Source organism: Parendozoicomonas sp. 2304DJ65-17 (assembly GCF_058148445.1).
Genome location: NZ_JBYVJV010000005.1, coordinates 287,803 through 344,368, shown reverse-complemented (window position 1 = coordinate 344,368; position 56,566 = coordinate 287,803). Strand labels below are relative to the sequence as shown.

56 protein-coding genes (2 of these 56 running past the window's edge) are annotated in these 56,566 nt (G+C 47.4%); 38 read left to right on the top strand and 18 right to left on the bottom strand.

Annotated features, from left to right (window positions below):
* The 5 genes from ACY2RR_RS15195 to ACY2RR_RS15175 all read left to right on the top strand — a co-directional run.
* Positions 1-379: the 3' end of a VOC family protein gene (locus ACY2RR_RS15195; RefSeq protein WP_490109009.1), read on the top strand. 692 nt of this gene lie to the left of the window's left edge; 379 of the gene's 1,071 nt are visible here — the last part of the coding sequence; its start codon lies beyond the left edge, outside the window; the stop codon is at positions 377-379.
* Between the two features lie 8 nt (positions 380-387).
* Positions 388-1,362 carry a fumarylacetoacetate hydrolase family protein gene (locus ACY2RR_RS15190; RefSeq protein WP_490109008.1) on the top strand — a complete coding sequence of 325 codons (975 nt, stop codon included), beginning with the start codon at positions 388-390 and terminating at the stop codon, positions 1,360-1,362.
* A 3-nt stretch (positions 1,363-1,365) separates the two neighbouring features.
* Positions 1,366-3,240, top strand: coding sequence for an acyl-CoA synthetase (locus ACY2RR_RS15185; protein ID WP_490109007.1), 1,875 nt, complete (start codon positions 1,366-1,368; stop codon positions 3,238-3,240).
* A gap of 120 nt (positions 3,241-3,360) precedes the next feature.
* Positions 3,361-4,224 carry an NmrA family NAD(P)-binding protein gene (locus ACY2RR_RS15180; protein WP_490109006.1) on the top strand — a complete coding sequence of 288 codons (864 nt, stop codon included), beginning with the start codon at positions 3,361-3,363 and terminating at the stop codon, positions 4,222-4,224.
* A 185-nt stretch (positions 4,225-4,409) separates the two neighbouring features.
* Positions 4,410-4,859: a hypothetical protein gene (locus ACY2RR_RS15175; RefSeq protein ID WP_490109005.1), complete on the top strand. Its 450-nt coding sequence runs from the start codon at positions 4,410-4,412 to the stop codon at positions 4,857-4,859.
* A gap of 188 nt (positions 4,860-5,047) precedes the next feature.
* Here the strand turns inward: ACY2RR_RS15175 and hisI are convergent, their stop codons facing one another.
* Positions 5,048-5,437: a phosphoribosyl-AMP cyclohydrolase gene (hisI, locus tag ACY2RR_RS15170; RefSeq protein WP_490109004.1), complete on the bottom strand. Its 390-nt coding sequence runs from the start codon at positions 5,435-5,437 to the stop codon at positions 5,048-5,050.
* A gap of 34 nt (positions 5,438-5,471) precedes the next feature.
* A complete protein-coding gene (locus tag ACY2RR_RS15165) occupies positions 5,472-5,885 on the bottom strand; it encodes a MerC domain-containing protein (protein WP_490109003.1) in 414 nt (137 codons plus the stop codon).
* Positions 5,886-6,307: 422 nt separating this feature from the next.
* Between ACY2RR_RS15165 and ACY2RR_RS15160 the strand changes: the two genes are divergently transcribed.
* The 5 genes from ACY2RR_RS15160 (at position 6,308) to ACY2RR_RS15140 (ending at position 10,854) form a co-directional block, all read left to right on the top strand.
* The gene (locus tag ACY2RR_RS15160; protein ID WP_490109002.1) at positions 6,308-7,216 is read left to right on the top strand and encodes a bile acid:sodium symporter family protein; all 909 of its coding nucleotides are present in this window, start codon (positions 6,308-6,310) and stop codon (positions 7,214-7,216) included.
* A 76-nt stretch (positions 7,217-7,292) separates the two neighbouring features.
* A complete protein-coding gene (locus ACY2RR_RS15155) occupies positions 7,293-8,999 on the top strand; it encodes an acyl-CoA dehydrogenase family protein (RefSeq protein WP_490109001.1) in 1,707 nt (568 codons plus the stop codon).
* A 119-nt stretch (positions 9,000-9,118) separates the two neighbouring features.
* Complete coding sequence (hisA, locus tag ACY2RR_RS15150; RefSeq protein ID WP_490109000.1) at positions 9,119-9,871, top strand: phosphoribosylformimino-5-aminoimidazole carboxamide ribotide isomerase; 753 nt, start codon at positions 9,119-9,121, stop codon at positions 9,869-9,871.
* A gap of 98 nt (positions 9,872-9,969) precedes the next feature.
* Positions 9,970-10,398 carry an avidin/streptavidin family protein gene (locus ACY2RR_RS15145; RefSeq protein WP_490108999.1) on the top strand — a complete coding sequence of 143 codons (429 nt, stop codon included), beginning with the start codon at positions 9,970-9,972 and terminating at the stop codon, positions 10,396-10,398.
* Positions 10,399-10,446: 48 nt separating this feature from the next.
* Positions 10,447-10,854 carry an SMI1/KNR4 family protein gene (locus tag ACY2RR_RS15140; RefSeq protein WP_490108998.1) on the top strand — a complete coding sequence of 136 codons (408 nt, stop codon included), beginning with the start codon at positions 10,447-10,449 and terminating at the stop codon, positions 10,852-10,854.
* A 9-nt stretch (positions 10,855-10,863) separates the two neighbouring features.
* Here the strand turns inward: ACY2RR_RS15140 and ACY2RR_RS15135 are convergent, their stop codons facing one another.
* Complete coding sequence (locus ACY2RR_RS15135) at positions 10,864-11,175, bottom strand: hypothetical protein (RefSeq protein ID WP_490108997.1); 312 nt, start codon at positions 11,173-11,175, stop codon at positions 10,864-10,866.
* 284 nt (positions 11,176-11,459) lie between these two features.
* On the opposite strand from ACY2RR_RS15135, the gene ACY2RR_RS15130 reads away from it, so the two are divergent.
* The gene (locus ACY2RR_RS15130; protein ID WP_490108996.1) at positions 11,460-12,224 is read left to right on the top strand and encodes a hypothetical protein; all 765 of its coding nucleotides are present in this window, start codon (positions 11,460-11,462) and stop codon (positions 12,222-12,224) included.
* Here the strand turns inward: ACY2RR_RS15130 and ACY2RR_RS15125 are convergent.
* Positions 12,194-12,835 carry a TetR/AcrR family transcriptional regulator gene (locus ACY2RR_RS15125; protein ID WP_490108995.1) on the bottom strand — a complete coding sequence of 214 codons (642 nt, stop codon included), beginning with the start codon at positions 12,833-12,835 and terminating at the stop codon, positions 12,194-12,196. The two genes, ACY2RR_RS15130 and ACY2RR_RS15125, sit on opposite strands and share 31 nt — an antisense overlap.
* Before the next feature lie 153 nt (positions 12,836-12,988).
* Here ACY2RR_RS15125 and ACY2RR_RS15120 point away from each other — a divergent pair, with 153 nt between their 5' ends.
* The 4 genes from ACY2RR_RS15120 to ACY2RR_RS15105 all read left to right on the top strand — a co-directional run bounded on the left by ACY2RR_RS15120 (position 12,989) and on the right by ACY2RR_RS15105 (position 17,491).
* Positions 12,989-13,912 carry a phytanoyl-CoA dioxygenase family protein gene (locus tag ACY2RR_RS15120; protein WP_490108994.1) on the top strand — a complete coding sequence of 308 codons (924 nt, stop codon included), beginning with the start codon at positions 12,989-12,991 and terminating at the stop codon, positions 13,910-13,912.
* 80 nt (positions 13,913-13,992) lie between these two features.
* Entirely contained in the window at positions 13,993-16,242 is a 2,250-nt protein-coding gene (locus ACY2RR_RS15115) for a heavy metal translocating P-type ATPase (protein WP_490108993.1), read from the top strand.
* Complete coding sequence (gene cueR, locus ACY2RR_RS15110) at positions 16,239-16,628, top strand: Cu(I)-responsive transcriptional regulator (protein WP_490108992.1); 390 nt, start codon at positions 16,239-16,241, stop codon at positions 16,626-16,628. The genes ACY2RR_RS15115 and cueR overlap by 4 nt, the downstream gene beginning before the upstream one ends.
* A gap of 80 nt (positions 16,629-16,708) precedes the next feature.
* On the top strand, positions 16,709-17,491 hold the full coding sequence (locus tag ACY2RR_RS15105; protein WP_490108991.1) for a redoxin domain-containing protein: 783 nt from the start codon (positions 16,709-16,711) through the stop codon (positions 17,489-17,491).
* Between the two features lie 46 nt (positions 17,492-17,537).
* Here the strand turns inward: ACY2RR_RS15105 and ACY2RR_RS15100 are convergent, their stop codons facing one another.
* Complete coding sequence (locus ACY2RR_RS15100) at positions 17,538-18,575, bottom strand: Tim44 domain-containing protein (protein WP_490108990.1); 1,038 nt, start codon at positions 18,573-18,575, stop codon at positions 17,538-17,540.
* Between the two features lie 139 nt (positions 18,576-18,714).
* On the opposite strand from ACY2RR_RS15100, the gene ACY2RR_RS15095 reads away from it, so the two are divergent.
* On the top strand, positions 18,715-19,125 hold the full coding sequence (locus ACY2RR_RS15095) for a 6,7-dimethyl-8-ribityllumazine synthase (protein WP_490108989.1): 411 nt from the start codon (positions 18,715-18,717) through the stop codon (positions 19,123-19,125).
* Here the strand turns inward: ACY2RR_RS15095 and ACY2RR_RS15090 are convergent.
* Complete coding sequence (locus tag ACY2RR_RS15090) at positions 19,122-19,823, bottom strand: pseudouridine synthase (protein WP_490108988.1); 702 nt, start codon at positions 19,821-19,823, stop codon at positions 19,122-19,124. The two genes, ACY2RR_RS15095 and ACY2RR_RS15090, sit on opposite strands and share 4 nt — an antisense overlap.
* 112 nt (positions 19,824-19,935) lie before the next feature.
* Here ACY2RR_RS15090 and truC point away from each other — a divergent pair, with 112 nt between their 5' ends.
* The gene (truC, locus tag ACY2RR_RS15085; RefSeq protein WP_490108987.1) at positions 19,936-20,718 is read left to right on the top strand and encodes a tRNA pseudouridine(65) synthase TruC; all 783 of its coding nucleotides are present in this window, start codon (positions 19,936-19,938) and stop codon (positions 20,716-20,718) included.
* Between the two features lie 26 nt (positions 20,719-20,744).
* Here the strand turns inward: truC and ACY2RR_RS15080 are convergent, their stop codons facing one another.
* Both ACY2RR_RS15080 and ACY2RR_RS15075 read right to left on the bottom strand, forming a co-directional pair.
* On the bottom strand, positions 20,745-21,320 hold the full coding sequence (locus ACY2RR_RS15080; RefSeq protein ID WP_490108986.1) for a M12 family metallopeptidase: 576 nt from the start codon (positions 21,318-21,320) through the stop codon (positions 20,745-20,747).
* Between the two features lie 316 nt (positions 21,321-21,636).
* A complete protein-coding gene (locus tag ACY2RR_RS15075) occupies positions 21,637-22,515 on the bottom strand; it encodes a LysR family transcriptional regulator (RefSeq protein WP_490108985.1) in 879 nt (292 codons plus the stop codon).
* A 123-nt stretch (positions 22,516-22,638) separates the two neighbouring features.
* On the opposite strand from ACY2RR_RS15075, the gene ACY2RR_RS15070 reads away from it, so the two are divergent.
* Complete coding sequence (locus ACY2RR_RS15070; RefSeq protein ID WP_490108984.1) at positions 22,639-23,763, top strand: NAD(P)/FAD-dependent oxidoreductase; 1,125 nt, start codon at positions 22,639-22,641, stop codon at positions 23,761-23,763.
* Between the two features lie 300 nt (positions 23,764-24,063).
* On the opposite strand, the gene ACY2RR_RS15065 is transcribed toward ACY2RR_RS15070, so the two are convergent.
* Positions 24,064-25,779: a hypothetical protein gene (locus tag ACY2RR_RS15065; protein WP_490108983.1), complete on the bottom strand. Its 1,716-nt coding sequence runs from the start codon at positions 25,777-25,779 to the stop codon at positions 24,064-24,066.
* 316 nt (positions 25,780-26,095) lie between these two features.
* Here ACY2RR_RS15065 and ACY2RR_RS15060 point away from each other — a divergent pair, with 316 nt between their 5' ends.
* From ACY2RR_RS15060 to ACY2RR_RS15040, 5 genes are all read left to right on the top strand, one after another.
* Positions 26,096-26,545 carry a hypothetical protein gene (locus ACY2RR_RS15060; protein WP_490108982.1) on the top strand — a complete coding sequence of 150 codons (450 nt, stop codon included), beginning with the start codon at positions 26,096-26,098 and terminating at the stop codon, positions 26,543-26,545.
* Between the two features lie 67 nt (positions 26,546-26,612).
* Positions 26,613-27,032 (top strand): GNAT family N-acetyltransferase, encoded by a 420-nt coding sequence (locus tag ACY2RR_RS15055; protein ID WP_490108981.1) that lies wholly within the window; start codon positions 26,613-26,615, stop codon positions 27,030-27,032.
* Positions 27,033-27,140: 108 nt separating this feature from the next.
* Complete coding sequence (locus ACY2RR_RS15050; RefSeq protein ID WP_490108980.1) at positions 27,141-27,890, top strand: metallophosphoesterase family protein; 750 nt, start codon at positions 27,141-27,143, stop codon at positions 27,888-27,890.
* A gap of 97 nt (positions 27,891-27,987) precedes the next feature.
* The gene (locus ACY2RR_RS15045) at positions 27,988-28,344 is read left to right on the top strand and encodes a VOC family protein (protein WP_490108979.1); all 357 of its coding nucleotides are present in this window, start codon (positions 27,988-27,990) and stop codon (positions 28,342-28,344) included.
* 50 nt (positions 28,345-28,394) lie between these two features.
* Complete coding sequence (locus ACY2RR_RS15040; RefSeq protein WP_490108978.1) at positions 28,395-28,871, top strand: YbaK/EbsC family protein; 477 nt, start codon at positions 28,395-28,397, stop codon at positions 28,869-28,871.
* Here the strand turns inward: ACY2RR_RS15040 and ACY2RR_RS15035 are convergent, their stop codons facing one another.
* The gene (locus ACY2RR_RS15035) at positions 28,872-29,198 is read right to left on the bottom strand and encodes a DUF1244 domain-containing protein (protein WP_490108977.1); all 327 of its coding nucleotides are present in this window, start codon (positions 29,196-29,198) and stop codon (positions 28,872-28,874) included.
* 87 nt (positions 29,199-29,285) lie between these two features.
* Positions 29,286-31,889 (bottom strand): bifunctional acetaldehyde-CoA/alcohol dehydrogenase, encoded by a 2,604-nt coding sequence (adhE, locus tag ACY2RR_RS15030; RefSeq protein ID WP_490108976.1) that lies wholly within the window; start codon positions 31,887-31,889, stop codon positions 29,286-29,288.
* Positions 31,890-32,091: 202 nt separating this feature from the next.
* On the opposite strand from adhE, the gene ACY2RR_RS15025 reads away from it, so the two are divergent.
* Together ACY2RR_RS15025 and ACY2RR_RS15020 are read left to right on the top strand one after the other, a co-directional pair.
* Positions 32,092-34,194: a neutral/alkaline non-lysosomal ceramidase N-terminal domain-containing protein gene (locus tag ACY2RR_RS15025; protein ID WP_490108975.1), complete on the top strand. Its 2,103-nt coding sequence runs from the start codon at positions 32,092-32,094 to the stop codon at positions 34,192-34,194.
* 89 nt (positions 34,195-34,283) lie between these two features.
* On the top strand, positions 34,284-34,919 hold the full coding sequence (locus tag ACY2RR_RS15020; RefSeq protein ID WP_490108974.1) for a tRNA-uridine aminocarboxypropyltransferase: 636 nt from the start codon (positions 34,284-34,286) through the stop codon (positions 34,917-34,919).
* Here the strand turns inward: ACY2RR_RS15020 and ACY2RR_RS15015 are convergent.
* Positions 34,916-35,383 (bottom strand): DUF2147 domain-containing protein, encoded by a 468-nt coding sequence (locus tag ACY2RR_RS15015; protein ID WP_490108973.1) that lies wholly within the window; start codon positions 35,381-35,383, stop codon positions 34,916-34,918. The two genes, ACY2RR_RS15020 and ACY2RR_RS15015, sit on opposite strands and share 4 nt — an antisense overlap.
* 139 nt (positions 35,384-35,522) lie before the next feature.
* Between ACY2RR_RS15015 and ACY2RR_RS15010 the strand changes: the two genes are divergently transcribed.
* The 3 genes from ACY2RR_RS15010 to ACY2RR_RS15000 all read left to right on the top strand — a co-directional run bounded on the left by ACY2RR_RS15010 (position 35,523) and on the right by ACY2RR_RS15000 (position 38,772).
* Positions 35,523-36,824 (top strand): OmpP1/FadL family transporter, encoded by a 1,302-nt coding sequence (locus ACY2RR_RS15010; RefSeq protein WP_490108972.1) that lies wholly within the window; start codon positions 35,523-35,525, stop codon positions 36,822-36,824.
* Positions 36,825-36,882: 58 nt separating this feature from the next.
* Positions 36,883-37,200 carry a BolA family protein gene (locus tag ACY2RR_RS15005; RefSeq protein WP_490108971.1) on the top strand — a complete coding sequence of 106 codons (318 nt, stop codon included), beginning with the start codon at positions 36,883-36,885 and terminating at the stop codon, positions 37,198-37,200.
* Positions 37,201-37,464: 264 nt separating this feature from the next.
* Positions 37,465-38,772: an NCS2 family permease gene (locus tag ACY2RR_RS15000; protein ID WP_490108970.1), complete on the top strand. Its 1,308-nt coding sequence runs from the start codon at positions 37,465-37,467 to the stop codon at positions 38,770-38,772.
* 71 nt (positions 38,773-38,843) lie between these two features.
* Here the strand turns inward: ACY2RR_RS15000 and ACY2RR_RS14995 are convergent, their stop codons facing one another.
* Complete coding sequence (locus ACY2RR_RS14995; RefSeq protein WP_490108969.1) at positions 38,844-39,467, bottom strand: phosphoadenosine phosphosulfate reductase domain-containing protein; 624 nt, start codon at positions 39,465-39,467, stop codon at positions 38,844-38,846.
* Between the two features lie 176 nt (positions 39,468-39,643).
* Between ACY2RR_RS14995 and ACY2RR_RS14990 the strand changes: the two genes are divergently transcribed.
* Complete coding sequence (locus ACY2RR_RS14990) at positions 39,644-41,443, top strand: ABC transporter ATP-binding protein (RefSeq protein ID WP_490108968.1); 1,800 nt, start codon at positions 39,644-39,646, stop codon at positions 41,441-41,443.
* A 49-nt stretch (positions 41,444-41,492) separates the two neighbouring features.
* Here ACY2RR_RS14990 and ACY2RR_RS14985 read toward each other — a convergent pair whose 3' ends face one another.
* Entirely contained in the window at positions 41,493-42,386 is an 894-nt protein-coding gene (locus ACY2RR_RS14985) for a hypothetical protein (RefSeq protein ID WP_490108967.1), read from the bottom strand.
* Positions 42,387-42,520: 134 nt separating this feature from the next.
* On the opposite strand from ACY2RR_RS14985, the gene ACY2RR_RS14980 reads away from it, so the two are divergent.
* Entirely contained in the window at positions 42,521-42,814 is a 294-nt protein-coding gene (locus tag ACY2RR_RS14980; RefSeq protein WP_490108966.1) for an Rdx family protein, read from the top strand.
* Positions 42,815-42,823: 9 nt separating this feature from the next.
* Here the strand turns inward: ACY2RR_RS14980 and ACY2RR_RS14975 are convergent, their stop codons facing one another.
* The 3 genes from ACY2RR_RS14975 to ispZ all read right to left on the bottom strand — a co-directional run bounded on the left by ACY2RR_RS14975 (position 42,824) and on the right by ispZ (position 44,523).
* A complete protein-coding gene (locus ACY2RR_RS14975; protein WP_490108965.1) occupies positions 42,824-43,009 on the bottom strand; it encodes a DUF2061 domain-containing protein in 186 nt (61 codons plus the stop codon).
* 110 nt (positions 43,010-43,119) lie between these two features.
* The gene (locus tag ACY2RR_RS14970) at positions 43,120-43,788 is read right to left on the bottom strand and encodes a TIGR04211 family SH3 domain-containing protein (protein WP_490108964.1); all 669 of its coding nucleotides are present in this window, start codon (positions 43,786-43,788) and stop codon (positions 43,120-43,122) included.
* Positions 43,789-43,923: 135 nt separating this feature from the next.
* On the bottom strand, positions 43,924-44,523 hold the full coding sequence (ispZ, locus tag ACY2RR_RS14965; protein ID WP_490108963.1) for a septation protein IspZ: 600 nt from the start codon (positions 44,521-44,523) through the stop codon (positions 43,924-43,926).
* Between the two features lie 95 nt (positions 44,524-44,618).
* Between ispZ and ACY2RR_RS14960 the strand changes: the two genes are divergently transcribed.
* From ACY2RR_RS14960 to ACY2RR_RS14950, 3 genes are all read left to right on the top strand, one after another.
* Positions 44,619-45,515 (top strand): PHP domain-containing protein, encoded by an 897-nt coding sequence (locus ACY2RR_RS14960; RefSeq protein ID WP_490108962.1) that lies wholly within the window; start codon positions 44,619-44,621, stop codon positions 45,513-45,515.
* 338 nt (positions 45,516-45,853) lie between these two features.
* On the top strand, positions 45,854-48,124 hold the full coding sequence (locus tag ACY2RR_RS14955) for a nitric-oxide reductase large subunit (RefSeq protein WP_490108961.1): 2,271 nt from the start codon (positions 45,854-45,856) through the stop codon (positions 48,122-48,124).
* Positions 48,125-48,250: 126 nt separating this feature from the next.
* Positions 48,251-48,871 (top strand): L-threonylcarbamoyladenylate synthase, encoded by a 621-nt coding sequence (locus ACY2RR_RS14950; RefSeq protein ID WP_490108960.1) that lies wholly within the window; start codon positions 48,251-48,253, stop codon positions 48,869-48,871.
* A gap of 22 nt (positions 48,872-48,893) precedes the next feature.
* Here the strand turns inward: ACY2RR_RS14950 and ACY2RR_RS14945 are convergent, their stop codons facing one another.
* A complete protein-coding gene (locus ACY2RR_RS14945; RefSeq protein ID WP_490108959.1) occupies positions 48,894-51,674 on the bottom strand; it encodes a hypothetical protein in 2,781 nt (926 codons plus the stop codon).
* Between the two features lie 192 nt (positions 51,675-51,866).
* Here ACY2RR_RS14945 and ACY2RR_RS14940 point away from each other — a divergent pair, with 192 nt between their 5' ends.
* From ACY2RR_RS14940 to ACY2RR_RS14920, 5 genes are all read left to right on the top strand, one after another.
* Positions 51,867-53,081: a tryptophan--tRNA ligase gene (locus ACY2RR_RS14940; RefSeq protein ID WP_490108958.1), complete on the top strand. Its 1,215-nt coding sequence runs from the start codon at positions 51,867-51,869 to the stop codon at positions 53,079-53,081.
* Between the two features lie 29 nt (positions 53,082-53,110).
* Entirely contained in the window at positions 53,111-54,010 is a 900-nt protein-coding gene (locus ACY2RR_RS14935) for a segregation and condensation protein A (RefSeq protein WP_490108957.1), read from the top strand.
* A complete protein-coding gene (gene scpB / locus ACY2RR_RS14930; RefSeq protein WP_490108956.1) occupies positions 54,007-55,230 on the top strand; it encodes an SMC-Scp complex subunit ScpB in 1,224 nt (407 codons plus the stop codon). Before ACY2RR_RS14935 ends, scpB begins: the two co-directional genes overlap by 4 nt.
* Positions 55,231-55,405: 175 nt before the next feature.
* Positions 55,406-56,338 carry a 23S rRNA pseudouridine(2605) synthase RluB gene (rluB, locus tag ACY2RR_RS14925; RefSeq protein ID WP_490108955.1) on the top strand — a complete coding sequence of 311 codons (933 nt, stop codon included), beginning with the start codon at positions 55,406-55,408 and terminating at the stop codon, positions 56,336-56,338.
* Positions 56,339-56,527: 189 nt separating this feature from the next.
* Positions 56,528-56,566, top strand: the start of a protein-coding gene (locus tag ACY2RR_RS14920) for a hypothetical protein (RefSeq protein WP_490108954.1). The gene runs 729 nt beyond the window's last position; only the first 39 of its 768 coding nucleotides appear in the window; it begins with the start codon at positions 56,528-56,530; the stop codon falls past the right edge of the window.

The following is a 56,566-nucleotide window of genomic DNA, read 5'->3' as shown; positions in this document are numbered from 1 at the left end:
ATATAGCCATAGTGCCTATGAACTAGCGGATGTTGATGCAGTAGGTATGGGTCATCAAGTGTTAGTGAATGGTAACTATGAGCATGCCTGGGGTATTGGGCGGCATATCCTGGGGAGCCAAATCTTTGATTACTGGTGTGACCCCTGGGGAAATAAGCACGAGCACTATTGCGATGGTGATGTGTTTACTGAAGGCCATCCAATGGGGGTACATGAGGTCAGTAAAGAAGCTATGTTTCAGTGGGGGCCGAAAATGCCTTCCAGCTTTACTAGGCCCAAGCTGTCATTGAACCTGATAAGTTCCCTGATCAAATCTTTGCGTACAAGCCGCGATTTGACAGTCAAGAAGCTAACCGAGCTATTCAAAATATTTTCATAAGGATAAGAATGATGGCTATAAATGTCGTTAGATTTGAATACAAGAACAAAGCCTATTGGGGAAAGGTTGATTCCGAGATTATTGGTTTTATATGCGAAGATTGTACGACTGGTGCATTCCTTGAACAGTATGCTTATAGCGAAATCTGCAATCATGAACCGAAGTGGGCAGTTCCCGAAAGGGAAGTAAATATATTGCCTCCAGTTACAAAAAATCAGCAGTTTTTATGCCAGGGCGCAAATTATCGACAGCATATGATTGAGTCGGGAGTTAATCCGGATCATAAGAAGTTCAATATGCTATTTAGAAAAGCCAGCAGTTGTATTTGCCCTGCTTCTTCAGATGTTATTAAGCCCAGTAGAGTTAATTTTCTTGATTATGAAGTAGAGCTGGGCGTAGTTATGAAGCGGTGTATGCATCATCAGGAAAATGTGACTCGTGAAACATTGGCAGACTATATAGCAGGAGTTGTCATTGTTAACGACTACTCTGCCAGGGATATTCAAATACCAGAAATGCAATTTTATAAAGGAAAGAGTTTCAGAACATTCGGCCCGGTTGGCCCCTACTTAACTCTTCTTTCCTCTAATGAAATATCAAGTATATACAATCTGGATCTTTCTCTAACGGTTAATGGACTGGTACGGCAGGAAGACAATACAAAGAACCTTGTTTATAGCGTGGAGGAAACGTTAACTGAGGTTTCTGAGGTTCAAGATTTAAATACTGGTGACCTAATTGCAACAGGAACCCCATCCGGTTGTGCTTTGAGTATTCCCAGCCCATTAAAGCAAAAGGTTGGTGCACTATTGCCAGAAGCAATGAAGTGGAAGGTATTCCATAAAATACAGGCAAAAAGAGATGCTTACCTGCAGAAAGGAGATGTCGTAGAGGCAATAATACGTTCTCACGATGGGTCAATAAATTTAGGTAAGCAGGTTAATAAGATAGTAGCTGCCAATGCATTTTTAGGTGGGAAGTAAAAGATGGAAAAAGAATATTCGAGTACTTATGATCTTATTTCGGCTAATGCCAAAAGGTTTAGTAAGTCCCCAGCCTTAACTTTCTTTCTACAATCAGCTGCTTATGAAAAATCAGAAACATGGACCTATGGTAAATTTCTGGAAGAAATTCATTGTTCAGCAAATTTCTTCAAAAGTCTGGGTGTTAATGAGCATTCAGTCATCTCTATTGTTTTACCGAACTTGCCAGAGAACCATTTTTCCATTTGGGGAGGGGAAACATGTGCGACTGTTCTCCCTGTAAATCCTTTGCTGGAAGAAGATGCAATTCTTGAGCTTATTGATTCAGCTTGCTCGGAAGTTCTCGTGACTCTTGCCCCTTTTCCTGGCGTCGAAGTTTGGAGCAAAGTTGAAAAAACAGTTCGGGAGTCTAAAACGCTTAAGCACGTAGTACTTGTTGACTTGCCAGACAGGGTGCCTGGGGTTAGAGGTTGGGTCAGTCGTTACCTGGCACATAAAGAAAGAAAACGTAGTCAGCTCGACAAACTAGTTACCGACTCTGGCAGAATCGCTCACAGTTTTAAGTCCAGATATCATTTCCCTAAAAGTGACCTGCAGTTTTCACGAGAAATAAATAGAAGCGACATATCCTCACTGTTTTGTACGGGAGGGACGACCGGTACACCTAAAATAGCTATACGAACGCACGGGAATGAGCTTTCAAATGTTGAAAGTGTGTCGCGCCTTTTTCCTGAAATGAAGCAAAAAGTCTTCTTGTGTGGCCTTCCTCTGTTCCATGTGAATGCAGTTATGGTGACCGGTTTACTCCCTTTTTCAATTGGAGGCCATGTTGTTCTCGGTACTCCTCAAGGATATAGGGAAGCAGATATATTACGAAATTTCTGGAAAATCATAGAGCACTATAAGGTTAATTTTTTCAGTGGTGTACCAACTTTGTACTCTTCATTGCTGAAACACGAAGTGGGCGCTGCCAAGATTACCTCGTTGGAGTACGCGATTTGTGGAGCTGCACCACTTCCCTTAGAAGTTATGGAGAGCTTTGAAAGAAAAACAGGTGTAAAAATTCTTGAGGGCTACGGCCTGACAGAAGGGACCTGTATAAGTACAGTTAATCCTCCTGTTGGAGAGCGAAAGCACGGTTCTATTGGGCAATCTATTCCTGGGCAAAACATTCGTGTTGTTGATGTTGATGATGACGGTACATATGTAAGAGATTGCAATCCTAATGAACCCGGCTTGATGCTGATCTCTGGGGGCAATGTTTTTAATGGCTATAAGTGCGACTCTCATAATGAAGGTGTCTGGTTTGAGGAGTTAGGTGGCGCCAGGTGGCTGAATACTGGTGACATAGGTTATTACGATACGGATAACTTCTTTTGGCTAACGGGAAGAAAGAAGGATTTAATTATTCGCGGTGGGCATAACATTGACCCTCAGGTTATCGAAGATGCTGTTTATGAACTGCCAGATGTTAAACATGCTGCCGCAGTCGGTATGCCTGATCCTCACTCAGGAGAAGTACCTGCTCTGTATGTTGAACTAAATGAAGGAGTAGAGTGTAGCCCGTCTAAGATCCTCAACTTTGCCAAAGGCTCAATAAACGAAAGAGCAGCTATACCAAAGAAGGTCTTTATTGTGGAAACCATGCCGGTAACAGCTGTTGGAAAAATATTCAAACCAGAACTGAGGATGCAGGCAGCTGAATATGCCATTTCTCATGCTCTCGAAAATGAAAAATATACATCTCTTGATGTTTCTCAGAATGAGAAAAAACAGATTCATGTTTCTGTTGTTGTTTCCAGTAAAGGTGATCTTGAAAGCGTGAGAAAAGCTATAGGGGTGTTCAGTATTCCCTATACAGTGTCTGAAGTTGCCTGATAAAAATTAACTTAGATGTTTATTTAAATAAGATAGATCTCTTTCTCGTTGAAGAGTTATGCGTAACTGATGGCTGTATTTCAGGGCTTGGAGTTATTTGGTTTTTATGAGAAGTGAATAATGATTATCGTATTGGGTGGTACAGGCACTATTGGAAAACCATTAGTCAGTAAGCTACTACATGATGGTGTAGACTTTCGTTTAGTTTCGAGAAACCCCAGAAAAGTTACCCGGGATTTTATTGAGGATAGTTTTGTTCGGTATGGAGATCTGGATAAACCAGAAACATTGGAGAGTGCTTTCCAAGGAGGGGATAGTGTTTTTCTTCTTTCACCTCATGGTGAATCAATGGTCCATCAGCAGGTGTCTGCGCTGAAAGCGGCCAGGAAGGCTGGAATAAAGCGGGTAGTAAAAATTTCTGGAACTAATAGCACAATCAGGCCTGACAGTATTTCAGTAAGTGGGAAGCATCACTGGGAAATAGAAAAAGAAATTTGCAGGCTTTTCGATGATTATTGCATTCTCCGTTGCGAATTCTTTATGCAAAACCTGTTTTCTGATGTAGCCCCAATAATTAAAAGTGCGGGGAAGATGGTTTCACCCCTTAAAAATGACACCCCATTTTACTTTGTTGACGCTAATGATGTTGCTGAATGTGCTTTTCAAGCATTGACAAGCAGGAAGCATATTTATGGTGTTTTCAAAATTATGGGAAGAGAGGAGCGCTTTAGTTCTGTATCAGATTGCGTCGGTAATATTTCCAGTAATAATGTGAGATATATTAAGGTTCCTCTGCTGATCACGCGCCTCCTATTTCTTTTAAAGGGAATTTCATGGTGGGAAGCTGATCATAAGTTGTCAATGATAAAACACTATATGAATAGAGGGCATCAAACAGTCTGTAATGATGCCAAGGAAGTTTTTGGTGTTGATTTAAAACAGATTTCACAGTTCATCGAAGAGAATCGAGAATCCTTCTGTTGATACATTGTTCATGTTGTACGCGATCAGCGGCTACAACCTTTGTTTTAGCCGCTTTCTTTTTCTATCTGGTCATCTTCTCTTCTACCAAAGTACTACTCGACCAAAGCAGCACGGATAATCCAGTTTACTACTGATAGCCTTATTTGTGTGCAGGAAATAGGGGTTATTACAAGGAGGGAAGGCCCATGAAAGTAGTACCAGGTTTCGTTCAACAGGCTTATGCTGAATTGAAGGCTCACAATGTTATAAGTGCGTTGAAAGTACTTATTTCTTTTGGGCTTTTGAAAGGTAAGACAGTCTCTGTAGTTAAACAAGCAGAACCGCTTATTCCGCCTAAGCCTCAATTCAATGTAGCAACCACTGAAAGCGAACAAAAGGCTCGTTATAGCCCTGTCTTTCTTAGCCCAGCTTCAATCGATATTTACCCGTATTTGAAAGAGGTGAAACTTGATGCTGCCGATACCAAGGCATCTTTAATTGAGCAACGAGGTGATTTGCTTGCCCAAGTTACGTATGCAAAGGAAAAGGCGGTTGAATACTCTGGGACTAATCTTGAAGATCACTTTGACTCGGAGTTTCATCACTACAACGATGCATTACATGTCGTAAATCGTAAGCTGCAGTTGCTAGAGTAATATTCTCTTATTTGAGGGTGACTCTGGTCTCGCTCACACGGTTTTTTAAAAGAGGTGCCCTTTTCACTAAATTGCATCTGAAAGCAACCGTTAGCTTCTACAACAAGGTTATTTTGAAAACTGGGGATGGCATTGGTAATCAGGCCAATGCTATCTCCCACATTATACATTTCTAATGGCAAGAAGGTTTACTCCGGATACTTACTACAGATTCGAACCTGTTTCTGGCTCCTGTCTACTTTGAGGTAAAAACAGTTTTCTCGGCCGGTATGGCAGGCAGCTCCAGTTTGTTCAATCTGGCACATCACAGCATCCCCATCACAATCGAATGACATAGCAACAAGTGCCTGAGTATGACCACTGGTTTCTCCCTTCCGCCATAAAGATTGTCGACTCCGTGACCAGTAAGTCATTCGTCCGGTAAGTAAGGTTTCGTTGAGTGCCGATTGGTTCATCCAGGCCAGCATAAGAACTTCTTTGGTGTCCGCATCTTGGGTAATAACGGGAATCAAGCCCTGATCATCGAAGGCCAGAGCTTGAATAACAGTTTGCAACTCAACAGCTTGGTGGTCTGACAAAGATTCCAACTGTTGGAAAAACTCTCGTATCACTTTATGACTCGCTGCACTGCTCTTCACAGGTACAGTTTTCCGCTTTTTGGCAAAGCTGGAAGTTACGGAAGTGACCGTAAGCGATGAGTGCAGAACCCATAACGGTCAGAGCTTTTTCTCCGAACTCTCCAATCATCTCTTCACCAATCACAGCACCCAGCAAAAGTGCCAGCCCGGTGAATCCGATAGCAAGCAGTCGATAGTGCTGGTGCTTTCTGCAACCAAGGGTCAGAGCATAAAGGCTGGTAGGTATGACGAGCCCGACCATACCGACATGGAACAGTTCGTTGTCCAGATTCAACACAGTCAGGCTTGGCAGGGTAACAAGCAGTACGGGAAGAATCAGACAATGAGCCAGACAGAGAAATGACAGACCGATAGCGGCTTTATCTGTGTAGGTTTGCAGTGCTTTCATGGTGTTTCTGAGTGCTCTAGATATTTATTGTTATGTTATAACATTTGCTTTTGGGGCATCAAGTATGATTTCTGTACAGCTGGGAGAAATGGAATCGACAAGAGCAGACTCAGTCATAAGGTTTGTTGTTGCAGGCTGGCAATAGGGTGTGGGCTATCGAGCAAAGCCGGTGCAGGTTAATTCCATCACTTTGTGTGCTTTATCGGTGAGATCTTTCACACTCGAATCTATGCCCCAGTCTGCTATTGATAGGGGGAGTGGTGATATGAGTGCTAAAAAATCATCTCGTTGGCCTATGGCTTAGAAGTGATAATTAAGGCAGTTTGTGGCCAGTTGTCTGCCCTGATATGTAAAGTTAGACTGTCGTACACAGCTCATGACTTACTAAGCGTCATGTCAGAACAATAACAATAAGGTGACCTATGGGCGCATTCTATATTCAACACGAATACTGGTTCTCAGTATTCCAACTGGTCACTGCCATGATTGGTATGGGGGCCACGTTAACACCCAGAGATTTCAGAGAGTTATTGCTTGAACCCAAAGCTGTTGCCAGTGGCATTGGGATTCAGCTGATCATTGTGCCAATAATCGCTTTAGCCTTTATTACAATCTTTGGTCTTGCTGGTGGAATTGCCGTTGGCCTGGCTTTGATTGCAGCTATTCCCGGTGGTTCAACGTCCAATATCTTTACCCACTTTGCTCAGGGAAATATTGCGCTCTCTGTGGCTATTACTGCGGTAACAACCCTTGGCTGCCTGTTTACAACACCATTCATCCTGGGATTGTTGATAAGTGGTTATATGCCAGATGACTTTGTGATGCCTAAAGTTCAGATAATGAAAGAGATTGCTCTGGTTCTGTTATTACCACTGGCTCTCGGCATGCTTTATCTACGTTTTCTGCCAAACAGTGCGGCAATCTTTTCAAAATGGTGTGTACGCATCTCATTGTTTGGTTTGTTGATGATTATTGTTGGCGCATCTGTTTCCGGTCGTCTGGATTTAAAAGCCTTTGGTTTAAATAATATTGCGCTCGTCGTCGTGTTTATTCTAGCAATGGCGCTTATCAGCTGGTTGATTTCCTGGGGGGTACTAAGGCTGTCTTATCGCGATGCTACTGCGGTGGATATGGAAGTCGTTGTGCGCAATATCAACCTGGGATTAATGGTAAAAGTGTTGCTGTTCCCTGCCATCATTGGTCAGGAAGATCCCATCGGAGATGTTGTATTGCTTACACTGCTGCTCTATGGAGGCTTGCAGACCTTTGCGGCTGGCGGATTGATTGGCCTGCGACGCTTAAAGGCACCAAAGCCTGCTTTAGAGTCATAAAAACTGGCAGGTTTGGCTATTTCTTTATAGGGGTAAACCGTGATTCACTTCGTTCAAAATGCGCAGGAGTTTTGCCATGAGTGAACACTCAGATTCATCCCGGAATAATAATTACCCCCAGGCCGAGGCATGTGCCGCCAACACTCATGTTGTGGAGAACATGCCGCCGGTACTGGAAAACTACAATATGTTCACTCAGGACTCTGTTCTGACAGAGTGCGTGACCCGAGGAAAAGCTGAGTGGGCACTGGATAACCTGCAGGAATTTGGTGCGCTCTGTGGTAGTGCTGAAAGGATTCAGTGGGGCGTAGATGCCAATCGCCACAAGCCAGAATTTAACACTCACGACCGTTATGGCCGCCGGATAGATCAGGTTGATTTCCACCCGTCTTATCATCAATTGATGACGGCCTCCAAGCAGCAAGGCTTGGCTGGTTCTCCGTGGGAAAAACCTCAGGCCGGTGCCCATGTGGCAAGAGCTGCAGGCAGTTATCTTTCAACACAAATCGAAGCCGGTCATGGTTGCCCAATCACTATGACCTTTGCTTCTGTTCCTACCTTGCAGAAAGACAGTGGTATTGCCGCAGAGTGGATTCCCAAGGTTCTTAACAGAGGTTACGACCCCCGTAATATTCCTCATACCGAAAAGCAAAGCGTCACTATCGGTATGGCTATGACCGAGAAGCAGGGTGGCAGTGATGTTCGCAGAAACACTACCCGCGCTTACCCTATTGGCCAGCGGGGCAGTGGTGAAGCTTATGAACTGGTAGGTCATAAGTTCTTTGTATCCGCTCCCATGTGTGATGCCTTTCTTATGTTGGCGCAGGCAGAAGGTGGTTTGTCCTGTTTTCTGGTGCCTCGCTGGCGCCCGGATGGCAGTAAAAACCCGCTGCAGGTTCTGCGACTGAAAGACAAAATGGGCAATGCGTCCAATGCTTCCAGTGAAACAGAGTTGCGGGGAGCATTTGGCTGGCTGATTGGTGATGAAGGCCGTGGTGTTGCCAATATTCTGGAAATGGTGGCGATGACCCGCTTTGACTGTCTGGTGTCATCAGCTGCTGCTATGCGCCAGCACATGACTCAGATTGTGCACCATACCAGCCATCGTTCTGCTTTTGGCCGTCGTCTTGATCAGCAACCACTGATGCAAAATGTTCTGGCAGATCTTGAGCTGGAAGCAGAAGCATCAACGTTGATGGCCTTCCGCACTGCAGAAGCCCTGGATCAGATGATGGCAGGCAACAGTGACGAAGCCAGTTTTGCACGAATGGCAACACCTGTTGGCAAATACTGGGTGTGTAAACGACAGCCCGGACATGCGTATGAAGCGATGGAAGTGATCGGTGGTTCAGCAGTCATGGAAAACAGCCTGATGCCTCGTTTCTATCGTGAAGCGCCTATCAATACCATCTGGGAAGGTTCCGGCAATGTTCAGTGCCTGGATGTTCTGCGGGTTATGCAGAAAGACCCAGGAGCTATCGATATTTTTGTTCAGGAGCTGGAGCTGGCGCGGGGCAACGATAAAGATTACGACCGTTACATTGATGGCGTGAAACAATTCTTCAGCAAGATAGACAATATGGAATATCGGGCACGCTCTCTGGTAGAGGGATTAGCTCTGGGATTGCAAGGTTCCCTTTTGCTTCGCCATGGCAGCAGTGCCAGTGCTGAAGCATTCTGTAGGGGGCGTTTGCAGGGCAATAGTGGCAACACTTATGGCATGCTGCCTGAAGGTCTGGATTGCGGTGCAATTATTGATAAGGCCAGAGTTGTGATGGGGTAATGTCTGGGTGAAAGGCCTGATTGTATTCAGGTCTTTCATTAAGAAGGGGAAGAGATGCGTATAATCTGTGACAATAGTGCTTTGATTCGCCAAGAGTTGCAGTAAATAAAGGTATAAAAATGCAGTTTCGACCCTGTATCGATCTTCACAACGGTAAGGTAAAACAAATTGTCGGTAGTTCTCTAACAGATGCTGACAATTCAGCTCAGGTTAATTTTGAAAGTGACCATGGCGCCTCTTACTTTGCAGATCTATACCGGCAGGATAATCTGCGTGGCGGTCATGTGATCAAGCTGGGGCCGGGGAATGAAGACGCTGCCCGTGAAGCCTTGGCTGCCTGGCCTGGCGGTTTACAGATTGGCGGTGGCATTAACGCTGATAACGCGGCCGAATATCTGGATATGGGTGCATCCCATGTGATTGTTACATCCTACGTTTTCAAGGATGGGCGCATTGATTATGAGAATCTGGAAAAGCTGTTTGCTGTAACTGGAAAAGAGCGGTTGGTTCTTGATCTCTCCTGCAAGGCTCGGGATGGGCAGTATTATATTGTCACAGACCGCTGGCAGAACTTTACCGACACAGTGATTTCCGCCGAAACCCTGCAACAATTAGCGGGTTACTGTGATGAGTTTCTGGTGCATGCCGCTTCTGTAGAAGGGTTAATGGCCGGTCCTGATCTGGAGCTGGTTCGCCTGCTGGCAGAATATTCCCCAATACCTGTTACATATGCTGGTGGCATCGCTACTTCAGAGCATATTGAAGCTGTGCGCACTACAGGTAAAAACAAAATCCATATCACCATTGGCAGCGCTCTGGATATTTTTGGCGGGGATCTGTCCTACAACGATGTCGTAGCTGCGTGCAGGTAAAGTCTTTCGACCAAAAACAGCAACAGTAAAAACTTCCTGAAGATTCTTTGGTTTTGACTACATTGCAGTAGTCAAAACCCATGATTTCAGGAAAGTCTATGAAGCTCGTTGTACGCCTTCTTTGTTTTGTCCTTGCCAGTGTGTCCGCCCAGATCTGGGCTTCCGATGTAGCCGGGCGCTGGAAGAACCAGTACGGCTCCACTCTCGAAGTAACAGATTCCCAGCCCGGCCACTTTACTGGTGTATTTACCACCGCTGTTGCTGTTACGCCGGAATGTATTGGTTATCCCGCCCCATTAGAGGGCGTTATCAACGGTAATGCCGTTGCTATCAGTATGAATATGGCTGGGTGTACGTCTCCAACTGTGATTGCCATGACCGGTATTATTCTGCCTGACGAGTTCGGCAGGCAGCGTCTGCAAACTCAGGCCCTGGTTCAGTTCAAAGGCAATGCACAGTGGAATTCTCAGATTCTAAGCACAAATTTCTTTTATCGGGATGACGCTGATACCAAGGTGAGCAATTAAAGGTAGAATAGCGCTCTTATTTATTGACTTGGGCCTGGTACTGAAAAAATGGAAGACGTCATCGAACTGCTGCGGGAACGTAATGAGGATGTTCCTGCGCCGCTGGACTTGCCAGATGACGATGATCTGGTGGTGGTTCAGGAACAGATTCTGATCCATCTGCCAGATGACTATAAGATTTTTCTCAAGGAAGTCAGTGATGTGATCTGTGGTTCTGTGGAGCCTGCCACTGTGACTGACGAACAATCGCACACTTATCTGCCTGAGGTGACTGCACTGGCCTGGGATCTGGGAATGCCCCGGGAAATGATCGCAATTTGTGAAGCGCCGGATGGCTGGTACTGCATTGAGCAGGATGGCAATGTCCGGTTTTGGTCCCGAGTGGATGAAACTATGACAGAAGAGGAATGGCCCACTATCTGGCACTGGGCCAGAGATGTTTGGCTGGAGAGTTAATCAGTATAGTTACTTGCGCTTTCTGTCGTAGGCCGGAGCGTCGTACGCGCTGTAATCCCGGCTATCTGCCTGCCATTTATGGCTGAGCTTTTCTCTTCTCTGCGCAATAGTCATTCCAAATACGCCGTTATGGGCTTCTTCCATAGCGGCGTCTCTCTCTTCCGAGGTGCAGATGCGCATAAATATCCCAGCCTGCATAAAGCCTTCAATACGGTGCCTGGCCATATCGGAAGGTTTGTGGCCATTCTTAATCTGGCGATAAAAACTGGTGAGCTGCTTTTTTACCTCGTTAAGAAAGTCTTGTTTATCCATTTTTGGCATTTTGGCGCACGATCCCTCTGAGTCACATGTCTAATTGTGAATACACCTTTGAACTTACTATTTTCACTATCAGATACCAAGATCATTTTCTTGGATTTTTTCTATTACCATCACATGAAGTGTGAACACCTACTCACTGACACAATTTCATACAAAAAATGGCAGCTTGGTAATTAATGACTTTCTCCTGCTGATGTAATGTCGTCGTTTAATGACAGCTTTTGTCAGAAACGATTTTTCAAATGGCTGTTTAAAACCTACAGGCAGAATAAAAAGGATAATCTGTGAATAAATCTGGTCGTAACTGGTTCGGTATCGGGCTGGTGGCAGTCATGATGGTTTTACCATTTTCTCAGGATGTTAAAGCGGGCCCGGAAGCTATCGGTATACGGCAGTTACAAACCATGTTGTTTCGGGTTGGTGATGATATTGTCGTTTATCGGGGGCTTGCGGGAGATGCGCAAGCCTACAGAACAACCAGTGCCAATCTGGATCGTACAGAGGAGCTTCTGGCAGTAGAACCTTTTTCTGACAATGAACAGTTGCAATCTCAATGGCAGCAGTTTCGGGGTTTTGTTGCTCAGGAGCTGGATGGTGATGATGCTGTTGTTGGAATGGGCTGGGACTTTGTAGTCAGTCTTACCGAAACCATGCGTGAAACAAATCGCCAGTTGGAAAGTCTGCTTGATAGTTCCACTGAAGCTTCTGCAAGCGAACAGTTAATGCAGAATGCGGTGCTGCTGCAATATATGATTGTTCGCTATTCGGCTCGTGCTTATTTAATGCCCCTGCGTGCTGACAGTAGTTCCGGTGGTTATGAAAAAGACCTGGATGTTCTGGCCAATACCCTGACAGAGTCTTTTGCTAAAGCTGCTGTAGATGCTCCAGAGTCGGTGAAAGCAAAACTCAAGCGTATTAATCAACTCTGGCGCTTTATTGAACCCCGGTTTGTTGAGTACAACTCTGAGCCTGCGCCACTCATAGTTCGCCGTGTTGGTACCAAGCTTGTTGATGAACTTCAGGCTGTTGCGGTACTTCTCGCTTCATAGCTGGTCTTACCCAGGCTGAGAAGGCTTTGCTTGAGAATGACCAGAAAGCTGTCGGTCATTTCGCTAAGATCTGAATCTTCTTCCGTTAACCATCGCAAAATAACCCGGTGAGCGGCTCCGGCGATCATATCCAGTAATAATTGAATCGGCTGGTTACTGAGAAGTCCGGATGTTTGTGCCTCTTCCAGTAAATTTCCAAGGCTGTCCATCAGAATGGTTTGGGTGAACTCTTCATTATCAACCCAGTTTACCGGGGGAATATTCAGGAAAATAATACGAGCAATAGCCTGGTTGCTTCCATAAAAACCAAAGAAGGCTCTGGCGCATTTTTCAGCTCTTTCAATAACTGAGCCATTGCCAGCTGCGGCATCACTGACGTTTTGATAGAGCACATCCATATCTTCACGGATGCAGGCAAACAGCAGTGATTCCTTGTTGCCAAAGTATTTGTAAACCGTTTGCGGGCTGACTTTGGCTTCTTTGCAGATATCTCTTACGCCAATATCGTTAAAGGTGCCTGCAGAGAACAGGCGAATAATTGTCTGGCGTAGTTTTTCCAGAGCGTCCGGGCTGATTGTGCGGCGGTCGTTGTGTTTTTTAGAAGCAGTCATATTTGTTTGTAAAGCTGTTAATCCCTATACTTTGAAAAGGGAAACCTTGTTACCGAATATCTTTTGATATCGGATAAGTAGCTGGTATGTGTCCATCATACCAGCAGTGGCCCAATCTGGTGCTATATAACAATAAAACGAAAGGTGTCGTTTATGGGTGCTTCTGTAAGCAGCGGTCTCAACCAAGAACAAATAGCGCAATATCAGGAGAAGGGATATTTGTGCCCCCTGCAGGTATTTACTCAGGAAGAAGCTGCAGAATTACGCCAGGCTGTTGAAAAGTCTGAAGCAGCCAGTGGCGGACAACTCAGCAAAGCGGAGTTGAATAAAACCTACCTGATCTGTGAGTGGGCCGATCGGATTGTGAATCATCCGAAAATTCTGGATGCTGTGGAGTCCCTGATCGGGCCAGACATCATCTGCTATATGACCAATATGTTCACCAAGGAACCTGGTAGCGGCAAGTTTGTTTCCATGCATCAGGATGCAGCCTACTGGGGCGTGGATGCTGATGATGTTGTCACAGTCTGGGTAGCTTTAAGCCACAGTAATAAAGCGTCCGGTTGTATGAAAGTTATTCCAGGCACCCACACAAGGGATTACCAGCAGGAAAACACCTACGATAAAGATAACCTGCTGACTCGCGGCCAGACCATTTCCGAAAAACTGGACGAAGATCAGGCTATTTATATGGAGTTGGAACCAGGGCAGGTGTCTCTCCACCACTTCCGTATTGTTCATGGCTCTGAGCCCAATAACTCCGAAGATCGCCGGATGGGGCTGGCTGTACGTTACGTATCTGCTAAAGGCAAAAAGATTGGCTCGCCAGAATCAGCCATGCTGGTTCGCGGTAAAGATTACGGACACTTTCTGCCAGAAACCCGCTTTGGTGATCTCACTCCGGCGCAGCGGCTTTTGCAGCATAACAGCGCTCTGACCCGGCAGGTTAAAAATCTGTTTTCAGCATCAGAAGATACCAAGCTGGGTGAACGTATTCGCCTGATTATTATGAAAAATGTCTTCGCTTTATATGGAACGTTTCGTGCGCTAGGGATTCGTGCTGGATTGGTTCGGTAATCCGCAGGCTTGCAAAGCTTGACCTTCCAGTTAGGGTAAGGGTTACCTTGTGATCCATAACCCTGACTGGAGTTGTTGTCATGAGTGCTTTGGCAGACACATTTATAACCCTCTCTCTCCCGGGCATTTCCTGTGCCGGCTGTGTGGGCAAAATCGAGAAAGCCCTGAACGCCGTACCGGGAGTCACGTCCTGCTCGGTAAACCTTGCGGAAAAAACGTCCCGAGTATCTGGTACAGCTGAACCTGAAGCTGTTCTGGCAGCTATTCAGGGTATTGGCTTTGATGTTTCTCTGGTGGAAAGCGAAGCAGAAAACCGCCGTAAGCAGGAACTCAGAGATCAGCAGGAATTAACCCGCCGCAAAAAATATACGGCACTCGCCCTTGGTGTCAGTGTGCCGTTAATGGCTTGGGGAATGGCTGGTGGTGATATGACTGTCACTCCGGGTGTCAGTCAAATGTACTGGGGACTGGTAGGTTTAGTGACTCTGGCTGTGCTGGTGATCAGTGGCGGGCATTTCTTCCGTGGGCTTTGGTCTTCCCTGAAAAACCGCAGTGCCACTATGGATACCCTGGTTGCATTAGGTACTGGTGCAGCCTGGTTATTTTCCATGGCTGTTGTGTTGTTCCCTGAAGCTTTACCAGCCGCTGCTCGTCATGTTTATTTTGAAGCCTCGGCCATGATTATTGGTTTGATCAACTTTGGCCAAATGCTGGAACTGCGGGCCAAAGGCAAAACCGGCGACACCATTAAACGTTTACTCAATCTGCAGGCTCCCATGGCGCGTCTGGTAACGACCGAAGGAGAAAAGGATGTTCCTGTTGAGGCGGTAAAAGTTGGCGACAAGATCCGCATTCGTGCTGGTGACAGTGTTCCCGTTGATGCCATTGTGCTGGAAGGGGAAACCCTGATCGATGAATCTATGCTGACCGGTGAACCTGTGCAGGTTTCTAAAGTTGCCGGAGATTCCATCAGTGCCGGTACCTTAAACGGCAATGGTTCTGTGCTGGCGCAGGCAGAAAAGGTTGGCAGTGATACCGCTCTGGCCCGCATTATCGCACTGGTAAAACAGGCACAGAACTCCAAGATGCCTATTGCCCAACTGGCAGATAAAGTGGCTTCAGTTTTTGTTCCGGCAGTGATTGCTATAGCTCTTGTCGCTGCAGTTATCTGGTTGGCCGTTGGCCCGGCTCCGGCAATAACCCACTCTTTAGTCGTGCTGGTAACCGTTCTGATTATTGCCTGCCCCTGTGCTCTTGGTCTGGCAACGCCTATGTCGGTAATGGTTGGCGTGGGTAAAGCGGCAGAACTTGGCATGCTGGTACGCAAAGGTGAAGCCTTGCAGACTGCAAGTGGCTTGACCACTGTTGTGCTGGATAAAACCGGAACCATCACTCAGGGGCGACCAACAGTTACAGCTATTGAAGCCTGCCAAGGGTTTACTGAGGAGCAGGTACTTACTCTGGCTGCTGCGGTTGAGGCTGGTTCCAGCCACCCTCTGGGGGAATCTGTTGTTTCCGCTGCACAACAGAAAGATTACAGGCTTTCTGCCATGACTGATTTTGTATCGGAAACCGGCATGGGCATCTCCGGTTATATTGATGGGCAAAAGGTTCTGTTGGGTAATGAACGGCTGATGTCTGTTAATCAGATCGCTTTTGACCAAATGAAAGCAGAGGCGACAGAACTGGCAGCGAAAGGCCAGACCGTAATGTATCTTGCCGTTGCCAATCAGTTTGCAGGTTTGTTAGCTGTTGCTGACCCTATTCGTGAAGATTCCGCCGCTGCCATTGAACGCCTGCATAAGCTGGGCTTGAAAGTGGTAATGCTGACCGGTGATAACCCACAAACCGCGAAAGCTGTCGCCGAACAGACTGGCATTGATGTGTACCATGCTCAGGTATTGCCGGAAGACAAAGAGCGTTATGTGCGGGAGCTGCAGGACAAGGGCGAAGTTGTTGGTATGACTGGCGATGGCATCAACGATGCCCCAGCTCTGGCCCGAGCCAATGTTGGTCTGGCTATTGGTGCTGGTGCTGATGTGGCGATTGAAACAGCAGATATTACGCTGATGCGTTCTTCTCTCCACGGCTTAGCTGATGCTATTGAGCTTTCCAGAGCAACGCTGAAGAACATTCGCCAAAACCTGTTTGGTGCCTTCCTTTATAACTCACTGGGTATTCCTGTTGCAGCAGGGGTTCTCTACCCATTGACTGGCATGCTGTTAAACCCGGTTATTGCTGGCGCGGCTATGGCAATGTCTTCTGTTACCGTGGTGAGCAATGCCAACCGTCTGCGTCTGTTTAAACCTCAGGGAGGTGAGCGGTCATGAACATTTCCAAAGCCTCAGAAGCCACTGGTCTGACGCCAAAAACAATCCGGTATTATGAAAGTATCGGGTTGGTGTCGCCTGCCAGTCGCAAAGACAACGGCTACCGCGATTATGACAACCAGCATATCCGCGAACTGAAGTTTGTCAGTCATGCCCGTGAGCTGGGGTTTTCTCTGGAAGAGTGCGGAGAGTTGCTGGGGCTCTACCAGAAAAGTGATCGCAAAAGTGCTGATGTAAAAGCCGTGGCTTTGGCGCGTATTGCTGATATTGAACAGAAGATTATTCAGCTGCAAACCATGCGGGACAGTCTTAAGACTCTTGCATCCTGTTGTCATGGTGATGATCAGCCGGATTGTCCGATTTTGGATAACTTGGCTGGAGAATAACTCACCGAGATTCTGGAAGCCGAAATTGAACAATGGAGAAATAGTCTACGCTGTAGCGGGTTTCTCCAGAGTTTGATGCCATGGTTTCCAGAATTTTTAGCTTTAACCGCATTGTTTACCTGTTTGCTTCCCTCTTATTTATTTCCTTCAGTACGGCGTACGCTAAAGCTCCAGCTTTAGGCATTGGTGAACTTGCACCGGATTTTACTGCTCAGTCCAGCAAAGGTGAGTTCAATTTACACAAGGCAATTGAAGGCAAATACGCGCTGCTGTTTTCTCATCCCCATGATTTCACTCCGGTGTGCGCTACCGAACTTGCAGAAGTACAGAAACTGCTGAAAACGTTTGATGAGCTGAATTCGGTGGTTATTGGTTTAAGCCTTGATTCAGTTGCCCGCCATCAGGAGTGGGAAAAAGATATTGCCAAGATTGCCGGTAAAGACGACGGCGTGCTCGATTATTCCATTGTTGCCGATGAAGACCTGAAGGTTTCCAAGCTCTACGGCATGCTTTCCCAGGAAGCTGAGCCCGGAGTGCAGCGCACAGCTAAAGACAACAAAACAGCCCGCACGGTTTTCCTGATTGGCAAAGACAAGCGCATCAAAATGATGCTGACTTATCCGATGACCACAGGCCGTAACTTTGATGAAATTATCCGTGTTCTTCGCAGTATTCAGTTAACCGATAAAGCTGGCGTTGCTACACCTGTTAACTGGAAAGATGGTGAAGATGTTGTGGTTTCACCCGGTATATCTGATGAGGATGCAAAAGCCAAATATGGTGATGTGAAAACCATTGAGTTGCCATCGAAGGCTGGCGGGCACAAAAACTATTTGCGTACGGTGAAACAGCCACAGGGCTAAAAGAAAACGGGCAACCAGTTGGTTGCCCGTTTTTTTATTGGAAGGTTTACTCGGAGTACTCAATTCCAACAATCAGCCAGGGGCCGCCTTCACGCTCCTGCTCTAAATGCCAGATATCGGTAATCTTCTCTTCCACCCGCTCCACATTATCGCGGTAACGGCCGCTGAACTTCAGGCTGAGCTCCGTTTTACCCAGCATGTAATCGCCCCGTACCAGCTCTGCATCCACATACATCACTTCGGTATGCTGATCTCCGGTGAGAGAGGCACGCTCCTGCTGCAGGTGAACAAAAAGGTCTGGAGAAACGTATTCCCGAATTGTTTCCATATCACCGCTGTTCCAGGCGTCCTGAATCGTGCGGTAATGGTTACGGGAACGATTCAGGAAACCGTTCAGATCAAAGTTTGGTGGCAGGTTAAATGGCACATCGCTTTCAGATGGGCCGAAACCATTGCTCTGGGTTTGTGCCTGAGGTTGAGCATTAACGCTGCCAAAGTCCGCATCTTTGGATGCATCCCCAGACTGTCGGAAGCTGACATCGTCTGCCCAGCTGTTTTGACTCTGGCTATGAGTCTGGTGAGTATTGGCACCTGCGCCCTGCCAGGCCGTTTTGGGCGAGTGGTGCTCCCCGTTCATAGCAGACGCTTTTGCCCGATTCATGCCTTTGAACAGTTTGAATAGAACGAAGGCAAGGCCGGCAATAATCAGAATATCCATAAACTGGATACCTTCGAATGCGCCGCCACCCAGCAGTGAACCGATTAATCCACCAACCAGCAGGCCACCTAACAGTCCTCCCATCATGCCGCCGAATAGACCTTTCTTTTGTGTCTTGCCGGTGTTGTTCAGGCCACTCTGGGTTGTGCTTTTATTGGATGCCGTAGTGGGTGATTTAAAGGAGCTTGGTTGAGCCGGAGCTGTTTTAAAACTCTTGCCAAAGGACTTGCTGCCACCAAATTTCTTGGCGTAGGCATCGGTTGGTGCAAGAGTACAGGTAAAGGCCAGCATAACAGCCAGTACCGGTAGAAGTCGTTTCATCATAGGTTTACGTTGGAACTCCTCAAGATGCAGGTGAGTTGGCATCCTAAATTGATGGTGACATAAGTCAACTTTTTCAAGAGCCAGGTTTCAGGGAAATACTCTAAGAAAATGATCCTGTGGACGTAAAATCCTCTGCTAGACTCCTCCCGATCAGTTTTATTGCCATTTACGGGGGGGAGGTATGGCGAGTAAGAAAATCGCAGTGTTATTGGGGGCATTCCATAGAAAAGAAGGCGAAGAAATGCTGGAGGAGGTCGTTCATTATGCTTCCGCCAATAGTATGGATATTGTGCAGATCGTCTGGGTGCCAGGCTCGATGGAAAAGCCTTTAGCTCTGAAAAAGCTGATGATGCGCAATGATATTGAAGGTGTTGTGGTGTTGGGTATTATTGAGCGGGGCGAAACCAAACATGGTCTGGTCATGGCTCAATCTGTAACCAGTGCCATTATCAATCTGGAGCTGGAGTTTATGAAGCCAGTAGGAATGGGCATTCTTGGCCCTGAGATTCTGCCCAGCCAGATACCTTCCCGTGTTCGCCCTTATGCCACTGCAGCAGTTCGGGCGCTTGGGAAGGTTTTGGATACAGATTAACGCTTTGGTTTGCCGGGTTTTCTGGTAGCTCCAGAAGGTCTTCCGTGGTTTCGGGGGGAAGGCCTTTTTCCTGTTCGGTTCTGAGTTCTCTTAAAACTTGTACCGGGTTTTCTGGCTCCAGTGGATTCTGAACGTTTCAACAGTTCTTCCGGTGCGGGTAAGGCTTTCCATTCCCCAAGCTTCAGGTTGTCGACTGTCCACGGGCCAATAGCGTAACGAACCAGTCGCAGGGTAGGGAAACCAATGGCTGCGGTCATACGCCGTACCTGACGATTGCGACCTTCCGAGATTTTAATCTCCAGCCAGGTATCGGGAATACTGGGTCTTACTCGGATAGGGGGATTACGAGGCCAGATATCTGGCTCCTCGATTTTGCGAACCTTGGCCGGGCGGGTTGGGCCATCCTTTAGCGTTATTCCTTTGCGGAGTTTGTCCAGATCAGACTCTTCCGGTACTCCTTCCACCTGCACCCAGTAGGTTTTTTCCATTTTATGGCGAGGGTCTGAAATCCGGTTCTGTACGGTGCCATTGTTGGTGAGAAGAAGCAGGCCCTCACTGTCCCTATCCAGACGACCAGCCGCGTAGACTCCGGGGCGCTTAATATAATTTGCCAGCGTGTCCCGGCCTTCGCTGTCTGTGAACTGGCAAAGCACCATAAAAGGTTTGTTAAAAAGAATAATTTCAGGGGAGTCAGACATAAAAAAGCAGCAGAACCGGAAAACAGGCCGGAATTATACGTGTCGGTTTGCAAAAGGTATAACGGGTCGGTAGGGTTGCCGGGTTTTTATTCCTGCCTGCGATACTTCTGTTATGCCTGATATTTGCCCTGACACCGAAACGCTCCCTGAGTCAGACTCTGCTCCTGAGCCGGAGGTGCTCGATATTCTGTATCAGGATGACTGTCTGGTGGTGGTAAACAAGCCTTCAGGGTTACTGGTTCATCGCTCGATGATTGATCGCCACGAAACCCGTTTTGCCATGCAAATTGTGCGGGATCAGATTGGGCAACATGTATTCCCGGTTCACAGGCTGGATAAACCAACTTCTGGTGTTCTGGTATTTGCCCTGAGCCGTGAAATGGCTCGAAAGCTGGGTGAGCAGTTTCAAGAAGGAAAGGTAGAGAAAACCTATCTGGCCGTAGTTCGCGGAATTACACCGGAAGCTGGAGTCATTGATCATGCCTTGAAAGAAAAGCATGACAAGATGACTGACCGCAAAGCGAAAAAAGATAAACCTGCGCAGGAGGCGGTATCGGAGTATCGCCGTCTGGATACTATTGAGCTGCCGGTGCAGATTGATCGCTATCCTCAAAGTCGTTATTCACTGGTAGAAGTCAAACCCCGAACAGGTCGCAAGCACCAGATTCGACGACATATGAAGCATATCGCCCATCCAATTATTGGCGATGCGAAACATGGCAAGGGAAATCATAATCGTTACTTTGCGGAGCATCTTGATGCAGGACGATTATTACTGGCTTGTACTGAAATGAGCTTTTTTCACCCAGAGAGTGGAGATGAACTACAGATCAATGCTCCACTGGATACCGTGTTTACTGGTTTGATAAAACGATTTGGGTGGTCTTATCAATAAAATATCAGGCGATTAAGAGGTGACCATTAGCTGTATATTGCTTTTATCGTAGCTATGTCTCCAGAGCTTAATTTTCCGCTGCTGTTACCATATTTCATTATAGAGCCGCCATCAAAGTTGCCATGTTCTACATAACCAAACGTCTTCTGATTTGATCGGCAGTTTTTCCACTGCATATCTAATAGCCAGCTTTGAACTTGTGGGTTAGCCTCACGTTTGGCAGGCACAAAGTTGATGGTTTTATCCCCGGGACGCTCTTCTTCATGCGCAAGACCAAGAACATGGCCCAGTTCATGAATCAAGTTGTGATCTGTAATATTTTCATCAATTTCAAGCAAGGAAGAACAGTTACCTATTGGCTTACCCAGTCCCTTATCACCAGAAGTATAACTACCATTTTTTCCCTTTCCGGTGCACTTAACTTCAACAATGCTCAGCTTGAGACCAACAAATACAAAGAGAGGAAGATCAGTACCCTCATTCCATGCCTTTGCAGCCAGCTTTAAACGTGTAAAAAGCTTTTGTGGGAATTTTTCCGGTACTGTTAACTGAACTGGAAGTACCCACTTTCTTGGACTTTTTTTTGCTATTCCATATCCCATTTTAGAGTTCTCTTTTATTTTTGGTTTCTGATTAGTATTCGTTATTTTGGGGTTGAGGAGAAAGTATGCCAAGAACTAGGGATATAACCAATATCCAAGCCCTTAACGAAAACCCATAAAAATATCAGGCAAGCGGAATAGATCAAGCATTTGTGTTTCATTAAAAGCAAGGCTTTTATTATTTGTGCAAAGTTGGCTCAGTAAAATCCGGTTCCGTGGGTTAGACTATCACTGAACAAAACTGATATTTTCTTAACAAGACGTTGGAGTTCTTCCATTAGCTGCGATTCAATTATTTTGCTTATCATCGACCAGCTTATAAAGGATATGAAATCTGTATCTCCTGCTGTTTAATCAGTTCAATAAATTTCTTGATTTTGGGTATGTTGTACATATCCCTGTGCACTAGTAGCCAAACAAAAAACTCCCAGTGCTCACCCATTTCAACTTCAATCAAATCTTCATTCAGGTTGATTGATGATCTTGGTAAAGCACCAATACCTGTCCCTGATAAAAGCGCACAACTCAATATATGCATCGATGAGCTGGTAAAAATAATATTCTTTTCTGGAATATTGTCATACAGCCATTCGTTCCATGTTAAATGAGCAGAGCGCTCATCCAGTACAAGAAACTTGTGTTTATCCAGATTCTCTTTAGTGGGCTGGCCGTATTTCTGGATATAATTTTTATGGGCACACAATACGATTTCTGAGTTCAGCAAAGGCATTACCACATTGTCGAGTGTTTCCGGTTTTAGACCACCACGGATAGCAATATCAGCTTCACCATATTCAAGACTGAAGTTACGCAGGTCACCACATATCTTGATACTCATGCTGGGATAAAGAGCCTGATAGCGATTTATCGTCGGCATCAGGAAACTGACCATTTCATCAACTGTGGTAATGCTCAGGGTGCCTTCCAGTGGCTTGTCTCTGTTTTGCATGCGGCCAGCTAAAGTTGAGAACTGATAATCGGTTACTTCTCCAAGGCGCATGATTTCCAGACCAGCTTCTGTTGGCAAATAACCCTTGTCATTACGCTGAAACAGCACAACTCCCAGGCTTTCTTCCAGTGCATCAATATGTCGCATGACAGTGGAGCGGTGTACACCTATATCCTGTGCAGTTGCACTCAGGGTACCAAGTTTCGCGAGCTTGAAAGCCGTTCTTAGTTCTGTCCACTTATTCACACATCACCTCAATCCGACATGTGCATAAATGCACATATGTGTATCATTTTCGCTCATTCACCGCAAAAGTGATACGGCTTAGCATGAAACCTGTCGGATCGTTTTTTAGGGGAAGGTGAATAAATGTCATTTCAAACTCAGGTTTTGATTATTGGTGGTGGCTTTGCAGGAGTATCAACAGCACAGGCATTAGAGAAACAGGGAATACAAACCATATTGGTGGATAAGAAGGATTATTTTGAGGTGACATTTGCGACCCTCAGAAATCTGGCAGCCCCAGATATAACTGGTAATCAAGCCCGCAAATATTACAAAGACTTTCTTAAAGGGCGGTTTATTCAAACAAGCGTTGATAAGCTCGGACAGCATTATGCGCAACTCTCGGATGGTTCAGAAATTCACTTTGATTACGCTGTTATCGCATCTGGTACTCGCTACCCGAGTTTGCCCATTGCCAAGTCAATGGAAGCAATGAGCTTGCAGACACGAAATCAAGAGTTGGTTTCCGCCAATGAAGAACTTAAAAAAGCAAAGAAGGTCATGATTATTGGCGGTGGAGTGGTTGGTGTCGAACTGGCGGGAGAGATTGCTTACGCTCTGCCAGATGCCAAAGTTGTTCTGGCCCATAATCAGGACAAGCTTTTAAATGGCTTCAAAGGGAAAGCTCAACATACGGCCAGGAAGCAATTGGAAAGGTTGGACGTTGAAGTTGAATTTAATCGCCGCTATCAAAATAAAGGTGGCAAGTATATTGATCAGAATACCGGCTATGCCAGTGATGCTGATCTGGTGTATGAAGCGACAGGTGTACTCCCCAATAATGATTTTTTGAAGCCAGAGTTAGCTCATACTCTGAACGACAAAGGCTTTGTCACTGTTGATGGAAATCTTCAGGTGGAAGGTGAGAGTTCGTTGTATGCTCTGGGCGATATCGCTGATGTCGGTGAAGCCAAGCTGGGATATTTGGCCGTACAGCAGGGGGAATATCTGGCAAAGATGATTGATAAAAGGTTTAAGGGGAAGAAAGGAAAAGCTTATAAACGAAATCCCCTGATGGCCTTGATTCCAGTTGGGCAGAAACAAGGGGTCGTGCAACTGCCTTTTGCCGTAACAACGGCAGGGTTTCTTGTCGGGATAAAACAGAAAGATTTGTTCATCAATAAAATCTATAAGGGCTTTGGAACAACATCAGACATGGCTTCAAACCATGTATCTAATAAATTAAGGTTATGCTTGCGGCGTGCCTGATAGAGCAGGAAACTGTATCGGAAAATCGTCGTCTGGATACCGTTGAACTGCCGGTGCAGATAGACCACTATCCGCAAAGCTGATACTCACGATAGAAGTAAAACCCTGTACCGGCCGCAAGTGCCATATTCGACGACATATGAAGTATATAGCTCACCCAATTTTTGGGGGTGCGAAATATGGAAACGGCAATTTAAACTGTTATTTTGCAGAGCACCTTGATGCAGGCGTTTGTTGCTGGTCTGTTCAGAAATGAGGTTCTTTCATCCAGTGACAGGGGGAAACTGAAGATTAATACCCCTATTGACTCTGTGATGAAGAGACACTCAGTGTTTTATGGCATGCTTTATTAATTTTCTGACAACTTCGATCCTGTAAATCAAGACGGCACAGTGCCGGGTTTGCCATTTGATAGCCATTGCGATGGGTTTCCAGTGCCAGCAAATCTCCAAAGGGAACGGGATTACCAGCTTCTTTGCACACAATAATTCTGGCTATACGTTCAGCCATAACTATGACTGGCGATTTGTCGGTGCCTTGAGGGAATTCACAATAGCCAATATTTTTCCCTTTATTGATAAAGGCTCCAAACGGAGGCCCAAAAGTATTCTCACTCAGTTGTTTCAGGCGCGTCATAACCATGGTTAAACGACTTTGAATCTGTTCTCTACTTCCATAAAATCTCAAGACTACTGGCTCAGGGGATGATCCAAACGCAGCTGTCGAAGCAAATGTAATGGTTTCTGGTGAACACATTTGTTTCTGAACAATGTCCTGCAGTGCCGTTAGAAACCGATCCAGGCCTTCGGCAGATGGTCTCAAAATCAAAGCAATAGAATAGCCTTCTGGCTTGTTCGCTGAATGAACATGAATCGTATGAGGCGCAAATATCAGTGAAGCCTCATCAACTTGTTCTTGCTCTGGAAATGTTGCATTTACAAAATCGCTGAGCTTTTGAGCAACTTCTATGTAGGAATGTTCTAATGCCTCCATGCTAATAGCTTGTGCGATATCCGGAGAACGGTGCTCAATATCTCCTATTGAGAAGACGCCTTTTTCAAAACAACCCTGCCCCCAGGATAAAAGAGCTTTCCACTGACTTGTGGGCGATTGTAATCGAGTGACATCTTGAGGGTTGTAACCCAGTAGTTCTGCAGCCTGCTTTAATCGGGCTCCTTCGCTGTTCGGAACATATCTGTCGGGATTACTGCAGGCAAGAGCTACCACACGGGCCCGGGATGCAGTTTGGCAGCCAATATCTTCAGGAATAACCTGACAATATCCGACCCCTTTAGCCAGTGGAGAGTTGCCTGTACGAACCCAGTCCAGTCTGCTTTCTTCCGGCAGATATTGCGCAATAACTGGTAGTAATATTTCAGGCGAATCCAGTGAGGAAAGATAGATGACAACCTGGGCTGATACTGTTTTAAACGCTCCAGGGTCAACAATCTTGCTTTGATTAATCAGGTTAGCCAGCTCGCTGTTTGTTACCAGAGCTGTGAGTAGATCGGCAGCATTCTGCCATTGCTCTGCAGGAAAGTGGATGTTGATAAGAGCGCGGCTTTTATTGCCAGACTGCAGAATGTTTTCAGGCAGCAGGTAGAAGTAACCGTGATGGTCAGCCAGCTTCCACTTGCACTGGTTCAGTGAATGGGAATCATGGTCATTGTCGTGAAGGATTCTTAATTTTTGCCCGTGCTTTTCCTGCAACTGCTTCAGATGTCTGATACAACGATGGCGATCTGGAGAAGAACTTTTTCTAATGGACTCTGGTGGGGCAGTGATGAGTTGGTGGTATATCTGATCGAAAGACAAGCGTTCTATAGACTTAAAGGAGAGCTTCGCCCGGCTTTGGCAGTACCTGTCCGTCTTAGCAACAGCACCAAGCATGGAATGGTTTTCATCGGAAATCTTGCATGCAGCCGCTTTCTCACCCTTAGGCACTGGCGGGTTTTCTTGAGAAGTAGGTACTTCTCTTAGTTCACAGGAACTCCCTGAATATCCTGAAACAGCCATAAATCACCTTGCTGCACTGCTAATCCCAAAGCACAACAGAAACTTCTTTTGAGTGCATTAACAGAGGAGTTAACAAGGCTGACAACTTTGTTTATTTCAAATGAGTGCCGTTTTCAAACAAGAAGCAGGCTGGCATTCATTCATCTTAACTTGTAATACCTGTGTAATATTGATTTTGATAATCTCATAGTAAAGTGTCTAAGTATGGGCAATTCTCGTCTGCGTATAGCAAGTGTATTGGGCTTGCACCTTCGGTTCAGAGAGAGCGTTGAGGCTCGCAATTTATCGTTATGTGTAATTCATGGAGGAAAAATCAATGTCATATCTAAAAGCAGCTGGAGTGCTGACACTATTATTAGCATTGATGCATGTAGCGATTATTGTTGGTGGAGCTGACTGGTATCGTTTCTTTGGTGCGGGAGAAGAGCTGGCTTTAATGCAGGAACAGGGTTCAAGTTATCCGGCCATGATTACCGCGTGCATTGCCGCTATTTTGGGAGCTTGGTCGCTGTTTGCCTTTTCAGGAGCCGGTGTCATTAGAACACTACCTTTCACCAAGTCTGTTTTAGCCATGATTTCACTGATTTTTTTAGCCCGAGGTTTGTTAGCTATTCCGGCAGTGCTTCTAATAGATGACCCAAATTTATCAGAATTGGCATTAAGGATGGACTTTATGGTTATCACATCAGCTATCTGTGTTGTTCTTGGTTCTTTGTATGGTTGTGGTGTCTATCAGGTTATTAAGCGTCAGAAGGTGACTAAATAAGGGGTACGGCTAAACACTGTCTGGGATGCCTTTTACTGGCCTGCCCATTTGGCGCAAAATGGGAAAGATGAGCAATTTCGAAATAGTTCTCTGCCCTGGTGGTTCAGCACTCCATTCTGAACTTGAGTCACTCCTTCAGTCTGGGTGGTCTGACTTTACGTTCACAGAATATTTTCCTGATCTCCCCACTCCCTTTGCTGTTATATCCGACGGAATCGTTGTTGGGGGATTGGCTTATTCCATGTACAAACAACCAAACAGCTCGAATCAGGTTGTATGGGTAAATGCCGTGTTTGTATTACAGGAATTTCGAGGACAAGGCATCGCCAGCGAATTGATAAGGCGGGCCAAAGAGTCGGTTCCAAGTAGTCAGCAGGAAATGCTATATGCCTATACCAATGTACCGACCCTGTATGAGTCTTTAGGGTGGATTAAGATTCCAGCAGAGGTTGAGAAGAACCATAAAGTCATGGCTGTAGTTCTATAAGCACGTCTGGGTGCAATAACTGGTGTTATGTGTATAGCACTAAGATACATGGACGTCTTCAGTCTTGTATGACCTACTCATGAGTGAATTAATCAATCAATCAATAATATGAATAAATTTGCAGTATTTTCAGATATCCACAGCAATGTATGGGCTTTGGAAGCGGTGTTGTCAGATGCACAGCAGAAGGATGTAGACGGTCTTATAAACCTTGGAGATATTTTGTATGGCCCTTTGGCTCCCAGAGAAACGTACGATCTCCTCCAGACAGAAGAGATAATTACGATTAAAGGAAATCAGGATCGCCAGATTTATGAGGCAACGGATGCTGAGATATCTGCAAATCCAACAATGCAATTCATTCTATCAGAGCTGGGCGCAGAGCCTCTGACATGGATGAAAGAGTTACCAGCAGTTAAATCCTTGGGTGGCGACCTGCTTCTATGTCACGGAACACCTGATAATGACTTGGTTTATATGCTTGAAGATGTTTCTGATGGCTATGCAAAAGTGAGATCGGAAATAGAAATTGCAAGCTTGACTGAGAATGTTAAAGAGACAGTTATTTTATGTGGGCATACTCATATCCCGCGTACAGTGCAGCTCAGCAATGGGAAGCTTGTTATTAACCCTGGCAGTGTTGGTTTACCTGCTTACTTTGACGACGAGCCCGTTCCTCACAAAATTGAAAATTACTCCAACTTCGCTTCATACTGCACAATCGAGCAAATAGCATCAGGCTGGCAGGTTGAGCATATAAAAGTTCCATACCGGTATGAGTATGCTGTTCAAGCGGCAAAGCAGAGAAATCGTTTGGATTGGGCTCAGGCCTTAAAAAGCGGAAGAGTCATGATGTAAAAAATACGTCGTGTACAGCGGCAAGCTACTTGAGATAATTTCGGTTCACACGAATATGTTATATGACTAAGTTAAATCACATTTGTAGAAAAATCTTATGAACGAAAACGCTCAGGTTTACTATCTGGAAGTTGTAACTCCGAATGTTGAGCTGGTGTGCGCATCATATTCACAGTCGCTACAGGTATCCTTTAGCGATGCAATTGCAGAGTTAGGTGGTGCTCTAACGGCTGCTCTTCCTGATGGAGGAATGCTCGGTGTTCGAGCTCCAATGCATGATGCAGAAGAACCGACAACACGCCCGTACTATCTTGTGGCGGATATAGAAAAATCTGTGAGAGAGGCGGAAAAGACAGGAGCAGAAATCGCGGTTCCTCCCATGGAAGTCCTTGGGCGTGGTCAGTGCGCAATTATCATGTTTGGCCCCATCCAAAGCGGGTTTTGGCAGGTTTAAATCACACTGCCACATATCAAAGCCTTTAAGCAGAGTTGTATAAGATTCAAATGTTAGAGCAAATTCACCAACGTAATATCGATTTATTGAATCAGGCCGGTGTTGCCTATCAAAGCTGGGAACACGAGCCGATTCTTGATTATGAAGCCGACAGCCTGGTAGCAAAAGAACTGGGCTGGACAGCAGAGCCAACCAAAAGCCTGTTTATGAAACTGAAAGATGGTCGTTACTGCATCTTTCTGACTCATCGTGATACTCGCCTGGACAGCAAGGCTATTCGCAATCTCACTGGGTCTCGCCCTTCTATCTGCTCCAATGAACAGATGCAGGAACGTATTGGTTGTGAGCCGGGTGCTGTTTGCCCTTTTGGGTTAGACGACGAAATTGTTCTGGTTGCCGATAAAACCCTGTGTGACCACGATGATATTCTGTGGACCCCGGGTCTGCCGGAAGTAACTTTTGCCATCGCTGGCGCAGATCTTCCCAAAGTTTTGGAAAAGATGGCAAACCCGGTTTTCTGGTTGTAATCAGGCTTTATCTTTTTGCCGCTTTTCGAAGGCTGCCATCTGTTCTGGTGTGGCAGGTAGCTGATACTTTTCCTTCCATTCGCTGTAGGGCATGCCATAAATTCTTTCTCTGGCTTGCCCGTCAGTCACTTCAATGCCGGCTTCGTCAGCAGCAGCTTTGTACCACTTTCCAAGACAGTTACGGCAAAAATCCGCCAGAATCATCAGGTCGATATTCTGTACATCTTTATTGTTATCAAGGTGCTCAAGCAGTCTGCGGAAAACGGCTGCATCCAGTTTGTCTTGGGTGGCTTGATCAAGGTCTGTCTGGGAGAAAGGGCTGGTCATTGTTGTTATATCCTGTACGACGCTGTTTCAGTGCGGGAAGTCTAACGTGGTGATACGGCCAGTACCACCACGCAGATATAGCGGTGATTAAATAGGCTTCAAAGGGTCTTCTCCATAGTAAGCCCGGCGCAGTATCTCCTTAATTTCTGAAATCAATGGATAGCGAGGGTTCGCAGGTGTGCATTGATCATCAAAGGCTGCCTCAGATAGCGCATCCAAATGAGTCAGGAATTGATCTTCCGGAACACCTGCTTCTTTCAAGGATGAAGGAATACCGACATCCCGCTTCAACTCTTCGATCGCAGTAATCAGATTTAAAACCTTTGCCTCATTATCTTTACCACCCAGTTTCAAATGATCCGCCACAGAGGCATACCGACACTTGGCGATAGGGCGATCATATTGTGGGAAGGCCGCTTGCTTGGTGGGGTTGTCTGTTGCGTTGTAGCGAATCACATAACTGATCAGCAACGCATTTGCGAGGCCGTGGGCCAGCTTGAATTCACTGCCAATCTTATGAGCCATAGAGTGGCAGATACCGAGGAAAGCATTGGCAAACGCCATACCGGCAATCGTTGCAGCATTGTGCATCTGCTCACGGGCTTTTGGATTGCAGGCACCTTCCTGACAGGCAGGACGCAGCCATTCAAAAATCATTGCTGTTGCCTGCAGGCAATGACCGTCTGTGTAAGGTGTTGCCAGCACGGAAACGTAGGCTTCCAGAGCATGGGTTAATGCATCAATGCCACCCCAGGAAGTGAGGGTGCGTGGCATTTGCATCACCAGATCAGCATCAACAATGGCAATATCTGGGGTCAGCTCATAATCCGCCAGTGGGTATTTGACGCCGGTCTTTTCATCGGTGACTACCGCAAAAGGGGTAACTTCCGAACCGGTTCCCGAGGTTGTGGGAATAGCAACAAACTTGGCTTTTTCTCCCAGTTTCGGGAAGTGATAAATACGCTTGCGAATATCCATAAACCGGAGCGCCAGCTCTTCAAAGCGTACGTCTGGATGTTCGTACATGACCCACATGATCTTGGCGGCATCCATTGGCGAACCACCACCAAAGGCAATAATTACATCGGGCTGGAAGTCATTCATCATGGCGGTACCTTCAGCCACAATGCCTAGCGTTGGGTCAGCTTCCACACCGGAGAACACTCTTACCGCAATACCATGCTGGCGCAGAACCCCGGTTACCTGACTGGCCATACCACTGCTGGCGAGGAAAGCGTCGGTGATAATGGCGGCACGTTTGCAGCCATTCAAATCTTCAAGGGCAACCGGCAGGCAACCACGGTTGAAGTACACAGATTCTGGCAGCTTGTGCCACAGCATGTTTTCGCGCTTCATGGCTACTGTCTTGACATTAATCAGGTGTTTGACGCCAACATTTTCACTGATGGAGTTCCCGCCCCAGGAACCACATCCCAGAGTCAGGGATGGGGCCAGCTTAAAGTTGTACAGATCACCAATCGCACCCTGGGATGCCGGCATATTCACCAGAATGCGGGCGGTTTTCATGGCCTGACCATATTCTTCCAGACGTTTGGTTTCCCGATCCTGATCGGTATAAAGCACCGATGTATGACCAATACCGCCAAGGGCAACCAGTTCCGCCGCTATCCGAGTGGCATCGGTAAAGTTTTTAGCTTTATACATGGCCAGAGTGGGAGAGAGCTTTTCGTGGGCAAACGGCTCTTTCTCTGAAGAATCTGAAACTTCGGCAATCAGTATCTTGGTTTCTGGTGGAACCTTGATACCGGCAAGCTCAGCAATTTTAACGGCGGACTGCCCAACAATTGCTGAGTTCAGCACGCCGTCCTTCAGCAGTATTTTGCCGACTTTATTGGCGTCTGCTTTTTTCATGACCAGGCCGCCATGATTAAGGAAGCGTTCACGGACTTTTTTATAAACACTGTCTACGACAATGACAGACTGCTCAGAGGCGCATACAACACCATTGTCGAAGGTTTTACTCATCAGTATTGAGCTAACGGCCTGCTTAATATCTGCCGTTTCATCAATAACTACCGGAGTATTCCCCGCCCCAACACCAATGGCAGGTGTACCTGACGAATAAGCCGCACGCACCATCCCTGGGCCACCGGTGGCAAGAATCAAGCTGATGGACGGATGTCGCATAAGCTGGCTTGAAAGATCCACCGTTGGCTGTTCAATCCAGCCAATTACATTGGGTGGTGCGCCAGCTGCAGCTGCAGCGTCACGAACAATACGCGCCGCTGTACAGGTACTGTTTCGTGCTCGTGGGTGCGGAGAAAAGATAATGGCGTTGCGTGTTTTCAGGGCCAGAAGTGCTTTGAATATTGCGGTACTGGTTGGATTTGTTGTTGGCACAATACCTGCGATAACACCAATTGGTTCGGCCACTTTAATAATGCCGAAGGTTGGGTCTTCTTCCAGAATGCCGCAGGTTTTGTCGTCGCGATATTTGTTATAAATGTATTCCGAAGCAAAATGATTTTTGATCACCTTGTCTTCAATAATCCCCATCCCTGTTTCTTCCGCAGCCTGTTTGGCAAGGCTGACTCTGGCATCAGCAGCGGCCAAAGCCGCACTTCGGAAAATTGCATCAACCTGTTCCTGAGAAAAACTGGCGTATTGCTGCTGCGCTTCCTGTACGCAGGCAATAATTTGTTCAAGTTGCCGACTGTCGTCTGCTTTCATTTTGACGCCTCCCTGAAAGGGCGAAAAAGAATCCACGGAGAGGAGGTCACAGAATAGTCGAGAGTCAGCTGTTTCGATATGGGTCTATGGTTCCACTTTTGCTGCTGTGTAACGGTGTAGAACATATCAACTCATTGCCAAGCAGATTTTTCATACGCTTCTATACTGACCACGCCTTTGCTTCTGCCTTTAAGGAATAAGCATGATTAAACGGGGTCTTGCGGTATTTACATTTGCTCTTCTGTCCCTCCTTGTTGCCCGGGTTCAGGCTTCATGGCTGGTGGGGGTGGGCAAAAGTGATATTACCGGCCCTGCTGTAGAAATAGGCCTGTTGGGATATGGTGAGTCTTCCCAGATAGCAAGAGGCATCCATGATCGTATGTGGGCCAGAGCCTTTGTGGTTGCGGAACCTGTGACCCAGAAGCGGGTGGTGATTGTTGTACTCAATGCTGCGATGGTTTTTGGTGATGTCACCAGAGAGGTGATTCGTCGTCTCCAGCTTCAGTTCGGCCAGCTCTATCAGGATGGAAACATGCTGATACTGGCGGATCACAGCCACAGCACCAATGGTGGGCAGGGTGGCCATTTATTATTCAGCCTGGCTGTTCATGGTTTTTTCCCGGATGCTTTTGAGGCCATGGTTGGCGGGATTGTTGATTCTGTTGTTCAGGCTCACAAAAGCCTGGCTCCTGGAAGAGTTCTGATTAATCAGGGGGAGTTGTATAACGCCAACGCGAACAGATCCCTGAAAGCATTTCTGCGTAACCCGGAATCAGCGACCATGAAGTCTATCGATCCGGAAATGGTGGTCATGAGGTTTGAGCAGGGCACAACCCCTGTTGGAATGCTGGGCTGGTTTGCGACTCATGGTGTGTCTTTTCCTCAGAATAACTTGCTGATATCCGGTGATAACAAAGGTTATGCCGCCACATTGATGGAGGAAGAAATGGGTAATGGTTTCGTGGCCGCATTTCCCCAAACCAACTCCGGAGATATGACTCCCAATGTTTTTCTGGATGGCACCGGGCCGGGTTCAACACCGGAGGAAAGTGCGCGGATTATTGGGCGAAAGCAATTTGATAAAGGACTGCAACTGTTCAGTGAAGCCAGCAGTGAGATAACCGGAGACATTGACTGGCAACATGAGTATGTGGATTTTTCCCAACAAACAGTTTCTGAGCAATTAACTAATTTACCCCGGCCAGTAAGTACCTGCCCTGCAACGGCTGGCTATGGATTTGCTGCGGGAACAAGAGATGGGCGTCCCCGGCCCTGGCGCTTTTTTTTCAAGGAGGGGCACAAAGATCCCTATTTTCCCTGGACGACCATCAGTGGTTGGTTAACAGGGCTAACTCCTGAGATTTATGACTGCAACTCCCCCAAGGTATCTCTGTTGGCTCTGGGGGCTCCCCATCATTTTGAATATATAAACCGAATTGTTCGAACGGCGCTGGATGGCAGTGTTCCTCTGGAGCTCGCTAATTACAGTTGGGCTCCTGAGGTTTTACCTGTGTCGCTGGTTAAGTTAGGGGGGCTCGGTTTGCTTGGAGTGCCGGCAGAATTTACCCATATAGCCGGGCATCGTCTGAAGAAAACGGTTGAGGCCTCAGCCGGGGAGAAGTTTAACAAACTGATTCTGGCGGGTTATGCCAATGATTACAGCCTGTATGTCACAACGCCGGAAGAATATCAGGAGCAACTTTATGAAGGCGGGGCCACGCTGTTCGGGCCGTGGACTCTGCCAGCTTATCAACAGGTGTTTAGTCGCTTGTCAGAAAACCTGGTTCATCCGGGGACGTCCCCACGGTCTGAGGCTGTACCAGACAACCTGAATCAGTATTACCAGAATATTAAAGTGCCTGAGATTACTTGTGGCCAATATGAAGAGTATGGTCGTCTTTTGTCTGGTACCCCTGATGTGGCATGGACTGGACAAAAGGTTAAAGCCTGTTTTACCTCGACCCATCCCCGTCTCGCTGTGCGACGTTTAGAAACATTTCTTACCGTTGAAAAACTTGGCGTGAATAACCAGTGGTACAGGGTTGCGACGGATGATGACTGGGATACACGTTTTTACTGGCACTCGGACTACGCAGGAGCATCATCAGGGGAAGCCTGTGTCGAGTGGCATATTCCCTATGATACTTCAGATGGTGTGTATCGCCTTGGACATCACGGTATCTGGCGAAGCCCCCGAGGAGGAACGACTACTTATCATGGTTACACTCCAGGTTTTGCAGTCGCACAGGAAAGCCAGCGAGGTGCGATGCTGGTGCTTGCCAGGAAGATGTTGTCGACCCGTTGATCGAAGGCGATTTTAGGCAACACATCGTAGCGCAAGATTTCACTGACTTTCACGGTATACTCGGCTTTTTATCCACCGGGTGAGAACTGTTGAAACGCAATCGTTGCGCAAGATGTGAGCGACCTGTCTCTGTGTGTCTCTGTAAGGGGCTTGATGCTTTTTCTGCCCCTGTCGATATTGTTCTTCTGCAAACCCCAAGAGAACAGAAGCATGCGCTGAATACTGGTCGCATTGTTAAGCTGGGGGTAGAGAACTGCAGAGTTATTGTTGGCGAAAACTTTTCTAATAATGTCGAACTGAATGCTCTTTTGGATCAAGCAGAAGGTCGAACATGGCTTCTTTACCCTGATGAGCAGAGTTTGCCCCCTCAAGGAATAATGTCCTGCCAAACGCAATCAGTTGAAGGGGAGCAGCCTGTTGTTATTGTGCTCGATGCAACCTGGCGAAAGTCACGCAAAATGTTGCACCTTTGTCCCCGGCTTCGGGAGTTGCCCAAGGTTGCCCTGCCGGAAGACAGTGTATCCCGTTATCGTATTCGTAAGGTCCCCGGAGATGGATTTATCTCCACTGTTGAAGCGACAGTGGCTTTGCTTGGAGAGGTTGGGCATCCGCCGAAGTCCTGTCAGCAGATGCTTGATGCTTTTGACCGTATGATTCAGTTCCAGATTGACGCTATGGGAGAATCAACCTGGCAGGCGAATTACCTGAAAATCAACAGACTTTAGTTTTCAGGTAATGCATGCGGACTACGTGTCCAGATTTCCCGCATTAAACAAAGCTTATCTGTAACCATATATGGACACAGCTCAAGAGTGTCGTCAGGTAAGAGTTTAAAGCGTGTTGTGTAAATTGATCCGGAGTCGGGATCGAGAGCCGTTCCATACCAGACGTCTTTTTTCTTACTGCTTTTTTCCAAGTCTTCGAGAAAAACCATGCCCAGCTTTGGCTGGTCTTTCCGCTCTCCCGGACACACTGTACAGATATCGCCCTGATCCTGAGGGCGGTGAAGGATCACGGCCTTTCCTTCCCATTTGCCGGTATCGTCCTGCGGATAAATATGCATGGTTGTATCGAGGTTACCGTCTTCATCCAGCATATCCCAAAGACCGGTAATACTGCTTGCCGAGAGCATTTGGGAACTCAGGCAGGCAGTAATAAAAACTGAGAAGGTTAGCTTTCTGTAGCTCATATGATCTCCGTAACAATGTGTTTTTTTGGGTGATTCCCCTGAAAAAAGCCGGGAAAGTGTAGACCTCTCCTTGTGAAAAAGCGTAAGGCCATCTATATCCACTGCCGCAAAACATTATTTGAGTGGGGAGGTGGCCGCCATGGCGGACTTGCGGGGGATCTGCTTTGCTATCGCGGGCATTGTGGCTGGCGACGCATTTATCAGTCAGGACAGTCTGGCCAATGGTATTTCTGTCGATGAAATGACTGTGCGCAGGCTGGGGGATGCTTTCTCTGGTGGAGCCGCAGAAACCTCTGATGCCAGTGCGGTGTGGTACAACCCGGCTGCCATTACCCGGCTGCAAGGCAGGGAAGTGACTGGTGGCTTAATCGCTATTCCCCATGAAACCCGTTTTGATGGCCGGGTTTATTATGTTGAAGATGGCGACCCGGTGTCCGGACATAATAAAACCTGGACGGGTACCGAAGTTATTCCCAATTTCTACAGTGCATTCCCAATAGCCGATCGCTGGTGGCTGGGAGTAGGTGTTAACTCGCCCTGGGGTACTGGCACTGAGTTTGATAAAACCTGGGTTGGGCGTTACCAATCTATTGAGAGTGAACTGCTCACAGTAAACCTGCTGACAGTTGTAGGCTGGCAGGTTACAGATCAACTGTCTCTTGGCGCAGGCCTGATCACTGAGTACGCAGATGGCAAGATTGAACGGGCAATTCCCGCAACTGATCAGGATGGCCGGTTTAAAAGTGACGGTGACGATACCAGCTTTGGATTTACCTTTGGCCTTTTCTATAAGCCTCTACCAGACTGGCAGTTTGGCCTGAATTACCGCAGCGCTATTAAGCATACCCTTGAAGGCAAGATGGAAGTGCGATTGCCTGAAGAAATGTTGCCGATGACCGGATCAACGTTTGAACGAACCGATGGGCGTCTGAAACTGGATATTCCTGAAACATTTTCTGTCAGTGCCATTCATAACTTAACTCCGGATTGGAGTCTCAAAGCTGATGCAACCTGGACCCGCTGGAGCCGGTTTGATGAACTGGTTTTTGAACCTAAAACCACCAGTGGTAAGTTGATCAACAAATCTGAAGTTCAGGTGATGGACTGGCATGATGTCTGGCGTTTTGCTTTAGGTACAGAGTACAAGTTAAACCCTCGCTGGACAGTTCGCGCTGGAATGGCCTACGACGATTCTCCTACACCGAATCATACGGCAACCGTTGATTTTGCCGTGGGAGATTACAAGGCAGTATCTATAGGTGCGACCTGGGAGTGGAGCAAAGATCTGGCGGTAGATATGGCATTTCAACATACCTGGACAACCCGTCGGACGATTCATGAGAATGTAAAAGATTTGTCTGGATCGGTAGCCATTAAAGCGGATGGTGAAGTGACTAACCGCATCAACAGTATTGGTGTAGGTTTGCGCTGGCGGTTCTAATGCTTTTTCTGCTCTCGTGTTAACATAGTTTTGCAGAGCAGAAGATGAGGTCGGCGGGATGGAAGTACAGAACAGAATTCAGCAGAAACTGGAACAGGCACTAAAGCCGGATCACCTGCATGTTGAGAACGAAAGCCACATGCACAATGTGCCAGCTGGCTCGGAATCGCACTTTAAAGTGGTGATTGTCAGCAATACATTTGCAGGGCAGATGCCCGTTAAACGGCACCAGCAGGTTTACCAGGTGCTTGCAGAAGAACTACAAAGTGGTGTTCATGCTCTGGCGCTGCATACTTACACTCCTCAGGAGTGGGAAGTGGTCAATCGGCAGTCTCCTGACAGTCCTAACTGTCTTGGAGGCAGTAAAGCCGGATAAACCGGTTTCGTAAAAATCCTATAAATCACCCTGAAAGCCCGGACAATGCTCCGGGCTTTCCTTTTTTGTAAAGATGCTCCCCGTGTTTTGATATACATCAGCTAAACAGAAAATACACAGAACAACGCCCTTAATTGGTCGTTGAGCACCGTGGTAGTTTCCCCGCACCAGTCAGGGTAGGAATCCTTTTTGAAATGTTTTCAAAGAGTATCCCTAGGGCCACCCGAGCTGAATCCTGGTTGTAATTACAAATAGGGGGAGAGTATGGCTGCCGATGGAGCTCTGGAAAGATATTTCCAGCTGAAAGCCAATGGTACCAATGTAAGAACGGAGGTGATTGCAGGTTTCACCACGTTTATGACCATGGCGTACATTCTGATCGTCAACCCGTTGATATTGAAAGATGCCGGAATGGATTTCGGGGCCGTGTTCACGGCAACCACCATTTCCGCGATTATCGGTACATTGGTAATGGCACTCTGGGCAAAACTGCCTTTTGCTCTTGCTCCCGGTATGGGACTGAATGCCTTCTTTGCCTATGGTGTTGTTCTGGGAATGGGATATTCCTGGCAGATGGCACTGACCGCAATTCTGCTGGAAGGTATTATCTTCCTGATTCTGACTGCCTTTAATATCCGTGAAGCCATTGTTAACAGTATTCCGCTGAGCCTGAAGAAGGCTGTTTCCTGCGGTATTGGTTTGTTTATCGCATTTATTGGCCTGCAGAACGCCGGTATTGTTGTCGATAACCCAGCCACTCTGGTTACCGTTGGCCCCCTGATGGATCCCAAGCCTTTGCTGGCCTTGCTGGGTATCCTGATTACCGGCGTTTTGCTGGTGAAGGATGTGAGCGGTGCACTGTTGATTGGCATTGTTGCTGCAACAGTTATCGGCATTCCTATGGGCGTGACCTCCATGCCCGATTTCAGCAATGGCATGGCTCCACCAGATATTTCTCCAATCATGTTCCAGTTTGAGTGGGACAAGGTGTTCTCTGCCGATATGGCAATTATCCTGTTCACCTTCCTGTTTGTGGATATGTTCGACACAGTTGGTACTTTGGTGGGTGTATCTACCAAGGCTGATATGTTGGATGAAAATGGTGAAGTACCACGTTGTAAGCAGGCGCTGTTTGCTGACGCCATCGCAACCACTGCCGGAGCTTGTCTGGGTACCAGTACAGTAACAACCTTCGTTGAAAGTGCTGCTGGTGTATCCGCCGGTGGTCGTACAGGCCTGACTTCCCTGACAGTTGCTGGCTTGTTCCTCGTAGCTCTGTTCCTGTCACCACTGTTCCTGATGGTTCCAGGTGCTGCCACTGCGCCAGCTCTGGTACTGGTGGGTCTGTTTATGCTGTCGCCAATCAAGGATATTGATCTGGAAGATTACAGCGAATCTATCCCAGCCTTCCTGACTGTGCTGTTTATGCCTCTCACCTACAGCATCGCTGAAGGTATTATTGTTGGTATGCTGTCTTACATTATTCTCAAGGTACTGACTGGCCACTCCAGGCAGGTCAGCATCGTATCTTATATTGTTGGCGCGCTTTGCCTGACCAAGATTGTGATGTAAACCGTACGACCTGATAGAAAAAAGCCCGAACTGTTTTAAGCAGGCCGGGCTTTTCTTTTACTCGCCAATTATCAGCGAGTGGTGTGCAAGCCACACTCACGATTACCGAGAACTTTGGTTGGGTCAAAGTAGTCTTCTTCAATCGGCAGATCGTTTTCCACCAGATACTCTTCCAGGTCCAGTTCTGTCCAGTAAAACAGTGGGGCAACTCTGAGCAGGCCATCCTGAGTTTCTGTGAGGATATCCAGGTTCTGGCGGAATGCTGTCTGCTCCTGGCGAATCGCAGTCAGCCAGACATCCGGTGCATGTTCTTTCATCGCCCGGTTAAAGGGTTCCAGTTTAACTTCCTGAGTAAATGCATCATGTTCCGGAGTATCAACTTCAGGAATTCCACCATGTACCGCTTCACGGTAGGCCCGGCTGTATTGTGGGTGGTAAACGTGAACGTTCAGGTTCAATGAGCTAATCAGCTGCTGTGCAAACTTATAGGTTGCCGCTGTGCCATAACCAGAATCAATCCAGATAACAGGGATATCCGGCTTTTGCTGAACAGCAAGATGAAGAATCGCTGCTTCGTGAGGGCCGAAGTTAGTAGTGATTACCGGGTTTTTCGCATCAGCCAGAACGGCTTGGATAATCTCTTCCGGTGATTTGCCTTTTAAGCTGGCGCTCTGTTCCTGAAGGGTCTGTGTCATTGTCTTTCGTTGTTGTTGGTCGTTCTGGAGTGTCGCTCACTATAAAAGCCTGCACTGGCGGAGTCTACGAATAAGAGCTTCTATTAATAGTGCGATTTAGTATATGGATATGTTCTAATCGGGATAAGAAAGACGGCTTTGGACGTCTGACATAACAATAGATCAGGGATGCTTTTTTGAGCTTTTCACATACTTATAACTGGCAGCGTATTCGCCAGATTGTTCTTGGTTTTAAAAAAGAGCTGGTCGTTGCCAACTGTGTTGCCGTTTTAGCCACGCTGGCCAGTGTGCCAACACCTTTATTGTTACCTCTGCTTGTTGATGAAGTTTTGCTGGAACAGCCTGGCCTGGTGGTGAATTCTATTTCACCCCTCATACCAGGGGAGTGGTCAACACCCGGTTTTTATATAGCCCTGTTACTGTTGGTCAGTATTACTTTGAGAATTCTGGCATTGGTATTCAATGTCTGGCAGTCCCGCCAGTTTACAGTGATATCCAAGGAAGTGACTTACAGGATTCGCGCCAGCCTGCTGAAGAAGCTGGAACGCATTTCTATGAAAGAGTACGAAACGCTGGGGAGTGGTTCCGTCTCTGCCCGCCTGGTGACTGATTTAAATACTATTGATCAGTTTATTGGCTCAACAGTCAGCCGACTGCTGGTGGCATTTCTAACGCTGGTGGGAACAGCTGCCATTCTTTTGTGGATGCACTGGCAACTGGCATTGCTGATTCTGGTTTTGAACCCAATTGTGATTTATTTCACTGCCAAGCTAGGCAAGCAGATCAAAAACCTGAAGCAGCAGGAAAACAAAGCCATCGATGTTTTTCAGCAGACATTAACGGAGACCCTTAGTGGTATTCAGGAGATTCGGGCAGCGAATCGGGAAAAACATTATCTGGCTCGGTTGATGGATCGCGCCCGGAATGTGCGGGACAGTGGCACAGAGTTTTCCTGGCGTAACGACGCTTCAAACCGCCTGAGTTTTATGTTGTTCGTTGTGGGGGTGGATGTGTTCCGGGCTGCGGCCATGATGGCAGTTGTTATGTCTGACCTCAGTATTGGTCAGATGTTCGCGGTTTTCGGTTATCTCTGGTTTATGCTCACTCCAGTTAATGAACTGCTGGAAATGCAGTATGGGCTTTATGCTGCCAATGCTGCGTTAGGGCGTATTAATACTTTGCTGGAGTTGAATGAAGATGTACGCACCTCTTCAGGAGTGAATCCGTTCAACGGTAAAACCACTGTTCCTGTAGAAGTACGTGATCTGCACTTTTCCTATGGTGAGTCGCCAGTTCTAAAAGGTGTTTCTTTGTCCGTTGCCTCCGGAGAGAAAGTAGCACTGGTAGGAGCCAGTGGTGGAGGCAAATCCACACTGGTGAAAGTTCTTCTTGGTCTGGCCAGCCCCGAGAGCGGTGATGTGTGTTATGGCGGGGTTTCCATTGACCAGTCTGGTGTCGACAATGTGCGGGAAAATGTGTCTATCGTGCTTCAGCACCCGGCTCTGTTTGATGCTTCGGTTCGGGAAAATTTAACTCTGGGAAGAGAGGCTGATGATGCGGCACTCTGGCAGGCACTGAAAGTTGCTCAATTGGATGATTATATTCAACAACTTGATCAGGGGCTGGATACCCGTGTTGGTAATAATGGTGTTCGTTTATCGGGTGGTCAGCGACAGCGTCTGGCTATTGCCCGCATGATTATCAGCAATCCGAAAGTTGTTATTCTGGATGAGGCGACTTCTGCTCTGGATGCAGATACCGAGTTTCGTTTGCATCAGGCGCTGGAAGATTTTCTGGCTCATCGGACGTCCATCATCATTGCTCACCGCCTCAGTGCGGTAAAGCAGGCTAATCGTGCTTATGTTTTTGAAGATGGTGTTATCAGTGAGGCGGGCAGCCATGAGCAGTTATTGATGCAGAATGGTTTGTATGCCCGCTTGTATGGTGATCTTCAAAGCCATAAAAGAACCGCATAACTCACTACTTTGGTTTTGTTGGGTTACGCCGCTTTGCGGCTAACCCAACCTACGATGACTTGGGTTTCTTCTTTCTCTTGAGTTCTGTGCAGATAAAGAAGGGCGCTTCCCGAACAGTTTTTATTGGCCAGCAATTCATGTGGTGTTTGATAACAGGCTTTTTATCCTGAATATAAACGCCGAGATCAATGGGTTGCTCGCCAGCAAAAGGGGCAGCCATGTTGTAGGTGTTAAGTACCTGGTCAATCTTGATGCCAATGGTGGTGAAATTGCGGTGGCTCTGATTGTAGGGACGCTGACTTTTTATTGTTGAACTCAGTACGGTAATAAGCTCAGATAATGCACTTGGGCTCATGGCATTCCGAAAAGCATTCTCATTAATGTCGTTGGCTATATTGAGCATGTGTCCGAGTGCCTTATCGATATGCCCTCGCAATGATGACCAGTCTATGGATGTCAGATAGGTATCCATCAGCTCTAATGTATTAATAAACTCGCTCAAAAAAGCCAGAGCTTCCAGAGCTGATTCATAAGGTGTGTCCAGCGCCTGCCCTGTTTCCATACCGGCCATAGTGATGCTGGCGTATTCCGCTATGTGCCAGGCATATTGTTGAGTCTGGGCAATGGCAAGAGTGTCCGTCGCCAAGAGCAGTAGCTGGTTTTCCAGTGCGTAGATCAGGATATCATCCCGGCTTTTCAAAAGGCTCTCTTGCACCGGGCGCATCATGGCTGGGTATTTCGGAAGGTTATTTCTCCGGTAAGCCAGTCGTTCAATAAACTGTTTGCGGGAGCCAATATCTGGTGGGGTCTGGTAAAGATGTTCTGTTGCATCCCCCTGAAAATCCCTTTCTGTTCGATACATGACAGGAATTGCGCCAGAATGCGCTGTAGAGGCAGTTATAATCATCACCGAAGGAAGAATCACTCGCGAGAAAAAACTCATGGTTGTTGCCACCCCGAGTTGAATGTTGTTTTAAAAGACCAGATAAAAGGCGGGTTGGTTCAGGGATTTCTGTAATGATTTATCTCTGTTCAGGTTACAGAAAGATGCAGAGCGTGACGGATTGGGGAGAGAGTATGGCAGAGGAAGATTACAAGGCACCGGTGGTAACCATCACCTATTGCACTGGGTGTAACTGGTTGCTCAGAGCCGGGTGGATGGCCCAGGAATTGTTACAAACCTTTTCTACGGATCTTGGAGAGGTTCGCCTTATTCCTGGTTCCGGTGGTGTATTTCAGGTCACAGTAAACGGTGATCAGGTCTGGGAAAGAAAAGCCGATGGTGGTTTCCCCGATGCCCGTGAGCTGAAACGCAGGGTGCGGGATCGTATTGACCCTGAACGCTCGCTAGGCCATATAGACCGGACTTAAATCCGGTCATCAGACACCAAGTACTGTTTGTTTCCGGCTGTCCCATACCTTTTCGTGGATAAAGTAGGCAACGGTGTTACATGCCGGTTCTACAAGGGCAACCATGCCACCAATGGCCAGGCTGCCGGTCATCAGGTAAACAATAGAAAAGCCAACTGTGAAGTGGACGGCTGCAAATGATGCTGTTTTTGCCATGACACCCTCCATAACCTGTTTCTTAGAGTTGCTTGTCTTGAGGTTATGGTAGGGCTTTTTATTTGATGAGTAGATTTAATTAATTCTATCTATTTGGTAGGTTTTGGCTATCAGGCCCAGCCGGACTTCTTGCGTCGTGGTTGCAGCATAGGGGCAATAAAGCCCAGAAGCAGACCAAATAATAGGGTCCCGGCACCATACAGATACCATTGCTGTTCTGAAGAATCAGCCAATTGCTGGTTGGTGCTTTGCAGGGTTTGCAGCTCATTCATCAGTTGTTCATTTGCTAACACCAGTTCCCGGTTGCGCTTATCAAGATCAATGCTCTTGGCAGAAATGGCTTTAATACGGGCCAGTTCTTCCTGCAGATTACTCGCGGTACGATCGCTGGAAGTCAGAGATGCCGTGGCTTCCTTCAGGGAAGATTCTGTTTCTTTTAATTTCTGGGTAAGAGTGGCTGTCTGCTGTTTCAAACGTGAAGTTTCATCCTGGGCGGCTTTCAATTGGGCGGCAGCAGGAGGCTCAAACAGAACATATTGTCCAGGAACATAGCCTTCCTGGCCGCCCTGAGTGGTGACCTTGTAGTAACCGTCTACAGGTTCTTTCTCTACCAGAATAAGTGGGGTGCCTGTTTTCAGGGCACGGTTCACAATGCGGAAGCTGCCGCCAGGGCCAGAACGCAGGGGAACATACAGCGTGTCAGAAATGTAAACGGTTTCTGCTGCTGCAAAGGAAGGCAGAGTCAAGATAACCATTAATAGTGGGATAAGGCGTTTCAAGTCCGGTCTCCGTATAAATAAGTAAATGCAGCTCTCCCGTAAACGGTGGCTGCATTTTCTGAATCTGTTTTGTGATGAAATTCTTAACACACATCTATCGGGACTACAAAAAATGCCGCCGAATGTGTGATGAATTTATTCCGGTTTGTCGCTGTGGGCGGGCTGGCCGTCCTGTAAGTGGCGATTCAGGAACATGAACTGGATGATAACGAAAGCAAAGGTGAGGATAAGGTTTCCAAACACCTTAAAGTCTACCCAAAAGTCTCCTGGTACCATAAAAGCCGCAAACCAGTTCGCTGCTCCCAACAGGGTAAAGAAAATAACCCAGCTGAAGTTTACCTTGTACCACACCTCCTGAGGGAGCTTCATGGCATGGGACAGCATGCGCTCAATAATGGTTTTGCTTCCAATAAACTGACTGGCCAGAAAAACTACAGCAAAGACCCAGTTAACGATGGGCGCTTTCCATTTCAGGAAGGTTTCATCTCGGAACATAACAGTCATGGAGCCCAGAATCATAACGGCGGCCAGGGTGAAAATCTGGCCTTTTTCCAGGGACTTCTGCTTAAACCAGAGCAACCCGTAAACAATAACGGAGGTGATGATCAGAATGGCTGTGGCACTGATAATACCGCCCAGTTCAAAGGTCTGACCAAGGGCGGATACTTCCCGTGGATCCATCTTGGCCACGATGAAGAAAATAATCAGGGGCAGGAAGTCGATAAATTGTTTCATGCAAAAATCTGGTTAATCGGCGACAATCGCCAATATCTCCTTCAAAATTCGTGCCTCTAGTGTAAAGCCACTTCCGGTCGGGATAAAGAACAGACATGTCACAAAAAGTAGACTTCCACTGCCACAGTACCGCCTCAGATGGGGTTTTATCCCCGGCGCAGCTTCTGGAAAGGGCGATTGGCGCAGGCGTGGACTGTCTGGCACTGACCGACCATGACACCGTTGCCGGTACCCGCTGGCTGGTGGAAAAGGGGGTTCCTGAAACTATTCAACTGATCCCCGGGTGTGAGCTATCAACAGTCTGGGGCTCCCGTGAAATTCATATTGTGGCCCTGGGGTTTGAACTGGATAACCCGGATGTTCAGGATTTTCTGGCTGCTCAGGGTAGAGCTCGCTGGCAGCGTTGTGAGCGGATTGCTGACAAAGTATCCAGACGGTTACCGGATTACACTGCCGAACAGTGTCTGGAAGGTGCGCTGGAACAGGCTCGTTTAGCCCAGCGGGAAACCGATGAGAGTTTTACCCTGCCGGACTCTGAAGTGCAGGTTGGCCGCCCTCATTTTGCCGGATGGATGGTTCAGGAAGGTATTACTGGCGATCGTAATAGCGCCTTTGACAAATACCTGAGTGCCAAACGTATCGGTAACGCCAAACAGTTTTGGCCTCATATGGCGGATGCTGTTAAAGCAGTACTGAGCTGGGGCGCTGTGCCGGTACTGGCACATCCGGGACGTTACCGGATGACTGGAATGAAACTTCAGGAAGTGATCCGTGCTTTTGCCGAAGCTGGTGGTCAGGCGATGGAAGTACTTGGCTGTCAGCAACCGCGTGGTGAGCGGGAAACCATGGCCCGTTATTGTGAAAAGTTTGATCTTCACGCTTCCATGGGCAGCGATTTTCATGGCCCGTGGAATGATTATGTAGAACTTGGTCGCCTTGGGCCTTTACCAGAAAATTGTCGTTCAATCACAGAATTGCTGGAAATCGATTAACCTAGGGTGTGTTCACAATTAAACATCGAACTCAGCATTCTCAAAAGTTTCTAGGGATAGGCGCAGTTCCGCTGGAATGCTGATTGCCTTTCAAGGGACTGCAACGCAGCCATAGAAACTTTTGGGAATGCCCTTCGGGTGGCTCTGAATGCCATCATTCGTGGTGTCAGGCTTGCTCAATGTAGAATAACTACGATTTTCACAAGCCTTTCTAACGCCTGACGGCATTCAGAGCCACTGAGTCGTATGTTTAATTGTGAACACACCCTAGGTTACCTTGCATAATTGAAATCCTCTCATAAGCTCACTGTTTCGCTTTTCCTGTGAGTGTCAGGGTCGTGTCCGAGAATTATTCTTCGAATAAGCCAGTTTCGTTTACACGCTGGCGTTGGGCTCTCCTTCTGGTGATGGTGTTTGGTTTTACTGTTTTGGGTGTGCTGACAGTGAAAGTGCATCATGACGCGCCGCCGATTCCTGAACAGGTTGTAACTCCGACGGGTATGATTCTATTTACCGGTGAGGATATTACTGCCGGGCAGCAGGTGTTTCTCAAATACGGTTTGATGGATAACGGCACTATCTGGGGGCATGGCGGTTATCTTGGGCCAGACTTTTCTGCCCAGTATCTCCACAGCCTTGCGGATACCACTCAGCGGTTTATGGCTCGGGAAGAGTTTGGCAAACCTGTTGCACAGTTGGAGCCCGGAGAAAAAGTTCTGGTTGATGCCTCTGTTGTTTCCATACTGAAAGAAAACAGATACGACAGTGCGACAAAGGTCTTGTATCTAAGCGACCCGGAAGTTGAGTCTTTTGAAACCCAGATACTATGGTGGGAGCAGTATTTCTCCCATCCGGATAATAACGGTGGCTTGCCTGCAAATTATATTCAGAGTCCGGAAGAACTGCGGGAGCTGGTAGCTTTTTTCTCATGGACAGCCTGGGCCTCGGTGACTAATCGCCCTGGCGAGAGTTATTCCTACACGAATAACTTTCCCTACGACCCTTCAGTTGGCAACCTTCCCACCGGCCCGACCTTGTTATGGAGCGCTATCAGTTTGGTATTTCTGCTGGGTGGTATAGGCGTTGTACTGTTGGCGTTTGGCAAGTTTGATTATTTAGGGTGGGGCGACACAGGCAACCATTCTGTTCCAACCCTGATACCGGGCGAAGTCACTGCAGGGCAGCGGGCAGTGCTGAAATATTTTGCTGTGGTGGGGCTGCTGTTTCTGGTGCAAACCGTAGTTGGTGGCGCAACAGCTCATTACCGTGCTGATCCGGGCAGTTTTTATGGTGTGGATATTTCTTCCTGGATGCCCAGTAATATTCTGCGAACCTGGCACCTGCAGCTGGCTATATTCTGGATTGCTACAGCTTATGTCGCTGGTGCTCTTTTTCTTGCTCCGATACTTGGCGGTCGTGAACCGGGCAAGCAGGCATTTGGTATACACCTTCTTTTCTGGGCATTAGTGGTTGTTGTTGCAGGTAGCCTGATTGGTGAGTGGGCTGGTTCGCTACAAATGTTGCCTGATCTCTGGTTCTGGATTGGTCATCAGGGTTGGGAGTATTTGGAACTTGGGCGGTTCTGGCAGATTCTTCTGGCAATAGGTTTATTATTTTGGTTTTTCCTTGTGTTCAGGGCTGTTGCGCCTTCGTTTAAAGATGTTGACCAGAAGGAAATGAGTTATCTGTTTGTTCTTTCTGCTTTGGCTATTCCGGTTTTCTACCTGCCCGCTATGTTCTTTGATGGAGAGACGCATTTCTCCATTGTTGATACCTGGCGCTTCTGGATTATCCACTTATGGGTGGAAGGTTTCTTTGAGTTATTTGTTACTGTGCTGGTAGCCGTTATTCTGCACCGGTTGGGTGTGGTGCGCAGGGAAACGGCTACCCGGGTCATTTATCTGGATGCCATTCTGTACTTTGGAGGTGGACTGATCGGAACTGGGCACCACTGGTATTTCACTGGCCATACCAATATGAATATGGCGTTTAGTGCCGTGTTCTCTGCGCTGGAAGTTGTTCCTCTCACCCTGATTACTCTGGATGCTTGGGATTTTGTAAAGCTGACTCGCAGCCGTAATGGAGGTGAGAGTTTCTCGATTCCCCATAAATGGACTTTTTACTTTCTGATGGGCGTTGGTTTCTGGAACTTTACCGGAGCAGGTGTTTTCGGTTTTCTAATCAACCTGCCTATTGTCAGTTATTACGAAATGGGAACCCAGCTGACTCCTAATCATGGTCATGCAGCGATGATGGGAGTTTTCGGTATGCTGGCCTTAGGGTTGATGGTGTTCTGTTTGCGGCAAGTCGCTTCTGATGCCGTATGGCAAAAACTGGAAAAATATATCCGGGCTTCGTTCTGGGGGCTGAATATTGGTTTGGCCTGTATGTTGTTTTTCAGCCTGTTTCCCGGTGGAGTTATGCAACTGCTGGATGTGCTTGAAAACGGCTACTGGCACGCCCGGAGTCTTGAGTACACAGGTCAGGCAATGCCAAGACTCTATGAGTGGTTGCGCTTGCCCGGCGATGTGATTTTTATTGTTTTCGGTGTGTTGCCTATTGCAATTGCAGGATGCATTGGATATTCACACCTGAGAAAAGGCGATTAATAAAAAATACATGGCCATCGACTGATAGGCGTAATCTGTTTTTCTGGAAACCTTCTTCTGATGTTGTAACTGGCTTATACTTCAGCCGCCTCCGGGAGCCCTCCCGGTTTCTCCAAGGAATACCCTGTGAGCCAGTTTTTTCAGATCCACCCTGATAACCCTCAGGCGCGTCTCATTCGACAGGCTGTTGCCATTCTCGAGCAGGGTGGTGTGATCGCATACCCAACAGATTCGGCTTATGCTCTTGGGTGTCGCATCGGTGATAAAAAAGCTGTTGAACGCATACGGCAGATTCGCCGTTTGGATGAACGTCATAATATGACATTGGTATGCAGGGATTTGTCAGAACTGGCTACTTACGCAAAAGTTGGTAACTCAGATTATCGGCTATTGAAAGCGGCGACTCCCGGCGCTTATACCTTTATTCTCCCCGCGACTTCGCAAGTACCAAGACTGGTGATGCACCCTAAGCGTCGTACCATTGGTATTCGTGTGCCGGAGCATAATATTGTCAGCGCATTACTGGCTGATTTAGGTGGCCCCTTGTTGAGCTCGACTTTGCAAATGCCGGGCGATGAATTCCCTCTCACTGATCCTTACGATATCCGGGCAACCCTGGAACACCATCTTGATCTGGTGATTGATGGCGGTTTCTGTGGCATGGAGCCAACAACAGTTGTCAGCCTTGTGGATGATGCCCCCGAAATCTGGCGGGAAGGAAAAGGAAATCCGGACATCTTTCGCTGATCTCCGGATTTCTTTGAGGAGCTTAGTACCAACCCGTCTTGCTAGATATGGGCAGTATTATGCGAGCTGGGCCGAACAAATCCTCTTCATCCTCGCTGCTTTCTTCCTTTTCTTCTTTTCGGTCAGACAATTTTTCGGCCACAGGTTGGTCTGTTGCTTCTGTCTCCATTGGAGAGTTCTCTGTAGAAGTGGTTGCGGTTTCACTTGTTGTAACCGCCTTCTCTTCCTCTGGTGCTGGTTGAGGTGTTGTTGTAGACGATGTCTCTGCTACATGCGCTTCACAGCTTGATGGAACTATCTGAGCAGTTAATGAAGGCATCACGGTTGCCGGTAGGTGGCTTTGTGGTTCTTCAAAAACAAACTCCTGCAAAGCCGCGATGTCAGCCTGTAATGAGTTTGCTTTACTGGATAAATGGGTAATCTTTCTTGCAGCTTTTTCCAATGCCTTACTCTCATCAGAGCTAGTAGATTGTTGAGTACCAGTCTGGATGGCGTGTTGACAGTCTGACTGCAGCTGTGTGAGTTGTCGTTCTACAATCTTGCGAACACGCATGAAAACGACTTTCTGTTCAGCCGTTTCAAGGTCTTTTTCTATTGCCTGTAGGTATTTCACAAGGCAGGTGTATGCCTCTAAAAATGCTTCTACGTTCCTTTTAGCGTATTTTATCAAGTCAACTTGATCCAGCCTTTTATCAGGGTACGCTTCCAGAGTTACTGCCAGTTCGGTTAAGGCCTCAACAGCGGCGTCTGAAGGTAACTGTTGCAGATAGTTATATAGCCCTTCTGGGTTATGAGCTGTGAGGCACCCCCCAGCCTTATAGAGCACCTCTAACGATTGGAAAGTTTCTAAAAGCTGGTGGATTTTTTGCTTAAGAGGTTGTGGAGTACCGTCATCCGAGTCGTCACAGACATTGGCAATTGTAATGTTCAGCATGAACATAAGCTTGGCCATATTGTTCGCAAAGTCTGGCTGTTCAAGACTGCTGGTATCCCCCTGTTTCAGGCTTTCTATATAATTCTCCAGTAGTGACAACAGCTGGAGAATGTCATCTTGAGTTATTTGTTTTCTCTCTTTATCCAGTTTTTGTAAGCCTTCAAATAAAAGCTTCCATGGCTTCCCTTGTGGGCGCTGGTTCTGGCGCATAAGTTCAAGCATTAAGCGCCCTGGTGTTTTGCTTTTATCAGTAATGACTTCAAACAAAGCTTTCATCTTTTCACTATCACAACTCCAGCTGGCGGTACTGAAAGCTGCGGCTGCCAGCTGCTGTTTTTCCATTAAAGCCCAGAGCGTTTCAGGTTCTGACTGGAAAACACTGGGGTTTGTTTCCACGATGTTTTTCATCGTCGCCATAAAAGATTCCAGGGAAACGGCCGCTCTCAACTGCTTTTGCAATTCTTCAATAAAAGCTCTCACTTCGGCTTGCCGAGCTTTGGAGTGTTTACCTTTAGGTTTATGTGTCCCGGCTTTAAGAGCTTCAAGATCAATAGGGGCCAAGCCGGCAATATCTTCTTCAGAGAGGCTATCTATGGATTGAAGCAACTGGGAAATTTTCTCGCGTACAAGAGCTGTCATTTGTTCAATAAGGGCTGTTGGTACAACTGTTGACCCTTCTTCGTCAGTTCGGTGTGCTGCCAGCATGCCATAGAACACTCTGAAAAATTTCGACATGTTGGTCAGACGAGTGTTAGGGCTGGCCAGGGCAGCCATAACCTCGGTCAGAGCTTGCTTAGCCTGTGCCGGATTCTGCTGGATAATACGAGCGATAAGGTTCTCGATCAGACGTACCCATTCTTCATCGATACTTATTAATGTGTTCTGAAAACCACTGGCCATACAGTGTGCGATCACATCGTCGTGGCTGACGCATTCCGGAACGTTCAGCTCATGGGTCCTGGAATCGTTAAGAGCAGTCATAAACTTTGTCAGTGCCTGATGAGCCTGCCCAGGGTTTTGTTGGATCATAGGAGCGATCAGATTTTTAATCAGTTGAACCCACTGCTTATCAATTTCTACAAGCGTGCTCTGATGTCCATCCTCAGTACAACCAGGGATAACATCATCGTGGTTAACGCATTCAGGAACGTTTAACGTCTGGGTTTCGGCATTGGCAAGTGCGGTCATAACCTCAGTCAGTGCCTGATGCGCTTGCGAAGGGTTTTGCTGGAGCATGCGGGCGATCAGGTTTTGAATTTGACGAACCTGCTCTTCGTTAAGCTCTTTCAGGGAGCTCTGAAAGCCATTGGTGATGCAGTGCGCGATAACATGATTATGACTGACACAGTGCGGAACATTTATGGGAGGTGGACACGTTGTACCAATACAGGAGTAGGTCAAACCAGCAAGGCTGGCTGGGGTATAGTTACGCAGTCTGAGGCGAAGCTGGTGTATATGGTCTTGTAATTCCCGAGCTGTTGTCTCTGAAGCAGGGGGGAATTGAACACACGTCATCGGAGGGCGTGGGGGTTCACCTGCTATAACTCGTTTTCTTGCTTCCGCCATTTTCCGTTTGCGGGTGCCTTCCGTTTCTGGTTCTACAGAGGTTGCGCGCCTGTTTCTGTCTGACCTGGAACGTTTGTTCTGGGAAACTTCGGTGTCATCTATAAACCTCCGTTTGATACCTCTCCTTTGTATATCTGTTTCTGGCAAATCATGAGTGTCAGGCTTACGCAGAACCAGCCTTAGAACGGGAGGTTTCTCTTGAACAGGGCTGGAAGAACCATTGGAAGATCCTGGTGCCGCTAGTTGAACAAGTGTTGTGGTTGTCGATCCAGAAGGGACGGATAGGTTGGTTTGCATAGCCATAAAAAAGTTACTCAAGGTTCATGAACGTTGTTTTCTAAGACAATAAAACTCATGGCTTCTGCTATGCCGCCTAACGCCTTCGTTGGTGCTGTTAATCAATATGTCAGCGGTGTTACCCGTAACAATCCTGCTATTCATCGGTTGTTGAATCGGTATAATTTCACAATCGAAATTCATTGCAGGAGCTGATCCTTGAACGCAGCAGACCCTCAATCGCGGGTTCTGTCCGGCATGCGCCCTACAGGGCAACTGCATCTGGGCCATTATCACGGTGTACTGAAGAACTGGCTGACTCTACAGCATGAGTACGAGTGCTTTTTCTTCGTGGCAGACTGGCATGCACTCACCACCCATTACGACGACACCACCCTGATTCAGGAACATGCCCTGGATATGGTGATTGACTGGCTGGCGGTGGGCATTAACCCAGGTCAGGCAACATTGTTTGTCCAGTCCCGGGTGCCTGAGCATGCAGAACTGCATCTGTTGTTATCTATGATGACACCCCAGTCATGGCTGGAGCGTGTGCCCACTTATAAGGATCAGCAGGAAAAACTGAAAGAGCGGGATCTGGCTACCTATGGTTTCCTGGGATATCCGCTGCTGCAGAGCGCTGATATTCTCGCCTACCGGGCTGGGCTGGTGCCGGTAGGGGCCGATCAGGAAGCTCATCTGGAAATTACCCGGGAAGTGGCAAGACGCTTCAATCACATCTATGGTCGTGAGCCCGGTTTTGAACAGAACGCCGAGCAGGCCATCAATAAGATGGGGCGCAAGCAGGCCAAACTGTACCGAAGTCTGCGTAAATCTTACCAGGAGGCGGGTGACCTGGAAGCACTGGAAACCGCCCGGGCATTGCTCCGGGAACAGCAAAATATTACGCTGGGTGATCAGGAGCGTTTACAGGGTTACCTGGAAGGTACCGGTAAGGTGATTCTGCCAGAGCCATTGGCATTGCTGGCGCCACAGGCAAAACTGTTAGGGCTGGATGGGCAGAAGATGTCCAAGTCTTACGGCAACGATATTGCCCTGCGGGATGATACCGATACGATTGCTAACAAAATTAAACGCATGCCCACAGATCCGGCACGTATTCGCCGGACTGATCCAGGGGAGCCGGAAAAATGCCCGGTGTGGAGTTTCCATAAGGTTTACTCCGACGAAAAGCAGCAGGCGTGGGTGTGTGATGGTTGCCGTACCGCTTCTATTGGCTGTCTGGAGTGTAAAGCTCCGGTGATTGAAGCCATTGAAGAAGAGATTGCACCAATCCGTTTACGAGCGGAAGAACTGCAGGCTAACCCGGATGAAGTGAGTAATATTCTGGCAGAAGGCTGTGAGCGTGCTGGTGATGAAGCCGGAGAAACCCTGAAAGAAGTCAGGGAAGCCATGGGGCTTGGCTGGCGTTGATTCGAACAAGAAGAACAAGACGGGGCAGAATGGGAAAGGAAAACCAGACTGAGGCTGTCATATCAGAAGCAGGCACAACAGTAGAAGCTCCAGACAGCAAGGTTGTTGGGGAGATTTCTTCTGTAGATGTGGTTGCTGAAAGTGGTGAACAGGAACAATTGCCTCTGGCAATTGTAGCCGGGCAGCCCCTCAGCAAATTACCGGATGATCTTTATATTCCACCAGACGCTCTGGAAGTCTTTCTTGATGCGTTTGAAGGGCCGCTCGATCTGCTGTTGTATCTGATCAAACGCAATAATATGGATATCCTCGATATTCAGGTTGCCCAGATTACTAAACAGTACATGGAATATGTGGAGCTGATGGAAGCTTCCCAGTTTGAGCTGGCGGCGGAATATCTGGTGATGGCTGCGACGTTGGCTGAGATTAAATCTCGCTTGCTGTTACCACGGCAGACCGAAGCCGAGGAAGAAGAGGAAGATCCTCGTGCCGAACTGATCAGACGATTGCAGGAATACGAACGTTTCAAACAGGCGGCAGAAGATATTGATGCCATGCCAAGGATTGGTCGTGAAATCCATAAGGTTAAGATCGACCCACCGGTTATGGAACGGGGCACGGTGCATCCAGATATTGATCTTCGTGAGGTGCTGGTAGCCCTCGGCGAAGTGATGAAGCGGGCAGAAATGTTTGAAGAGCATCATATTCAGGCAGAAGCTCTGTCTACCCGTGAACGGATGACAATGGTTCTGGAGAAACTCCGGGGCGACAGTTTTGTTCCGTTTGTAACGTTATTTACCATTGAAGAAGGCCGGTTAGGTGTTGTGGTTACCTTTCTGGCAGTTATGGAATTGATTAAGGAATCACTGGTTGAGCTGGTCCAGACTGAATCCTATGGTCCCATTCACGTAAAGGCACGCGCAGAATGAGCGAACAGGAAAGCAGCACTATTGAAGAACAGCTTGAAGAGCAGTTGGAAGAACCGCTGGACGATCCGATTGAAGAGCAACCGGATGAAACAGAAGGCGACGATATCGAAGAAGATACCGTCGAAGAGCGTGCCGCGCCCTTTCTAGGTGAAGCACCACTTATTCCAGTGATTGAAGCGGCTTTGATGGCTGCAGGCAAACCCCTGACTCTGGAGCAGCTGGCCGGACTTTTCGACGACAATGTTCGCCCGGATAAACCTAAGCTCAAGCAGACTATGGCTGATCTTGCCGAGCAATGTGAAGGCCGTGGTTTTGAGCTGAAAGAAGTGGCCAGTGGCTGGCGTTTTCAGGTGCGGCAGGAGCTGGCTCCGTGGGTTGGTCGCCTGTGGGATGAAAAACCCCAGCGTTATACTCGTGCACTGCTGGAAACCTTGGCATTGATTGCTTACCGGCAGCCTATAACTCGTGGTGAGATCGAAGATATTCGTGGTGTGAGTGTCAGTACCAATATCATTCGTACGCTGCAGGAGCGAGAATGGGTGCGTATTGTCGGCCATCGAGATGTTCCCGGTCGTCCTGCCATGTATGCTACCACACGACAGTTTCTGGATTATTTTAATCTGCAGAATCTTGATGAACTGCCGCCGCTCTCTGAATTGAGAGATCTGGACGCAATGGCAGAGAAGCTTGGGGAAGGTGCCCAGCCTGAACTGTTAACAGAAGAAGGGGAACCGGTTGCTGAAAGCGCGGATGCTGAAGTTACTACAGAAGGTTTTTCAGAAGATCAGAGTAGTGCGGCACTGGTATCGGTAGAAGCGGCCCAGGCCTTCCAGGAGGAAGGGGAAGAGAATATTGAGAAGTTGTTCTCTGAACTTGATGAAATGGAAAGTGATCTGACGCTGACTTACAAAGATTACGATCCTCTTGAAGATCAGGCTCCTGAGCTGCCAAAGGAAGATGGTCTGACTCAAGAAGAACCGACGCTTGAGGAGCAACACTCTCAGGAACAGCAACCTCAGGAGTCGCAGGTAGAAGAAACGTCGGAACTGGCCGACGAGGTTGAAGATGAAAAGGAAGTGGCTGTTTCTATAGAGACAACCTACGAATATTCTCCTCGTTTTGACGACAGTGCCGACGAAGATGACCCTGCGGATGATATCTCCAGCATTATGGATGAAATCACCTCAGAGAGAGATGATGAATATCCGGACGATGAGTAGCTTTACTTAAGTTGTTTATCGAAATTGTTTAACCGGATAGTGTAAGATCCCGCTGGGCTGGTTCCATTTGAACCGGCCCAGATGCTGTTTGTATGGCAATAGTTGTTCCAAACTGTTCAGTACCGGCAGCTTTCACCGTTTGGGAAAACCGTGATCCCCTTAGAGATTAAGTAGTATGACAAATATTGAAACGCCTGCTGTTGTTGAAACAGCTGAAGCAACCGCAGAAACCGCGAAGTCTGAAACTCCTTCCGGTGAGCGTCTGCAAAAAGCTCTTGCCCGTCAGGGTTTGGGTTCCCGCCGCCAGATTGAATCCTGGATTACTGAAGGTCGCATCCATGTAAATGGAGAAAAGGCGACTCTTGGCGTACGTGTTCAGGCAGGTGACCAGGTAGCGCTGGATGGTCGTGCTGTTCATATGAAAGAGCAGGGTAACCGTCGTGTAATTGCTTACAACAAGCCAGAAGGGGAAGTGTGCACCCGGACTGATCCGGAAGGCCGCCCAACAGTGTTTGACCGTCTGCCAAAGATTGCCGGTGAACGCTGGATTGCTATTGGTCGTCTGGATATCAACACCTCTGGCCTGTTGCTGTTCACTACCGATGGTGAACTGGCTAACCGCCTGATGCACCCGTCTTACCAGATTGAGCGTGAATACGCGGTACGTGTATTTGGTGAAGTGACTGAACAGAAAGTTAAGAATCTGTTTGATGGTGTAGAACTGGAAGATGGACCAGCTCGCTTTACTGATATCGTAGACAGCGCCAACGAAGGCATTAACCGCTGGTTCCACGTATGTATTCTGGAAGGTCGTAACCGTGAGGTTCGTCGCTTGTGGGAATCTCAGGATCTGAGCGTTAGCCGCCTGAAACGTGTACGTTACGGCAGCACCATTATTCCTGATCACCTGCGTCAGGGGCGCTGGGTTGAACTGGAACAGGCCGATGTTGATGCTCTGGCTGATCTGGTTGAGCTTCCTCACGTTGCCGCTGGCCCTAAGACCCGTGAAGACCGTCAGCGTACTGAACGTCAGCAGCGCAAGCGTCAGAACGTTAAGTCTGGTGGCCGCAAAGGTGTACGCCCTGTTGGTGCCCGCCGCGCACGTTGATTCTTGATCGTTTTAAAAAAGGCCGGATTTCTGAAAAGAAGTCCGGCCTTTTTTACGCGTACAAAATTTTTCAGTTTGTTTTCTGTTCACCGAATGGTTAGCTGTGCTGACTATTTATATTATGGATTGAATTTTTAACACCATGCCTTCTCTATGTTTTTATCATTTTAAACAAGGGGTAGGTGTAATATGTGGTTGGTAAATAAAGGTTGTGATTTGATTCAGTAT

Coding starts and splice junctions, on each gene's coding strand:
- ACY2RR_RS15190 (WP_490109008.1), top strand. CDS start 388: ATGATGGCTATAAATGTCGTTAGATTTGAATACAAGAACAAAGCCTAT.
- ACY2RR_RS15185 (WP_490109007.1), top strand. CDS start 1,366: ATGGAAAAAGAATATTCGAGTACTTATGATCTTATTTCGGCTAATGCC.
- ACY2RR_RS15180 (WP_490109006.1), top strand. CDS start 3,361: ATGATTATCGTATTGGGTGGTACAGGCACTATTGGAAAACCATTAGTC.
- ACY2RR_RS15175 (WP_490109005.1), top strand. CDS start 4,410: ATGAAAGTAGTACCAGGTTTCGTTCAACAGGCTTATGCTGAATTGAAG.
- ACY2RR_RS15165 (WP_490109003.1), bottom strand. CDS start 5,885: ATGAAAGCACTGCAAACCTACACAGATAAAGCCGCTATCGGTCTGTCA.
- ACY2RR_RS15160 (WP_490109002.1), top strand. CDS start 6,308: ATGGGCGCATTCTATATTCAACACGAATACTGGTTCTCAGTATTCCAA.
- ACY2RR_RS15155 (WP_490109001.1), top strand. CDS start 7,293: ATGAGTGAACACTCAGATTCATCCCGGAATAATAATTACCCCCAGGCC.
- hisA (WP_490109000.1), top strand. CDS start 9,119: ATGCAGTTTCGACCCTGTATCGATCTTCACAACGGTAAGGTAAAACAA.
- ACY2RR_RS15145 (WP_490108999.1), top strand. CDS start 9,970: ATGAAGCTCGTTGTACGCCTTCTTTGTTTTGTCCTTGCCAGTGTGTCC.
- ACY2RR_RS15140 (WP_490108998.1), top strand. CDS start 10,447: ATGGAAGACGTCATCGAACTGCTGCGGGAACGTAATGAGGATGTTCCT.
- ACY2RR_RS15135 (WP_490108997.1), bottom strand. CDS start 11,175: ATGCCAAAAATGGATAAACAAGACTTTCTTAACGAGGTAAAAAAGCAG.
- ACY2RR_RS15125 (WP_490108995.1), bottom strand. CDS start 12,835: ATGACTGCTTCTAAAAAACACAACGACCGCCGCACAATCAGCCCGGAC.
- ACY2RR_RS15120 (WP_490108994.1), top strand. CDS start 12,989: ATGGGTGCTTCTGTAAGCAGCGGTCTCAACCAAGAACAAATAGCGCAA.
- ACY2RR_RS15115 (WP_490108993.1), top strand. CDS start 13,993: ATGAGTGCTTTGGCAGACACATTTATAACCCTCTCTCTCCCGGGCATT.
- cueR (WP_490108992.1), top strand. CDS start 16,239: ATGAACATTTCCAAAGCCTCAGAAGCCACTGGTCTGACGCCAAAAACA.
- ACY2RR_RS15105 (WP_490108991.1), top strand. CDS start 16,709: ATGGTTTCCAGAATTTTTAGCTTTAACCGCATTGTTTACCTGTTTGCT.
- ACY2RR_RS15100 (WP_490108990.1), bottom strand. CDS start 18,575: ATGCCAACTCACCTGCATCTTGAGGAGTTCCAACGTAAACCTATGATG.
- ACY2RR_RS15095 (WP_490108989.1), top strand. CDS start 18,715: ATGGCGAGTAAGAAAATCGCAGTGTTATTGGGGGCATTCCATAGAAAA.
- ACY2RR_RS15090 (WP_490108988.1), bottom strand. CDS start 19,823: ATGTCTGACTCCCCTGAAATTATTCTTTTTAACAAACCTTTTATGGTG.
- truC (WP_490108987.1), top strand. CDS start 19,936: ATGCCTGATATTTGCCCTGACACCGAAACGCTCCCTGAGTCAGACTCT.
- ACY2RR_RS15080 (WP_490108986.1), bottom strand. CDS start 21,320: ATGGGATATGGAATAGCAAAAAAAAGTCCAAGAAAGTGGGTACTTCCA.
- ACY2RR_RS15070 (WP_490108984.1), top strand. CDS start 22,639: ATGTCATTTCAAACTCAGGTTTTGATTATTGGTGGTGGCTTTGCAGGA.
- ACY2RR_RS15065 (WP_490108983.1), bottom strand. CDS start 25,779: ATGGCTGTTTCAGGATATTCAGGGAGTTCCTGTGAACTAAGAGAAGTA.
- ACY2RR_RS15060 (WP_490108982.1), top strand. CDS start 26,096: ATGTCATATCTAAAAGCAGCTGGAGTGCTGACACTATTATTAGCATTG.
- ACY2RR_RS15055 (WP_490108981.1), top strand. CDS start 26,613: ATGAGCAATTTCGAAATAGTTCTCTGCCCTGGTGGTTCAGCACTCCAT.
- ACY2RR_RS15050 (WP_490108980.1), top strand. CDS start 27,141: ATGAATAAATTTGCAGTATTTTCAGATATCCACAGCAATGTATGGGCT.
- ACY2RR_RS15045 (WP_490108979.1), top strand. CDS start 27,988: ATGAACGAAAACGCTCAGGTTTACTATCTGGAAGTTGTAACTCCGAAT.
- ACY2RR_RS15040 (WP_490108978.1), top strand. CDS start 28,395: ATGTTAGAGCAAATTCACCAACGTAATATCGATTTATTGAATCAGGCC.
- ACY2RR_RS15035 (WP_490108977.1), bottom strand. CDS start 29,198: ATGACCAGCCCTTTCTCCCAGACAGACCTTGATCAAGCCACCCAAGAC.
- adhE (WP_490108976.1), bottom strand. CDS start 31,889: ATGAAAGCAGACGACAGTCGGCAACTTGAACAAATTATTGCCTGCGTA.
- ACY2RR_RS15025 (WP_490108975.1), top strand. CDS start 32,092: ATGATTAAACGGGGTCTTGCGGTATTTACATTTGCTCTTCTGTCCCTC.
- ACY2RR_RS15015 (WP_490108973.1), bottom strand. CDS start 35,383: ATGAGCTACAGAAAGCTAACCTTCTCAGTTTTTATTACTGCCTGCCTG.
- ACY2RR_RS15010 (WP_490108972.1), top strand. CDS start 35,523: ATGGCGGACTTGCGGGGGATCTGCTTTGCTATCGCGGGCATTGTGGCT.
- ACY2RR_RS15005 (WP_490108971.1), top strand. CDS start 36,883: ATGGAAGTACAGAACAGAATTCAGCAGAAACTGGAACAGGCACTAAAG.
- ACY2RR_RS15000 (WP_490108970.1), top strand. CDS start 37,465: ATGGCTGCCGATGGAGCTCTGGAAAGATATTTCCAGCTGAAAGCCAAT.
- ACY2RR_RS14995 (WP_490108969.1), bottom strand. CDS start 39,467: ATGACACAGACCCTTCAGGAACAGAGCGCCAGCTTAAAAGGCAAATCA.
- ACY2RR_RS14985 (WP_490108967.1), bottom strand. CDS start 42,386: ATGAGTTTTTTCTCGCGAGTGATTCTTCCTTCGGTGATGATTATAACT.
- ACY2RR_RS14980 (WP_490108966.1), top strand. CDS start 42,521: ATGGCAGAGGAAGATTACAAGGCACCGGTGGTAACCATCACCTATTGC.
- ACY2RR_RS14975 (WP_490108965.1), bottom strand. CDS start 43,009: ATGGCAAAAACAGCATCATTTGCAGCCGTCCACTTCACAGTTGGCTTT.
- ispZ (WP_490108963.1), bottom strand. CDS start 44,523: ATGAAACAATTTATCGACTTCCTGCCCCTGATTATTTTCTTCATCGTG.
- ACY2RR_RS14960 (WP_490108962.1), top strand. CDS start 44,619: ATGTCACAAAAAGTAGACTTCCACTGCCACAGTACCGCCTCAGATGGG.
- ACY2RR_RS14945 (WP_490108959.1), bottom strand. CDS start 51,674: ATGGCTATGCAAACCAACCTATCCGTCCCTTCTGGATCGACAACCACA.
- ACY2RR_RS14935 (WP_490108957.1), top strand. CDS start 53,111: ATGGGAAAGGAAAACCAGACTGAGGCTGTCATATCAGAAGCAGGCACA.
- scpB (WP_490108956.1), top strand. CDS start 54,007: ATGAGCGAACAGGAAAGCAGCACTATTGAAGAACAGCTTGAAGAGCAG.
- rluB (WP_490108955.1), top strand. CDS start 55,406: ATGACAAATATTGAAACGCCTGCTGTTGTTGAAACAGCTGAAGCAACC.